This is a genomic window from Microbacterium sp. MAH-37 (assembly GCF_009758255.1).
GTDB lineage: Bacteria > Actinomycetota > Actinomycetes > Actinomycetales > Microbacteriaceae > Microbacterium.
In genome coordinates, this window is the sequence record NZ_WSEN01000002.1 from 1 (window position 1) to 56366 (window position 56366).

General features: G+C 69.1%; 54 protein-coding genes (1 of these 54 running past the window's edge). 29 read left to right on the forward strand and 25 right to left on the reverse strand.

Annotated features, from left to right (window positions below):
• Positions 1 to 478: 478 nt before the first annotated feature.
• A complete protein-coding gene (locus GON06_RS00475; protein ID WP_157310288.1) occupies positions 479 to 2194 on the forward strand; it encodes an acyl-CoA dehydrogenase in 1716 nt (571 codons plus the stop codon).
• 58 nt (positions 2195 to 2252) lie between these two features.
• On the opposite strand, the gene GON06_RS18890 is transcribed toward GON06_RS00475, so the two are convergent.
• Both GON06_RS18890 and soxR read right to left on the reverse strand, forming a co-directional pair.
• Positions 2253 to 2378, reverse strand: coding sequence for a hypothetical protein (locus GON06_RS18890; protein ID WP_269778411.1), 126 nt, complete (start codon positions 2376 to 2378; stop codon positions 2253 to 2255).
• 28 nt (positions 2379 to 2406) lie between these two features.
• Positions 2407 to 2874, reverse strand: coding sequence for a redox-sensitive transcriptional activator SoxR (gene soxR / locus GON06_RS00480; RefSeq protein WP_157310290.1), 468 nt, complete (start codon positions 2872 to 2874; stop codon positions 2407 to 2409).
• Between the two features lie 82 nt (positions 2875 to 2956).
• On the opposite strand from soxR, the gene fdxA reads away from it, so the two are divergent.
• Both fdxA and GON06_RS00490 read left to right on the forward strand, forming a co-directional pair.
• A complete protein-coding gene (fdxA, locus tag GON06_RS00485; protein ID WP_157310292.1) occupies positions 2957 to 3283 on the forward strand; it encodes a ferredoxin in 327 nt (108 codons plus the stop codon).
• 59 nt (positions 3284 to 3342) lie between these two features.
• Positions 3343 to 3807, forward strand: a complete 465-nt coding sequence (locus GON06_RS00490) for a flavin reductase family protein (protein WP_157310653.1) — start codon at positions 3343 to 3345, stop codon at positions 3805 to 3807.
• Between the two features lie 26 nt (positions 3808 to 3833).
• Here GON06_RS00490 and GON06_RS00495 read toward each other — a convergent pair whose 3' ends face one another.
• Positions 3834 to 4253, reverse strand: a complete 420-nt coding sequence (locus GON06_RS00495) for a pilus assembly protein CpaE (protein WP_157310294.1) — start codon at positions 4251 to 4253, stop codon at positions 3834 to 3836.
• 151 nt (positions 4254 to 4404) lie between these two features.
• Between GON06_RS00495 and GON06_RS00500 the strand changes: the two genes are divergently transcribed.
• Both GON06_RS00500 and GON06_RS18895 read left to right on the forward strand, forming a co-directional pair.
• Entirely contained in the window at positions 4405 to 4884 is a 480-nt protein-coding gene (locus GON06_RS00500) for a hypothetical protein (protein WP_157310295.1), read from the forward strand.
• 4 nt (positions 4885 to 4888) lie between these two features.
• On the forward strand, positions 4889 to 5023 hold the full coding sequence (locus GON06_RS18895) for a hypothetical protein (protein WP_269778412.1): 135 nt from the start codon (positions 4889 to 4891) through the stop codon (positions 5021 to 5023).
• A 15-nt stretch (positions 5024 to 5038) separates the two neighbouring features.
• On the opposite strand, the gene GON06_RS00505 is transcribed toward GON06_RS18895, so the two are convergent.
• From GON06_RS00505 to GON06_RS00515, 3 genes are read right to left on the reverse strand one after another with little or no spacing between them, the layout of a single operon-like run.
• Positions 5039 to 6364 carry a threonine/serine ThrE exporter family protein gene (locus GON06_RS00505; protein WP_157310297.1) on the reverse strand — a complete coding sequence of 442 codons (1326 nt, stop codon included), beginning with the start codon at positions 6362 to 6364 and terminating at the stop codon, positions 5039 to 5041.
• Between the two features lie 13 nt (positions 6365 to 6377).
• Entirely contained in the window at positions 6378 to 7733 is a 1356-nt protein-coding gene (locus tag GON06_RS00510) for an anaerobic C4-dicarboxylate transporter family protein (protein ID WP_157310299.1), read from the reverse strand.
• Positions 7730 to 8470 (reverse strand): peptidase E, encoded by a 741-nt coding sequence (locus GON06_RS00515; protein ID WP_157310301.1) that lies wholly within the window; start codon positions 8468 to 8470, stop codon positions 7730 to 7732. Before GON06_RS00515 ends, GON06_RS00510 begins: the two co-directional genes overlap by 4 nt.
• 90 nt (positions 8471 to 8560) lie before the next feature.
• On the opposite strand from GON06_RS00515, the gene GON06_RS00520 reads away from it, so the two are divergent.
• Positions 8561 to 9946 (forward strand): D-alanyl-D-alanine carboxypeptidase family protein, encoded by a 1386-nt coding sequence (locus GON06_RS00520; protein WP_332837023.1) that lies wholly within the window; start codon positions 8561 to 8563, stop codon positions 9944 to 9946.
• 9 nt (positions 9947 to 9955) lie between these two features.
• Here the strand turns inward: GON06_RS00520 and cls are convergent, their stop codons facing one another.
• Positions 9956 to 11416, reverse strand: a complete 1461-nt coding sequence (gene cls / locus GON06_RS00525) for a cardiolipin synthase (RefSeq protein ID WP_157310303.1) — start codon at positions 11414 to 11416, stop codon at positions 9956 to 9958.
• Positions 11417 to 11596: 180 nt separating this feature from the next.
• On the opposite strand from cls, the gene GON06_RS00530 reads away from it, so the two are divergent.
• On the forward strand, positions 11597 to 12688 hold the full coding sequence (locus GON06_RS00530) for a hypothetical protein (RefSeq protein WP_157310305.1): 1092 nt from the start codon (positions 11597 to 11599) through the stop codon (positions 12686 to 12688).
• A gap of 264 nt (positions 12689 to 12952) precedes the next feature.
• Here the strand turns inward: GON06_RS00530 and GON06_RS00535 are convergent, their stop codons facing one another.
• Positions 12953 to 15766 (reverse strand): helix-turn-helix transcriptional regulator, encoded by a 2814-nt coding sequence (locus GON06_RS00535; protein ID WP_198346564.1) that lies wholly within the window; start codon positions 15764 to 15766, stop codon positions 12953 to 12955.
• Positions 15767 to 15857: 91 nt separating this feature from the next.
• Here GON06_RS00535 and GON06_RS00540 point away from each other — a divergent pair, with 91 nt between their 5' ends.
• The 4 genes from GON06_RS00540 to GON06_RS00550 all read left to right on the forward strand — a co-directional run bounded on the left by GON06_RS00540 (position 15858) and on the right by GON06_RS00550 (position 22221).
• Positions 15858 to 19580: an adenylate/guanylate cyclase domain-containing protein gene (locus GON06_RS00540; RefSeq protein WP_198346565.1), complete on the forward strand. Its 3723-nt coding sequence runs from the start codon at positions 15858 to 15860 to the stop codon at positions 19578 to 19580.
• Positions 19581 to 20011: 431 nt separating this feature from the next.
• Positions 20012 to 20452, forward strand: a complete 441-nt coding sequence (locus tag GON06_RS18470) for a hypothetical protein (protein ID WP_198346566.1) — start codon at positions 20012 to 20014, stop codon at positions 20450 to 20452.
• 75 nt (positions 20453 to 20527) lie between these two features.
• Positions 20528 to 20770, forward strand: a complete 243-nt coding sequence (locus tag GON06_RS00545; protein WP_157310311.1) for a hypothetical protein — start codon at positions 20528 to 20530, stop codon at positions 20768 to 20770.
• A 266-nt stretch (positions 20771 to 21036) separates the two neighbouring features.
• Positions 21037 to 22221: a hypothetical protein gene (locus GON06_RS00550; protein WP_157310313.1), complete on the forward strand. Its 1185-nt coding sequence runs from the start codon at positions 21037 to 21039 to the stop codon at positions 22219 to 22221.
• Between the two features lie 8 nt (positions 22222 to 22229).
• Here GON06_RS00550 and GON06_RS00555 read toward each other — a convergent pair whose 3' ends face one another.
• On the reverse strand, positions 22230 to 22562 hold the full coding sequence (locus GON06_RS00555) for an ArsR/SmtB family transcription factor (protein ID WP_157310315.1): 333 nt from the start codon (positions 22560 to 22562) through the stop codon (positions 22230 to 22232).
• Between the two features lie 95 nt (positions 22563 to 22657).
• On the opposite strand from GON06_RS00555, the gene GON06_RS00560 reads away from it, so the two are divergent.
• The 4 genes from GON06_RS00560 (at position 22658) to GON06_RS00575 (ending at position 26523) form a co-directional block, all read left to right on the forward strand.
• Positions 22658 to 23959, forward strand: coding sequence for an FAD-dependent oxidoreductase (locus tag GON06_RS00560; RefSeq protein WP_157310317.1), 1302 nt, complete (start codon positions 22658 to 22660; stop codon positions 23957 to 23959).
• Between the two features lie 112 nt (positions 23960 to 24071).
• Complete coding sequence (gene arsB, locus GON06_RS00565; RefSeq protein WP_157310655.1) at positions 24072 to 25124, forward strand: ACR3 family arsenite efflux transporter; 1053 nt, start codon at positions 24072 to 24074, stop codon at positions 25122 to 25124.
• Entirely contained in the window at positions 25121 to 26131 is a 1011-nt protein-coding gene (locus tag GON06_RS00570) for a metalloregulator ArsR/SmtB family transcription factor (protein ID WP_157310319.1), read from the forward strand. The genes arsB and GON06_RS00570 overlap by 4 nt, the downstream gene beginning before the upstream one ends.
• Positions 26128 to 26523, forward strand: coding sequence for an arsenate reductase ArsC (locus tag GON06_RS00575; RefSeq protein WP_157310321.1), 396 nt, complete (start codon positions 26128 to 26130; stop codon positions 26521 to 26523). Before GON06_RS00570 ends, GON06_RS00575 begins: the two co-directional genes overlap by 4 nt.
• A gap of 7 nt (positions 26524 to 26530) precedes the next feature.
• Here GON06_RS00575 and GON06_RS00580 read toward each other — a convergent pair whose 3' ends face one another.
• The 3 genes from GON06_RS00580 to GON06_RS00590 are packed head-to-tail and all read right to left on the reverse strand — an operon-like array spanning position 26531 to position 28048.
• A complete protein-coding gene (locus GON06_RS00580) occupies positions 26531 to 26797 on the reverse strand; it encodes a type II toxin-antitoxin system RelE family toxin (protein WP_332837025.1) in 267 nt (88 codons plus the stop codon).
• Positions 26794 to 27054 (reverse strand): type II toxin-antitoxin system prevent-host-death family antitoxin, encoded by a 261-nt coding sequence (locus GON06_RS00585; RefSeq protein WP_157310323.1) that lies wholly within the window; start codon positions 27052 to 27054, stop codon positions 26794 to 26796. The genes GON06_RS00580 and GON06_RS00585 overlap by 4 nt, the downstream gene beginning before the upstream one ends.
• 46 nt (positions 27055 to 27100) lie before the next feature.
• Positions 27101 to 28048 carry a hypothetical protein gene (locus tag GON06_RS00590; protein WP_157310325.1) on the reverse strand — a complete coding sequence of 316 codons (948 nt, stop codon included), beginning with the start codon at positions 28046 to 28048 and terminating at the stop codon, positions 27101 to 27103.
• Between the two features lie 107 nt (positions 28049 to 28155).
• Between GON06_RS00590 and GON06_RS00595 the strand changes: the two genes are divergently transcribed.
• Together GON06_RS00595 and GON06_RS00600 are read left to right on the forward strand one after the other, a co-directional pair.
• Entirely contained in the window at positions 28156 to 31326 is a 3171-nt protein-coding gene (locus GON06_RS00595; RefSeq protein WP_157310327.1) for an MFS transporter, read from the forward strand.
• 190 nt (positions 31327 to 31516) lie between these two features.
• Positions 31517 to 32587: a 3-deoxy-7-phosphoheptulonate synthase gene (locus GON06_RS00600; protein WP_157310329.1), complete on the forward strand. Its 1071-nt coding sequence runs from the start codon at positions 31517 to 31519 to the stop codon at positions 32585 to 32587.
• Between the two features lie 159 nt (positions 32588 to 32746).
• Here GON06_RS00600 and GON06_RS00605 read toward each other — a convergent pair whose 3' ends face one another.
• Both GON06_RS00605 and GON06_RS00610 read right to left on the reverse strand, forming a co-directional pair.
• A complete protein-coding gene (locus tag GON06_RS00605; RefSeq protein WP_157310331.1) occupies positions 32747 to 34828 on the reverse strand; it encodes a bifunctional lysylphosphatidylglycerol flippase/synthetase MprF in 2082 nt (693 codons plus the stop codon).
• The gene (locus GON06_RS00610; RefSeq protein ID WP_157310333.1) at positions 34825 to 37035 is read right to left on the reverse strand and encodes a LuxR C-terminal-related transcriptional regulator; all 2211 of its coding nucleotides are present in this window, start codon (positions 37033 to 37035) and stop codon (positions 34825 to 34827) included. The genes GON06_RS00605 and GON06_RS00610 overlap by 4 nt, the downstream gene beginning before the upstream one ends.
• A 129-nt stretch (positions 37036 to 37164) precedes the next feature.
• On the opposite strand from GON06_RS00610, the gene GON06_RS00615 reads away from it, so the two are divergent.
• The 6 genes from GON06_RS00615 (at position 37165) to GON06_RS00640 (ending at position 41303) form a co-directional block, all read left to right on the forward strand.
• The gene (locus GON06_RS00615) at positions 37165 to 38025 is read left to right on the forward strand and encodes a CPBP family intramembrane glutamic endopeptidase (protein ID WP_332837026.1); all 861 of its coding nucleotides are present in this window, start codon (positions 37165 to 37167) and stop codon (positions 38023 to 38025) included.
• Positions 38026 to 38100: 75 nt separating this feature from the next.
• Positions 38101 to 38931 (forward strand): isocitrate lyase/PEP mutase family protein, encoded by an 831-nt coding sequence (locus GON06_RS00620; RefSeq protein WP_157310335.1) that lies wholly within the window; start codon positions 38101 to 38103, stop codon positions 38929 to 38931.
• Positions 38928 to 39440: an O-acetyl-ADP-ribose deacetylase gene (locus GON06_RS00625; protein ID WP_157310337.1), complete on the forward strand. Its 513-nt coding sequence runs from the start codon at positions 38928 to 38930 to the stop codon at positions 39438 to 39440. The genes GON06_RS00620 and GON06_RS00625 overlap by 4 nt, the downstream gene beginning before the upstream one ends.
• A 61-nt stretch (positions 39441 to 39501) precedes the next feature.
• Positions 39502 to 39891: a DUF5684 domain-containing protein gene (locus GON06_RS00630; RefSeq protein WP_157310339.1), complete on the forward strand. Its 390-nt coding sequence runs from the start codon at positions 39502 to 39504 to the stop codon at positions 39889 to 39891.
• A 156-nt stretch (positions 39892 to 40047) separates the two neighbouring features.
• Positions 40048 to 41115 (forward strand): iron-containing redox enzyme family protein, encoded by a 1068-nt coding sequence (locus GON06_RS00635; RefSeq protein ID WP_332837027.1) that lies wholly within the window; start codon positions 40048 to 40050, stop codon positions 41113 to 41115.
• Positions 41112 to 41303 carry a CDGSH iron-sulfur domain-containing protein gene (locus GON06_RS00640; protein WP_157310341.1) on the forward strand — a complete coding sequence of 64 codons (192 nt, stop codon included), beginning with the start codon at positions 41112 to 41114 and terminating at the stop codon, positions 41301 to 41303. Before GON06_RS00635 ends, GON06_RS00640 begins: the two co-directional genes overlap by 4 nt.
• 9 nt (positions 41304 to 41312) lie before the next feature.
• On the opposite strand, the gene GON06_RS00645 is transcribed toward GON06_RS00640, so the two are convergent.
• Positions 41313 to 42692: an MFS transporter gene (locus GON06_RS00645; protein ID WP_332837028.1), complete on the reverse strand. Its 1380-nt coding sequence runs from the start codon at positions 42690 to 42692 to the stop codon at positions 41313 to 41315.
• A gap of 124 nt (positions 42693 to 42816) precedes the next feature.
• Here GON06_RS00645 and GON06_RS00650 point away from each other — a divergent pair, with 124 nt between their 5' ends.
• The 5 genes from GON06_RS00650 (at position 42817) to GON06_RS00670 (ending at position 45727) form a co-directional block, all read left to right on the forward strand.
• Entirely contained in the window at positions 42817 to 43170 is a 354-nt protein-coding gene (locus tag GON06_RS00650; protein ID WP_157310343.1) for a PadR family transcriptional regulator, read from the forward strand.
• 1 nt (position 43171) lies between these two features.
• On the forward strand, positions 43172 to 43540 hold the full coding sequence (locus GON06_RS00655) for a DUF1048 domain-containing protein (RefSeq protein WP_157310345.1): 369 nt from the start codon (positions 43172 to 43174) through the stop codon (positions 43538 to 43540).
• Positions 43537 to 44295 carry an ABC transporter ATP-binding protein gene (locus GON06_RS00660; protein ID WP_157310347.1) on the forward strand — a complete coding sequence of 253 codons (759 nt, stop codon included), beginning with the start codon at positions 43537 to 43539 and terminating at the stop codon, positions 44293 to 44295. Before GON06_RS00655 ends, GON06_RS00660 begins: the two co-directional genes overlap by 4 nt.
• On the forward strand, positions 44292 to 45056 hold the full coding sequence (locus GON06_RS00665; protein ID WP_157310349.1) for an ABC transporter permease: 765 nt from the start codon (positions 44292 to 44294) through the stop codon (positions 45054 to 45056). Before GON06_RS00660 ends, GON06_RS00665 begins: the two co-directional genes overlap by 4 nt.
• Before the next feature lie 80 nt (positions 45057 to 45136).
• Positions 45137 to 45727, forward strand: coding sequence for a hypothetical protein (locus tag GON06_RS00670; RefSeq protein WP_232528010.1), 591 nt, complete (start codon positions 45137 to 45139; stop codon positions 45725 to 45727).
• A 49-nt stretch (positions 45728 to 45776) separates the two neighbouring features.
• On the opposite strand, the gene GON06_RS00675 is transcribed toward GON06_RS00670, so the two are convergent.
• From GON06_RS00675 to GON06_RS00705, 7 genes are all read right to left on the reverse strand, one after another.
• Entirely contained in the window at positions 45777 to 47507 is a 1731-nt protein-coding gene (locus tag GON06_RS00675) for a hypothetical protein (RefSeq protein ID WP_157310351.1), read from the reverse strand.
• A 62-nt stretch (positions 47508 to 47569) separates the two neighbouring features.
• Positions 47570 to 47917 (reverse strand): hypothetical protein, encoded by a 348-nt coding sequence (locus tag GON06_RS00680; RefSeq protein ID WP_332837029.1) that lies wholly within the window; start codon positions 47915 to 47917, stop codon positions 47570 to 47572.
• 83 nt (positions 47918 to 48000) lie between these two features.
• On the reverse strand, positions 48001 to 48321 hold the full coding sequence (locus tag GON06_RS00685) for a hypothetical protein (protein ID WP_157310353.1): 321 nt from the start codon (positions 48319 to 48321) through the stop codon (positions 48001 to 48003).
• 10 nt (positions 48322 to 48331) lie between these two features.
• Positions 48332 to 48658 (reverse strand): hypothetical protein, encoded by a 327-nt coding sequence (locus GON06_RS00690; RefSeq protein WP_157310355.1) that lies wholly within the window; start codon positions 48656 to 48658, stop codon positions 48332 to 48334.
• A gap of 444 nt (positions 48659 to 49102) precedes the next feature.
• Complete coding sequence (locus GON06_RS00695) at positions 49103 to 49909, reverse strand: prolipoprotein diacylglyceryl transferase (protein ID WP_332837030.1); 807 nt, start codon at positions 49907 to 49909, stop codon at positions 49103 to 49105.
• Position 49910: 1 nt separating this feature from the next.
• Positions 49911 to 50225 carry a hypothetical protein gene (locus GON06_RS00700; protein ID WP_157310357.1) on the reverse strand — a complete coding sequence of 105 codons (315 nt, stop codon included), beginning with the start codon at positions 50223 to 50225 and terminating at the stop codon, positions 49911 to 49913.
• 23 nt (positions 50226 to 50248) lie between these two features.
• A complete protein-coding gene (locus GON06_RS00705; RefSeq protein WP_232528014.1) occupies positions 50249 to 51880 on the reverse strand; it encodes a radical SAM protein in 1632 nt (543 codons plus the stop codon).
• A 165-nt stretch (positions 51881 to 52045) separates the two neighbouring features.
• Here GON06_RS00705 and GON06_RS00710 point away from each other — a divergent pair, with 165 nt between their 5' ends.
• Positions 52046 to 52528: an FBP domain-containing protein gene (locus GON06_RS00710; protein ID WP_157310359.1), complete on the forward strand. Its 483-nt coding sequence runs from the start codon at positions 52046 to 52048 to the stop codon at positions 52526 to 52528.
• A 3-nt stretch (positions 52529 to 52531) separates the two neighbouring features.
• On the opposite strand, the gene GON06_RS00715 is transcribed toward GON06_RS00710, so the two are convergent.
• The 3 genes in view from GON06_RS00715 to GON06_RS00725 are tightly spaced (at most 9 nt apart) and all read right to left on the reverse strand, a layout consistent with a single transcriptional unit that may run on beyond the window.
• Complete coding sequence (locus GON06_RS00715; RefSeq protein ID WP_332837031.1) at positions 52532 to 53572, reverse strand: LacI family DNA-binding transcriptional regulator; 1041 nt, start codon at positions 53570 to 53572, stop codon at positions 52532 to 52534.
• Between the two features lie 9 nt (positions 53573 to 53581).
• Positions 53582 to 55705, reverse strand: coding sequence for an alpha-galactosidase (locus tag GON06_RS00720; RefSeq protein WP_157310361.1), 2124 nt, complete (start codon positions 55703 to 55705; stop codon positions 53582 to 53584).
• Positions 55702 to 56366 carry the 3' portion of a LacI family DNA-binding transcriptional regulator gene (locus GON06_RS00725; RefSeq protein ID WP_157310363.1) on the reverse strand. Its footprint extends 364 nt past the window's final position, so the window shows 665 of its 1029 coding nt (coding positions 365-1029); its start codon lies off the right edge, out of view — the gene reads right to left on this strand; it ends in the stop codon at positions 55702 to 55704. Before GON06_RS00725 ends, GON06_RS00720 begins: the two co-directional genes overlap by 4 nt.

Here is a 56366-nt window from a genome sequence, read left to right on the forward strand (position 1 = left end):
GGGGGGACCCTGTGGGAGAGTAGGACACCGCCGAACTCCTTCTAAACGAAAGAGCCACCCAAAGCTGGGTGGCTCTTTCGCGTTAACACACCCTCAACACACCCGTGATTTGACTTCCCCCGCGGGCGGGCTATGGTCGATGGTTACGCCAGCCATCAGAAGGGGAAGCGATAACCATGTCTGGAAAGACGCCGCAGTCACGCGCAGGAAAGAAGACGCCGAAGCTCTCGCTCAAGGAGAAGAGAGCGGAGAAGCGCGCAAAACGGGAGCCGGAGACGTTCATCAAGCCTCGCAAGGGCGCGAGCCACTGATCTGACTCCATCTCCTGCGGGCGCTGCCGTGGACCGTCTTCCTGGTCCGGGCAGCGCCCGATTCCGTCTCGGCGCCCTCGCTCCTACGTCCTGCTTTCGGTGAGACTCGATCCCGGTTAGACTGACTCTCAGTCTCAGCATTGCGCTGCCGCAGAATGGAGTCCCCGATGGCATCCGACTACATCCCCCCGGTCTCGGACTACGCGTTCCTGTTCGGCGAGGCCTTCGGCCTCGACCTGGTCGCGCGCGGAACCGGCGGCGCGTTCAGCGCAGAGGACGCCACCGAGATCCTCGCGGGCGCCGGCGAGTTCGCGGCATCCGTCCTCGCCCCGCTCGAGACCGTGGGCGACCGTGTGGGAGCTCGCCTCGAGGACGGCCAGGTGCACCTTCCCGCAGGATTCGCCGAGGCTTACCAGGCGTTCGTCGAAGCGGGTTGGGTCACTGCCGAGGCCCCGGAGTCCGCGGGCGGCGACGGCCTGCCCGGATCGATCCGCGCCGGGCTCGGCGAGATCTGGAACGGCTCCAACGCGGCCTTCGCCCTCTGCTGGCTGCTTTCCGCCGGCCAGATCCACGCGCTCGACGCCGCAGCATCCGACGAGATCCGTGCGACGTACCTGTCCAAGCTGGTCTCGGGCGAGTGGACCGGCACGATGAACCTCACCGAGCCGGAGGCCGGCACCGATCTCGGCGCGATCCGCACCATGGCCACGCCGCGCGGCGACGGTTCGTGGGGCGTCAGCGGGCAGAAGATCTTCATCACCTGGGGCGACCACGACGTCGCGCCTAACATCGTGCACCTCGTGCTCGCGCGCACGCCGGATGCTCCGGCCGGCGCCAAGGGTCTGTCGCTGTTCGTCGTGCCGAAGTTCCTGCCTGACGCTGCCGGTGAGCCGGGTGAGCGCAACGCTGTCACGACCGCATCGATCGAGCACAAGCTCGGTATCCATGGCAGCCCGACCTGCGTGCTCGCCTATGAGGATGCCACCGGCTACCTCGTCGGCGAGGTCGGCGGGGGACTGGCCGGAATGTTCGTCATGATGAACTCCGCCCGTGCGGGCATGGGATTCCAGGCCACCGGCATCTCGGACCGCGCCTACCAGCAGGCCGCCGCCTACGCCGACGAGCGACGACAGGGCGGCGTGCTCGACCGCCCCGCGGGGACACCGATCGCAGGGCATCCGGACGTCCGTCGACTGCTGCTGTCGATGCAGAGCCGGGTCTTCGCGATGCGCGCCCTCGGCGTCTACCTCGGCGACCTGTTCGACCGGGCGGAGACCGACGGAACCGGCGCACTCGCGGAGTTCTTCGTGCCGATCCTGAAGGGCTGGGCGACCGAGGACGCCGTCGCGCTCACCAGCGACGCGATCCAGGTGCACGGCGGGATGGGCTTCATCGAGGAGACCGGCATCGCGCAGCACTACCGGGATGCCCGGATCATGCCGATCTACGAGGGCACCACCGCGATCCAGTCGAACGACCTGATCGGCCGCAAGGTGATCCGCAACGGCGGCGCCACCGCCGAGGAGCTGTTCGATCAGATCGAGCAGACGGTCGCGGCGCTGCGCGACACCGGTGACGCGGTCGCCGCGCGCACCGCCGACCGTCTCGAGCGCGCGGTCGCCTCGGCCCGAGCGGCCACCGCCGCGCTGGTCGGCTTCGGCCAGACCCGCGACGCCTACGGCGTCAGTGTGCCGTACCTCATGCTGCTCGGTACGCTCGCCGGCGGCTGGATGCACGGACTCGCCGTGGTCGCGGTGCTGGCGCACGACACGGCGGATGCTGCAGACGCCGGCCGCCTGGTCTCCGCCGACTTCTACGGTGCCCACCACCTGCCCCGCGTGCACATGCTTGCCGAGACGGTCGCGGCCGGCGAGGTCGCGTAAGACGGAGAGAAGGCCCTGTTCCGATGCCCGGCTTCGGAACAGGGCCTTCTCCGTGCCGTCAGGACGCGGTGCCCTCGCCGGCGACGACCTGGGTGCGCAGCGGCATCAGTGCACCGGCGGCTTCGCCGATCGTCTGCGCGTCGACGCCTGCCTCGGCGAGTGCCGTCGCTGCATGGCCGATCACGTTGTCGAAGTCGGCGTCGGGCGGGTGATCAGTCGCCGTCGTCCTGCAGACGCAGGGCGCCCGCGCCCCGTGTGCCGAGGGCGTCGTCGGGGTTCAGCAGTCCGCAGGCCCGCATCGACAGGCATCCGCAGCCGATGCATCCCGTCAGCTCGCGCTCCAGACGCTCGATGCCCTCGCGGCGCTTCTCCAGCTCGCGCTTCCAGCGCCGGGAGGCGCGCGCCCAGTCCTCGTGACTCGGGGTCTGCGTGAGCGGCACGTCGGCGAACGCGTCCTTCACCTCCGACAGCGGCAGGCCGAGGTTCTTCGCGACAGTGATGAGAGAGACGCGGCGCAGCATGTGCCGGGCGTAGCGGCGTTGATTCCCGGGAGTGCGGGTCGACGCGATCAGCCCGAGGCTCTCGTAGAAGTGCAGCGCTGAAGGCGCGACGCCGGTGCGCTGGCTCATCTCGCCGATGGTCATCGGCTCCTCCGGGGTGTGCGCCTGCTCGCTCGCCATCACAGAACCTTCGCTCGATTTGACCTCAAGGTTACTTGAGGTTTTACGCTGGAACTGTGACCCGAGTGAAGAACGCCCTCCGATGACCTACGTGATCGCGCTGCCATGTGTCGACGTCAAGGACAGGGCCTGCATCGACGAGTGTCCGGTGGACTGCATCTACGAGGGCGAACGATCGCTCTACATCCACCCCGACGAATGCGTGGACTGCGGTGCGTGCGAGCCGGTCTGCCCGGTCGAGGCGATCTACTACGAGGACGACCTCCCCGAGGAGTGGGCCGACTACTACAAGGCCAACGTCGAGTTCTTCGACGAGATCGGCTCCCCGGGTGGCGCTGCCAAGGTCGGGGCGTACGACTTCGACCACCCGCTGATCGCGGCTCTTCCCCCGCAGGTGGTGGCGGAGTGAGCGCGCCCGCCATCACCGTGAGGCCCGGGGCACCGGTTCCGTCCGAGGTCGGCGAGGCCATGAAGGCGGCGTTCCGCAAGCATCCGGCCGGAGTCGCGATCATCACCACGATGACGCCGACGGGCCCGGTCGGCCTGACAGCCTCGAGCGTCGCGTCGGTGGCCGTCGACCCCGCGGCGATCGTCTTCTCCGTCACGCGCGCCACTGGCAGCGCGGGCGCGATCCTCGAGGCCGATGGCTTCGTCGTGCACCTGATCGATGACGACCACTCCGCGCTCGCGCAGAGCTTCGCCGTGAGCGGGTCGGAGCGCTTCACCCCCGAGCAGGGCTGGGACGCCCTGCCGAGCGGCGAGCCGCACCTGCCGGCGGCGCGGGCCGCTCTGCGCTGCCGGCCGCTGCAGACGGTCGCGGTCGGGTCCTCTACGGTCGTCATCGCCGAGGTCGTGGAGGTGCTGTTCGGTGACGAGAGCAGCCCGCTGATCTACGTCGATCGCGCGTTCCACGCGCTGCCACACGCCGACTGAGCTCGGATACGACGGACGCGCGAGGATCAGCGGGACCGCCGGATCAGCTCCTGCAGCGCCATCCCATACGCCTCCGAAGGATCCGGATGCTCGAAGCGCAGCCGCTCGCCGGCGATCTCGATCTCAACCTCGAAGGCGTCCTCGAGACGGATCAGGTGGCGGAAAGTGCGTCGCAGCAGGTCGCGCAGCTGATCCTCGCGCGGCAGCCACACCGCATCGGCGACGGCGACCGCATCCAGCGCCCACTCGGTCGTGCCGTTGAAGGCGAGGTTCGTGCCGCCCGTCGTCGGGCGCGCCTCGATCGTCATCGCGCTCACCGTGTAGATCTCCGCCTCCGCCTCGAGCTCCACCTCATCCGGCAGGTCGAGCTGGAAGCGGTCGCCCTCGGCGGGATGCCAGACGAGCCCGCCGTCACGCAGGGCCCGCGCGAGTTCACGGGAGATCATCTCCCCACGCTATCCGCTCGATCGGGGAGCCGGACGACAGCCGCCGATCGGTGGTGCACGATCGGCGGGTCATGAGGATCCGTTTCGGGAGCCGTTCGGGAACCGTGAGGACGCGTTCCCGGCGCGCGGGCGGAGGCGTAGACCGGAGGGCGTGACTCTCACCTCCATCCTTCCCACGCTCCGCGACAGCATTCCGTTGCCCATCGACCGTTCGCGCTGGCCGGCCCGCTCGGTCGCCCTGCTCGACGACGTGACTGTCGCCGCGATGTCCCTGCGGCGATACGCCGAGCTCTGCGGCACGCCCTGCACCTGCACGGCGCCCGCGGTGATCCCGCTGTCGGGCGGCATGCCGTCACCGGACGCCTCCACGACCGTCGTCGTCGCAACGGTCGTCGACGCGGAGGAGTGCGAGCTGGAGCTCGACGCGGACCTCGAGCACCTCTCGCCGGCGTGGGGCGAGATGCGCCTCATCGGCCGGATCTCACACGCCTACGAAGTGCTCTTCCGCATCTCAGGCGCGGGGGCCGCGCTGGTGTCGCTGCCCGGCGACATCCGAGCCGGCGATCGGATCGCGATTCCATGCCCCGGATGCCACACGCTCGGCGAGGTCCGCCGCGGAACGGCGCGGTGACGGGATGCTGCTCCACACCGTCGTCCACGCAGGCCGCTGCGCAAGGATGCAGGCCGCGTTCCTCGCGGCCCATCCCGATCAATCGGATCGCGAGCTCGAAGCCGAAGCAGCGCAACTGGTCGCCGAAGCCGACGGCTGAGGCGGGGTGCCGGCGTCAGTGCTTCCCGCGCTCGCGGCGCCACCACCGCTTGACTCGCTGAGTGAAGGTGCTCCGGGTGTCGGTGTCGCGCCCGACGGGCAGCGCCACGGCGAACTGCACGATCTCCTCGGCGCCGTGGTGCACCACGCGGTAAAGGGCGGTTCCGATCAGCACGCCGAGAGCGATCGACATCACCGACACCAGCGCCTCGGTGAAATCGGCGATCCCGCCGTCGGTGGCCACGGCCTCGGTCAGGCCGACGAGTCCTGCGGCACCAGGAACCAGCAGCCAGAACGCCGGAAGGAAGGTCAGTTGCGAGGGCGCGCCGTTGCGCAGGCCGGCGATCCAGAGGACCACGGGGGTCATGGCGAGCGCCCCGATGAACCCGCTGACGGTCGGGCCGAGCACGATGCCGCCGATCGTCTGCGCGCTGTAGGCGACCGCCAGCACGAGAAGAACCCACCCGAACGTCGATGGCGGCGCAGAGAAGTGCAGGTAGTTGCCGACCGCGAAGATGAGCACCCCGAGCAGCGGCACCCACCAGGCGACCGTCCCACCGCCCTTGAGCGGCTCGTAGTCCGCGGAGTCGACGCCGACCAGCGACCCCGCTGCGAGGATGCCGAACGCCAGGAGCGCCAGCTGCACGAAACCGTAGACCAGTCGCGACGCCCCGGCGATCATCTGCCCCGCGGCCAGCTCCACGGTGGCGGTCGTGAGGACGCCGCCGGGCAGGAAGGTCACCAGCGGCGCGATCAGCAGGTGGATGGGGTCGCCGATCTCGATGACCTCGGCGAGCAGGAACACTGCGGTCGCGCACGCGAATGCCGCGACGATCGGCATGACCAGCTGCAGAGTGGGTGACCGCACCAGCTTGAGCAGGCCGATTCCGGCGCCGAGCACGAACGCGATGAACGCGCCCTCCCAGGTCGGCGCCAGCAGCAGCGCGAGTCCCAGGGTGAGCAGCGCGTGCCCGAGTGTGCGCACAGCCCATCCGTACCGGGGTCGCATCGCGCCGATCTCGTTGAGCCGGCGGATGCCCTCCTCCGGTGCCACCGCGGCCGTCCTCGCCCGCGTGATCAGCGCGTAGAGCGCGGCGATCTGATCGAACCGGAACTTCGCCGACAGCGTCGAGCGGAGCGAGACACGATCCTCCTCGCCGCCGGTCTCGATGAGGATCACCGTGGGCAGGATGACGATGTCGGTGGCCGTGCTGCCGTACGCGGATGCCACCGTCGCCATGGTGTCGCGGATACGGTCCACCGATTCGTCCGACGCCGTCATCCCCTCGGCGAGACCCAGCAGGAACCGATTGAGGACGACGGGATCGGTGGCGGCGGTCATGTCGTGCGGTGGGTCAGGCGAAGGCGAACGAGAGGGCCACGCCGACGACGATCGCCGTGCCGACGTACACCAGGTTCGGCAGCTGGAACGAGTGGTCGAAGACGTACTTGCCGAGCTTGGTCGTGCCGGTCTGGTCGAACGCCGCGGTGGCGACCTGGCTGCCGTTGGCCGGCAGCGTGTACATGCCCATGGCCGAGGGCCACAGACCCACCAGCAGCGGCGCCGGCAGGCCGATCGTGATACCGATGGGCACGATGGCGTTCGTCGCGCTGGACTGGCTCGTGGTCAGCATCGCGACGACGAACAGGGCCAGTGCGAACAGCAGAGCACCGAGGAACGCCGACGATCCCGACACCACCGAGCCGAGCCCGTCGACGATCATCTGCTGGTTCGAGGCGACGAACGTGTTCGCCAGCCAGGCGATGCCGAACAGTGCGATCGCGCCGACCATGCCCGCGGGGAACGTCGGCTGCTTGGGCACGTCGGAGGCCTTCACCTTGCAGAGCAGGAAGATCAGCGCGGCGATCACGCCCATGACCACCTCGATGATCACGGTGACGCTGAGCCGCACCGGGTCGCCGTCGTCGTCGGTGCCGATGATCGGGCGGATGCTCTCGAACAGGCCGAACAGCACGATCACGGCCACGCCGATGAGGAACAGCGTCGCGGAGAGCACTGCCGTGCGAGGCAGCTTCTTCTCATGCGCGTCCGTGACCGGGGGCTTGATCTGCCCGTCGGCCAGTCGCTGCCGGTAGACGGGATCGTCGTCGAGTTCCTTGCCGTGCTTGAGCATGACCAGCGCGGCCAGGAACAGCCCGGCGATCGACGCCGGCCACATGATCAGCAGCAGCCCGCCCAGGTCGACGCCCTGCGGCGCGAGCAGCACCACCATCGACGCGGTCGCCGCAGACACCGGCGAGCAGAGGATGCCGACCTGCGAGGCCACGGCCGACACCGACAGCGCGCGCTCGGGGCGGATCTTCTGCTGGTAGGAGACGTCGTAGATGACCGGCAGCAGCGGATAGAAGATGTTGCCGGTGCCGGCGCCCACGGTGAACAGGAAGGACATCGCAGGGGCGAGGAAGACCACGGATCTCGGTCGCTTGCGGATCACCTTCGCGGCGACCGAGACCATCCAGTCGATGCCTCCGGCGGCCTGCATCGTGGAGGCCGCAGTGATCACGGTGATCACGATGAAGACGGCATCCACCGGGGCGCTGCCCGGTGCCTCCCCGAACAGGAAGACCAGCACTGCCACGCCGACCAGGCCCCAGACGCCGAGGCCGATCCCGCTGGTGCGGGTGCCCATGTAGATGGCGCCGATGACGACCAGGAGCTCGGCGATCAGGATCCAGATGCTGTCGTTCATGAGGACGGGCCCTTCACGATCGGGCCGGTGCCGGCGAGCACCTTCGCCGGCAGTGCGGTCTCGACGATCTTCCCGTCGATCGCCTCGACGCGCAGAGCGAGCGGATCCTCGACCGGGCTGATCGCGGTGACGAACTCGGAGCCGTCGAAGTGCAGCGACTGCAGGTTTCCGACGGCGTACCCGGTGGCGAGTTCGCCGCTGCGCAGTGCCGCGTGGAACAGCGGCTGGCGCTGGTCCTCCGCGTCGTAGTGCGGGCAGAAGCTGCCGTGCAGGAACCCGAGTCCCTCGGGCAGCACCTGCAGGGTCGGGCCGTAGCTGTCGGTCGTGCCGCCCTCGAACCAGCAGATCCCGCCGGCGCTGCCGCCGGTGAACACGGTGTTCGAGGCGGGGTCCTCCCACATCTCGCGCAGGATCTCGTCCAGACCCTGCCGGCGCCACACGTCGAGCATGTTCGCGGTGTTGCCGCCGCCGACGTGGACCACGTCGAATCCCTTCACGAACCCGGCGAGGTCGTCGATCGCCCGATGGAACAGCGGCAGGTGGTGAGGCGCGCACCGGTCCGCATGATAGGTCGTGTAGAAGCTGAGGATGTATGCCGGGTCATCGCCTGTCGCGGTCCCCAGGAACAGCACGCGCGGCCGCTCCTTGCCCGTCAGCCCCAGGATGTATTCGTGCGTCGGATCGTTCCGCCGCTCCATCATGACCTTGCCGGCCCCGGTCGCCACCACGTGCGCCATCGCAACCTCCCGTTCTGCGTGTTCTTCCCCTGCGCATAAGCTAGCGGCACTCATCACGCGAAGGCGAGAGTGGATCACCGGAGCATCCGGGTGAGGCATGATGGCATCACACATCTGAGCCTGGGGGCAGCCATCAAGACGCACGACGACGTGACGGACGAGTTCTCCGATTTCGCGACGCTCCTGCAGGGAGCTCAGACACCGACCGATGCCGACCGCGCCGTGCGCCGCAGGCGCGGCAAGATCGGGCTGCTGATCACCGCGATCGTGCTCGTGCTGATCCTCGGTGCCACCGGGGGATACGTCTGGTGGGCGCTGACGGCATCGCTGCCTGCACCGGCCGCGTCATCGCAGACTCCTGCCGCACCGGCGCCCGCCGCGGCGGTCATCGCGCTGCCCCAGGCCGGCGCCGCGGCGCTCGCCATCTCCGGCGGTGAGGCGTACCTCGGCGAGACGCCCGGCATCTGGGCGCAGAGCGGCACGAACGACCCACGCCCGATGGCGAGCATCAGCAAGCTCATCACCGCGCTGGTCGTGCTCGAGCGCAAGCCGCTCGCGGATGCCACCGACCCCGGCCCCACGATCGTGTTCAGCAAGGCCGATCACGATCTCTACGACAAGTACTACGTGCTGGGCGCGACCATCAAGGCGATGCCGACCGGCAGTTCGATGTCCGAGCGCGATGCGCTCGCCGCGATGCTCGTCCCGTCGGCCAGTAACTACGCCGAGGCGGTCTCCACCTGGGCGTACGGCTCGCAGGACGCATTCCTCAGCGCCGCGCGGAAGTGGCTCGCGAAGAACGGCCTCGCGGACACGCGGATCGTCGAGCCGACCGGCATCAGCCCGAAGAACACCAGTACGCCGGCCGACCTCATCACGCTGGGCCGGCTGGCGGCGGCGAACCCGGCGGTCGCCGCGATCTCGGGAACCCGTTCCCTCTCACTGCCCGGCATCGGCGGCGTCTCCAACACCAACGGCCTGCTCGGCGTCGAGGGGATCACGGGGCTGAAGACCGGGAACCTGGGCGACGGCGCGCACAACCTGCTCTACACCGCGTCGCTCGACGTGGGCATCGGCACGCCGCTCTCCGTGGTCGGAGTGATGCTCGGCGGTGCGACAGAAGGATCTGTCGACGCCGACGTGCAGTCGCTGCTCGCGAGCATCCGTGAGGGGTTCCACGAAGTCCGGGTCGGGAGCGCCGGTCAGGTGGTCGGACAGGTGACGACGCCGTGGGGCGACAAGGCGCAGCTGGTGATCGCCGACAGCCCGTCGCTCCTGATCTGGTCGGACACACCGATCGAGGTCACCATGAAGACCGGGAAGCCGACGGCCTACACCGACGGCGAGGTCGTCGGCAGCATCACCTGGACGGCTGGTCCGAACACGACGACCTCCGACATCGCGCTCAAGGGCACGATCGGCCAGCCCGACGAATGGTGGCGGCTGACGAACCCCGAGGTGCTCGCCGGCGGCTGAGCCGCGGGATCAGTTCAGCGCCGAGGTCAGCCGGAAGACTCCGTCGAGGAACGTCGACTTCGCGGGCTCGCGCAGCCACTCCTCGAGGGTGAGCTCGCGTCCGGCATCCCGGTACTTCTGCTCCACCTCGCGCATCTGCGCGACGAACGATTCGCCGCGCACCAGCAGCGACATCTCGGAGTTCAGGCTGAAGGAGCGGATGTCCATGTTGCTCGACCCGATCACGGCGATGTCGTCATCGATCGAGAAGTGCTTCGCGTGCAGGATGTACGGCGCGGGGTACAGGAAGATCCGCACACCGGCGCGCAGCAGCGTCTCGTAGTACGAGCGCTGCGCGTGGTAGACCATGCCCTGGTCGCCCAGCTCCGACACGAACAGCTGCACGTCGAGGCCCCGCTGGCAGGCGGTGGTGATCGCGTAGATCATCGCCTCGTCCGGCACGAAGTACGGGCTGGTCAGGATGACCTTCTCGGTCGCCCCGTGGATCAGCGAGAGGAACATCCGCAGGTTGTTCTCGGTGCCGTAGGCCGGGCCGCTCGGCACCATCTGGCAGTGCAGATCGCCGCCGGCGGGCGTCGGAACGGCGGATGCCGGAACCCGCTCGACCGCGGAGAGGTCCTCGCCGGTCTCGATCAGCCAGTCCGAGAGGAACACGGCATCCACCTGCGCCACGACGGGGCCCTCGACGCGCGAGACGAGCTCCTGCCACATCAGGCCGCGCTTGATGTTCTTCTCGGCGTTGTAGTCGCGCGAGATGAGGTTCTGCGAACCGACGAATCCGACCGCGCCGTCGACGACGACGAGCTTGCGGTGGTTGCGCAGGTCGGGGCGCTGGTACTCGCCCTTGAACGGGCGGAACGGCAGCATCCACGACCACTTCACGCCGATGCGGTCCAGCTCGGCGAACGTCTCCTCCGACTTCGGGATCTTGCGCGAGGCGATGTAGTCGGCGAGCAGGCGCACGGTGACGCCGCGCTGCACGGCCCGCTCCATCGCGGCGAAGAAGCCGCGCGTGGTGTCATCCCAGGCGGCGATGTAGAACTCGACGTGCACGTATGTCTTCGCGGTGTCGATCGCGGCGGCCATCGCGTCGATCGAGCCCTGGTAGTCGTCGATCAGCTCGGCGGACGAGTCCCCGACGACCGGCAGGCCGGTGAGTTCGTGGTTCTGGATCGCGACGCGCTGCAGCCACCGTGGGGCCTCGACGTCGACGTGACCGCCGGCCTCCTCCTTGATCATCGTGGTGATGCGCTTCTGCTCGTCCTGGCGCTTCTTCGGCAGCCGGAAGTTGCCGATCAGCAGGTACAGCCCCATGCCGACGAACGGCACCAGGAAGATGAGCAGCAGCCAGGCCATCGCCGCCGTGGGCTTGCGGCCGCGCGGGATGTAGATCAGCGCGAGCACGTTGATGGCGAGCGCGGCGAGCGCCACGATCGTCCAGATCAGGTTGGCGGAGAAGAGTGCGGACATCAGTTTCCTTCGGGCCGGGTCGCTACAGTGTTTCACGCCCGGGTGCGCGGTGAGGACAAGTTCATCCGGCGCGGGCGGGGCGCGAGCCGGGCGGCCATATGATGACCTCGTGGCCGCAACGGTGCGGCGGTGAGAGAAGGATGCCGGATGACCCGGAAGTCTGGCGGCTTCGCCGCGTTCATGCGGTTCTACATCCGCAGCCCTTACGTCCTGGCGCTGCCCGCACTGGTCGTCTTCGGCCTGTTTCGAGGGTTGACCTGGGAGACGCTCGTTCTGCTTGCGGGCGTTCTGCTGGTGGTCACGCTGCCGATGGCGGCGTTCGCGATGCGCAGGAAGGCGCTCGCGGATGAGTACGTGCCGCCGCATGCCGGTGCGCTGGGCGCCCTGCCTGCCAGCGCCGTGTTTACCGCGGACCGGCGAGAGCGTCGCCGAGGGCTCGCGATCGTGTGGTGGGGTGGGATCCTCGCGAGCGGGATCGCCGTGTGCTGGGGAGTGGCCGAGTTGATCGAAGGCGGCGGAACGTTCGTCACCGGCTCCTTCGGCGGCGCGGACCTGCTCTTCGTGGTCGGCGTGGTGCTGTGGGTCCTGCTTGTGGCGCATTTCATCTGGACGCGACCCGCACTCAGCCGCGGTGAGCGATTGGCGGAGCAGTATCCGAATGCGCTGGTCACGACCTTCTTCATGGGGACGACGGACACTATCTCCGCGGGGATGACGCTGCGCGAAGCATGTCGGGCGTCTGCTTCGTGGTGGCGCGCGCGTGTCTCGACCCACTCGACTGTCGTCGTCGACGACGAGGGCATTGCGTTCTGGCGCGGGTGGGCGCGGCTTCGGCGGCAGTACCTGCTCCCGTGGGCGGCCGTCGGCGGGATCACGCCCGCCTTCGTCGACGTCGACGGCACGGGCGGAGACGGTGTCGGGCTGGGGATCGAGCTGGAAGTGCGCCTTCTCGAGGACGGCCGAACCGAGGGATGGGACGCGTTGTCCTTCAGACCGACTCGGAGCACCCTCTGGGCCACCTATCCGTACCGTCGGCGCGATGCTGTCGAGGCCTTCGCCGCCGCGATCGAAGCGCGTCGTCCGCGCGCGGCGGACCTGTTCCGTGGTACGACGCTCGCTGAGACTCAGGAGCTGCTCGAAGAGTACGAGAATGCGGGCGAGACGGACGCCGCTGCAGCGCTTCTGGACGACCTGCGGGCGTGGCGTGACCAGCGCGGAGGGGCATTGCCTGAAGGTGCAGATTGGCTCCGTGAGCGTCTGGAGTTCAGATAGGGGCCGCCTGTGGGATCGTGAGGACAGGAGGCCGACCAGGAACAGGACGATTCGCTGTCGCCAGTCCTGTTCTCGTCGGATCTCCTGTTCTGGCGGCAAGCGGACATCCCACGGGCGAAGTTCCGTGATCTCACGGATCCGGCGCCCGCCCGCCGATGCGACGCTGGCAGGGTGCGGATCGAGATCGAGCTGGACGGCACCGACCCGCCCGTCGGTCGGGTGAGCGGGCGGGATCAGGCCCTGCCGTTCAGCGGTTGGATCGATCTACTCGCCGTGCTCTCCGACGTCATCGAGACGGCGCGCGACGAAGACGGCCACCTCGGTGCGCGTGCGCAGCCCGAGCTTGGCGAGGATGCTTGAGACATGCGTCTCCACGGTGCGCCGCGAGACGTTCAGCCGCTGGGCGATCTGCGGATTCGTCGCTCCGGTGGCGAGCTGCGCGGCGACCCTCTCCTCGGTGCGGGTGAGCGACTCCCACCCGAACGTCGGCCGCGTGCGCGGCGGCGACAGCACCGGGATCCCGAGCTTCCGGAAGCCGGCTCTGGCCCTGGTCACCTCGTGATCGGCGCCGATCTCGGCGTACTCGCGAAGCGCGGTCTCGGCCAGCATCCGCCGATCGCCCGTCTTCGTCGGCATCGCGCGTGCCGCGACCTCGGCGAGGCGTGCGTGGTCGAGACGGCGCGGCGTGGTCGCCATCAGCCGCTCGGCTTCGAGCACCGCATCCGAGCCGTCCAGCACGCCGCGCACGACCAGCGCTGTCGCCCGCAGGTATGTGACGCCGGGATTCCGGTCGGCGAAGGCGGCGAGCAGATCGGATGCCGCCTGCGCCCGCTCCAGCAGCAGCCGGCTCTCCGCCGGGCGGATGCCGGCCACCAGCCGCGACAGGAGCACGAGATCGAGGCCGAGCTCGGCGCACTCCATGAGCATGTCCGCCTCGAGGCAGTCCTGCCAGCCGGTCCAGAGCACCTCGAGCGCGGCGGCGTGGTCCTCGCGGGCACGGTCGCGCTGGCTGAGACCGCGCCAGATCCATGCCCTCCCGCGGCCGGCCCAGGTGGACCTGTCGGGTACCGGGTCGAGCAGCTCGGCGAACTCGATCGCCGCCGCAGGTCCGTGCTGGCGGGCCACCATGCAGGCCCGCAGGCCCAGCACCGGGCCGATCATCCGCACGTCCATCGTTCCGCTGAGCAGCGACTGGTGCGCGTCGAGCTCGGCGGTGATGTCGGACAGGTTGCCGGTGCTGCTCAGCGCCTGCGCACCGAAGGCGTGCGCGGCGACCATGCCGGTGCGGTAGCCGAACTCCTCCGACACGCGCACTGCCTGCTGCACGAGCGCGGCGACACCGTCGGTGCGTCCGGCATCGGCGAGCGCGAGCGCGAGCTGCGCATGAGGGAACGCCTCGATCGCGGCGAGCGACGGATGCCGGTCAGCCGTCTCGGCCGCCGTCGACAGCAGAGCGACAGCCGTGTCCAGGTCGCCCTGGAAGTCGGCGATCTGACCGTGCAGCGCGAGCGCGGTGACCTGCGCTCCGTGGTTGCCGACCTCCGCGGCCAGCGCGGCGCCCTCGGTGGCGAGCCGCTTCGCGCCGTCGAGGTCGCCGAGCATCAGCCGAGGCCAGCCGGCGAACGCCAGGTGCGCGGCGCGGTCGGCGGGCTCGATCAGCTCCGACAGCGCCCAGCGCTGGGACTGCTGCTGCGACTCGACGTGCCGGTGCTGCTGCATGAGCGCGTGCGTGTAGGTCAGGGTGAGGGCCGGCAGCACGTCCGCGGGAACCTCCTCGCTCAGCGCCCGCTCTGCGAGGCTGCTCGCCTCGGCCGCGCGGCCGGAGCTGAGCGCGGCCCTGGCGAGGCCGGCCGTCGCGCGCACGTGCCGCTCCTCGCCCGCATCCGCGTGGTGTGCGACCCGCTCCCACAGTTCTGCGGCCATCAGGGGCGCCGCGACCGCCGTGCGCTGCGCGAGCTGCAGCATCCAGTCCAGGTCCTCCGGAGAGACGGGCGCCTGCAGCAGGTGCCCGGCGACAGTCGCCGGGGTGACGCCCGCGGCATCCATCCGCACCGCCACCTCGCGGTGCAGCTCGGCGCGCACCGCGGCGGGCAGATCCTGCAGCAGCACCTCCTGGATCAGCTCGTGTCGGAAGCCGAGAGTGTCGGCGTCGATCTCCTCGAGGAAGCCGGCGGCGAACGTCTCGCGCAGCATCGGCAGGAGGGCGCTCATCGGCTGCCCGGCGACCACCCGCAGCTGTGCGACCGAGAAGCGGGTGCCGAGCAGCGCGGCGGTCGTGAGCATCTCGCGGGTGGCGGCGCCCAGGTGGCTGAGGTGCCGCATCATCACCATCGACAGCGAGGGGGAGGGGCCGACCGGCGCGGCCACCAGCTTCGCCTGGCCGTCCGGCGCAATCGTGACGGCGTCGTCGCGCAGCAGGGAGCGCACCATCTCGGTGAGGAACAGCGGGTTGCCGCCGGCCGCCTCCACGTAGTGGGCGAGGGCGCCTTCGACCCGTCCGCCGGTGAGGCGTTCCACGATCGTCACGCAGGTGGCATCCGGCAGCCGCGGCACCTCGATCTGCGACAGCAGCCCTCGCTCGCTGAGCACGCTGAGCAGGTGGTCGAGGGCGGGCGAGGTCTCGTGGCGGGCCTGCGTGCGCAGCGAGCAGACGATCAGCAGCGGGAGCTGGGCGAGCGTGCGGCTGACCCGGGTGAGCAGCGCGAGCGAGGCGTCGTCGGCCCACTGCAGGTCTTCCAGCACGAGCGCGGTCGGCGAGGTCGCGACGCTGTCGGTCACAGCCAGCAGCCGCTCCGCGACGGCGTGCGCGTTGCGCTCGTCGACGATGCGGCGGTCGTCATCGGTGAGCAGCGAGGCGTACGCGTCGAGCAGCAGCCCGAGCGGGCGGCGCTGATCCATCGCATCCGCACCGGCACGCAGCACGACCCGCTCGGAACCCGCGCGGGACAGCGCCTGATCGATCAGCGTGCTCTTGCCGATGCCGCCTTCGCCGAGCACGACGATGACGCGTCCGGACGCGGCTGTGTCGTCCAGCGCGGTGGTGAGCGCACGCAACTCGGCTTCCCTGCCCAGGAACACGCTGACGCCACCGCCTCTCAAGCAGTCCCCATGAGTCCGTCCCCTGATCGCAGATTCTAGTGAGGTCGATACACCCGTGTCCCGAGTTTCCGTGACGGCACCGCTCGACCTCCGCCCCTACGCTCCCCGGCTGTCGGCCGAGTGGCTCGCCGAGGGCGCGTCAGAGCGGTACCGGGTGGCGTCCGGCACCATGGTCTTCGCCGACATCTCCGGTTTCACGTCGCTCACGGAGCGGCTCGCCCGTAGAGGACGCGTGGGTGCTGAGCTGCTCAGCGACACCCTCGACCTGACCTTCGCGACGCTGCTCGAACCCGCCTTCGCCGACGGCGCCGACTTGCTCAAGTGGGGCGGCGACGCGGTGCTGCTGCTGTACCGCGGCGCCGATCACGCCGCTCGCGCGGCGCGGGCGTCGCACCGGATGCGCGCGGCGCTGCGCGAGCTGGTCCGCACAGCCGCGCTGCCCGCCCCCGCTCGGCTGCGGCTGTCGATCGGCATCCACAGCGGATGCTTCGACTTCTTCCTCGTCGGCGATCCGGCGAGCCACCGGGAGCTCATCGTCGCGGGGCCTGCGAGTACCAGGCTGGTCGCCGTGGAGCAGGCCTGCGAGGCCGGGCAGATCCTGCTGAGCGCGGAGACCGCCGGACTGCTGCCGGCGCGAGTGCTCGGCGAGCGGGTGCCGGATGCCCGGCTGCTGCGGTCCCGCCCGGAGCCGGCGGCCCCGCCTCCCGCCGCCGCGCCGATGACGGATGCCGCGCCGACCCTGCCGCCCGGCATCCTCGCGCACCTGCGCGCCGGTGCGGCAGCACCGGAGCACCGCCCGATCGCCGTCGCGTTCGTACAGTTCACCGGCACCGACGCGCTGCTGCGCGAGAAGGGACCGGATGCCGCGGCATCCGCCGTGCACGACGTCGTGGCCGCCGTGCAGCACGCCTGCCTCGACAACGGAACGACGTTCTTCGAATCGGACATCGCCGCGGACGGCGGCAAGATCATGCTCACCGCGGGCGCTCCGCGCAGCGCGGGGCACGACGCGGACCGGATGCTGCGCACCGCCCTCGCGATCGCCGCGCACGCCGGCCCGCTCGAGGTGCGGGTGGGGCTGAACACCGGGCACGTGTTCAGCGGAGAGTTGGGGCCGGCGGTGCGCCGGACGTACTCGATCAAGGGCGATGCGGTGAACCTCGCCGCCCGGCTGCTGGGCCGCGCCGCCGCGGGACAGGTGGTCGCCACTCGGCACGCGGCCCGGGAGACCAGGGCGGAGGTGCGAGGCGACGAGCTCCAGCCGTTCCTCGTGAAGGGCAAGCGCGACCCCGTGCAGGCGCTGGTGGTCCGCGAGGTGCACGGAGGGTGGAGCGCGGGCCGCGGCGAGACGCGCTTCCTCGCTCGTGAGGAGGAGCTCGCGACGCTGGCCGCGGCACTGGACGGCGCCGCGGCCGGCCAGGGAGCCGTGCTGGACGTGGTCGGCGAGCCGGGCATCGGCAAGTCGCGGTTGGTGGCCGAGGTCACGGTGCCGGCGGGCATGTCCGTGCTCGTCACGACCGCCGGCGGCTACGACACCGGCACGCCGTATGCGGCGGCCGGCTCGCTGCTGCGCTCCGTGCTCGGGATCGGCACGCACGAGTCCGTCGAGCAGGCCACGGCGCGACTCGTGCAGGCCGTGCAGACGGATGCCCCGGAGCTGGCGCCCTGGCTGCCGCTGCTGGGAGCGCCGCTCGACCTGAGTCTGCCGATGACCCGCGAGGTCGAGGAACTGGATGAGCGGTTCCGCCGTGGACGCATCGAGGAAGCGGCGGTCGCGCTGATCGGCGCGTTGCTGCCGAGGCCGACGCTGCTGATCTTCGAGGATGCGCATCTGATGGATGAGGCCTCCGGCGCGCTGCTGCAGCGGCTGGGCGAGGAGGCGCGGCGCCGCGCGTGGTGCATGCTCGTCACGCGGCGCGAGGTGCCGATCGGGTTCGTGCCGTCGCTGGACGGGCCGGTGGATCGGCGGATCGCGCTCGCCGCGATGCCGACGGAGGCCGCCATTGAACTGCTCGCGTCCGCGGCAGGCGACGCTCGGCCCGGCCGCAGCGCACTGGAGGCGATGGCTGAGCGGGCCCGCGGCAACCCGTTGTTCCTCACCGCGCTCGCCGCGGGCGGCACGGCGGATGAGTTGCCGGACTCCGTCGAGGCCGTACTGCTCGTCGACATCGACCGGCTCTCGGCCGACGACCGCACCCTGCTGCGGCTGGCGGCGGTGCTCGGCGCACGGTTCGACCCCGGCATCCTCTCGGAGATGCATGCGGTGCGCGCAGACGAGATCGTGGGGCGGCTGGAGGAGTTCCTGCGGCCTGCGGACGGTGGCGAGCTGGAGTTCCGGCACGCGATGGTGCGCGACGTCGCGTACGCCGGACTGCCGTACCGGATGCGGCGGGAGATGCACGAACGGGTCGCGCTGACGCTGGAGCAGAGCGCTCCGGCCGACCTGCTCAGCATGCACTTCCACGCCGCGGGGCTGCACGAGAAGGCCTGGCCGTACTCGCTGCGCGCGGGCGAGGAGGCGCGCGCGAAGTACGCCTACGCGCAGGCGGCGGCGTTCTTCGCCAGGGCGCTGGACAGCGCGACGCACCTGCCCACCCCGCCGTCGGAACGCTCGGCGGCGAACGCGTCCCTGGGCGAGTGCCTCGACATGGCGGGGGACGCGGCGGGGGCGCTGGCCGCACTGCGGCGGGCGCGGCATGATCTGGCATCCGATCCCGTGCCCACTGCCGAGCTGCTCTACAAGGAGGCGCGGATCACGCTGCGCCTGGGGCGGTACCGCCCGGCGCTGGCGCAACTGACCCGGGCACTGAGGATGCTGGAGGGCACGGCGGGTGCGGCGGCGGATGCCGTGCGCGCGACGCTCGCCACCCGCTACGGGTTCTGCCTGCATCTGCAGCGCCGGTCGGCGGGTGCCGTGCAGTGGGGGCGGCAGGGCGTCGCCTGGGCCGAGGCGTCCGGCGACCGGACCGTGCTCGCCCACGCGTGCAATGCCCTGCACCTGGCGTACGGGGCGTCGGAGGAGGCGGAGGACCGTCCGTACGGGCAGCTCGCGCTCGCGCTGTACGAGCAGCTGGACGACCTCAGCGGGCAGGCGCTCACGCTGAACAACCTCGCGATCGATGCGTACAACTCGGGGGAGTGGGGGCAGGCGGTGGAGGGGTTCGGACGGGCGGCGGAGAGCTTCCACCGTCTCGGCGACGACGCGAACGAGGCCACCGCGCTGTACAACCGCGCCGACGTGCTGGTGGCGCAGGGCAGGCACGACGAGGCGCTCCCCGTGCTGCGCGCGGCGCTGCGGCTGGCGCAGCGGGTCGATGACGAGGAGCTGGTCGGGCTGGTCTTCCGCGAGCAGGCTCGAGCGGCGGCCGGCACCGGTGATCGCGACGGGGCGTGGGAACTGTTCGATCAGGCGCGCGGTGTGCTCGCAGGACTCGATCTCGCGACCGAGGTCGCGCTGCTGGATGCTGCCAGGGCAGAGGCGCTCGCGGATGCCGGCGACGTGGCCGCGGCCCTGTCGCTGATCGATGAAACCATCACGGCCGCGCAGGCGAAGGCGACCGAGACGCTCGCCCGACTGCACCGGATCAGGGCGCAGGCGCTGGTGAGACAGGGGCAGGTCGTGCAGGCGGCGGATGCCGCACGCGAGGGGCTGGCACGGACGACCGGCACCTACGGCGGCTACGAGCCTGCGCTGCTGGGCTTGACGCTCGCCGATGCGACGAGCGATGAGGAACTCGGGGCCGAGTCGCGGAGGGTGCTCGCGGGGCTCGGTGTCGTTTCGCTGGGGTCCTGAGCTTGTCGCTGGGTCCCTGAGCTTGTCGAAGGGGTCGCCTCCGGCCGTTGAGCGAGGGAGCTCGCGACCGAGACGAAACGTCTCGCGCCCCTGCAGAAATGTTTGTTAGACCCCTTGTGTAACTCCGGGCGTGCACGGTACTTATTGATTCACGCCTGCGGGTCTCTCCGACGGCGATCGTCTATTGAGTCGTTTGTGAGAGAGGCCAACCGCGATGGTGCGTGTTGCTCGTTTCTGGGTGCTGTCGATGCGCTGGGGCTGGAATGACTGAGCACGTAGCCCTGCTTTGGAAGCGCAACAGGGGCTGGCCTTATGACGAACTGTCGTACGGGATGGACCCGATGTTTGGGCCTAAAGGATGGTGCCACAGCTGCGGGATACCGCTGGTACCTCAGAGCGGGAACGTCGTTCTGCGGCAGAGAAATCTGACCGTGACTGGCGTGTGGGCACCGAACTGGCTCTTTGACGTGATCTGTATGGAGAAGTCGATTGGTGACGAGCTCGTCCGCCGGGCTGACGTGCAATTGCGCGAAGTTGCCTGGCATCGGTCACCGCTTGGCGATGCGCTTCAACTGATGTTCGCCTCGACGGCGGAGCACTGGTTCGATGAAGACGAACTGACGCGACAGACATCTGCTAGGCATGGTGTCTCCGGAACCACTTGTGCTGAGTGTGGAAGGTGGAAGTGGATGCCGTTGAGCGCGGACCTTCTTCCACCGGTTCGCGTGCGCGAAGGTCTCCGTGATGTTGCTATTGCAGCGAGCCCTGAGTGGTTTGGCGATGGAGGGGTGGCCTATAGGGAGGTATTGGTCCGTCGAGATCTTGCGGAGTTTCTGCACGAAACCAGTCCTCGCGATTTCGATTTGAAGTAAGCGAATCATGGATCAGGCGCTTCGGGCATACTTATATGCGGCGTAGCAAAGTCGACGCTTCGCTCGGTCGGGCGCGTGCCGCGATCTCTCGCGATCATATTCTTCGCGCTGGCAGTGTTCTTTTCGGCGGGGGTGATTCATTCCAACCTGATCGCGGTGCCATTATTCCTGGTGCCGGCGATGCTCCTGCTGGTCACTTCTTGTCGGGTGAAGGCGGGGATTCAAGACGACAGTCTGGTCATCCGCAGCTATTGGACGACCCGACGGTTTCCTCTTCGGGATCTCGATCTGGTGGCGGAATCCGTTTACGGCGGATGAAGGGTAACGCAAGGCGCGCGCATCGGGCTGTATCATCTGGCGCTGGGGAAGAAAGACTAATCGCGCGTGGATGAGCGCCCCGAGACAGTCTGTTTGCCGTGGACAGCTAGGCGAATGGTGACTGAGCTCAACGACTTGATTGAACTGGAACCGGAAGAAACGTGAGTGAGACCTGTTCCGATCCGATGAGCTGAGATCGGCGCTCGGGCTTCCTCTGCGCGGATCTTGTGTTCGAAGTTCAGGAACCTGACTTTAAGGAGATGTCGATGAGCCTGTTGGATCCGGCGAACCGGTATCGGTGGTATCGAATGGACCATTCCAAGGCGAAAGGTTATGTGCTCTCGCCTGGGGAGCAAGGAGTCGATATCGCTGAAATGCGGGCCGCCATCCACCCAGGGACGCAGATCTGGGTGGGCTTCGGACAGGGGCCACGTACGACGGTGTCGCTGGGTTCGCTCGCGCCGGCGATTGCGGAGGTCACTGACCTCCAGGTCGCGACATATCACCGGGTTGCTGAGGTCGAGGTGATCAACGCTGCGAGGAAGCTGCGATCCCTCTCGTTCTTCACGGGCCCCTGTGACGGGATTCTGGAGTTGGCGGATTTCCCTCGCCTGGAGGAGTTGCGGACGAAGGTCAATCGCGTCTCGGCGTCGGGGTTGCGCAATCCGAAGTTGAAGTTTCTGAGCGTGGAAGGGGCGATCCCGAAATCCTTCGCGCGGGTCGTGGGTCCGGTGGAAGTCTTCGAGCAGGAGGGTGGTCGGGCGCAGGGGGAGTTGCCGGTATTCGAGCAGCCGGAGGCGATGCGGTCGATCACTCGGATGGGTCCGGGCAGGTTCGATCTGAACCAGCTCCGGCCGATGAAGAACCTCACCCACCTGACGATCACGATGTGTCCCGATATCGTCGGGATCGATGCCCTCCACGATCTGCCGTCTTTGAAGTTCGTGGCGTTCAAGGGCTGTGGGGCGAGTGAGCGGTGGGAGGACCTCCCGGATATTCCGAAGGTGATGTTGTACGAGATTTCGCCGATCCCGAGCAAGCGGTTCCTTGAGGAGAAGCTTGCGGCGGGGTGGTCGGTTCCGCCGCCTGAGCTGGCCGACCAGGCAGATCAGGAGCCTGGTGACGCTGTGTTCGTCGATGATGATGGCGAGGGCGACGAGTGGGGCGTGTTCATGAACCGCTTCGATGTCCTGGCCGAGGCTGCCGATCGTTTCGACGGGGCGGTGGCGTCCGGGAGGCACGGTGAGCGGTTCCTGCTCGGCGTCGTCGCTGAGCTGCGGGAGCAGGGTGCCGTGCTCAAGCCTGAGCCGGACTCCGAGGGCGGGTTCACGGCGGTGTACTTCCCTGAGCAGGCGCAGGCAGACCTCGTCGCCGATCGCGCGAAGAGCATCCTGGAAAGCGCGGACACGGAAACCCTCGTCGCCTACCTGCGTCGAACGCGGCGACGTTAGTCACCTCTTCAAGGACGCACCCGCAGCGCATCCGCCGCGGCATCCAGCGCACCGTCGTTCAGGGCGAAGTACGCCCACTTGCCGCGCTGCTCGCGCGTGACCAGACCGGCCTCGGTGAGCAGCTTCATGTGGTGCGACACCGTGCCCTGCGAGAGTCCGACCGGATCGGTGAGGTCGCAGATGCAGGCCTCGCCGCCTTCGCTGCCGGCGATCAGCGAGAGCAGCATCACCCGAGTGGAGTCGCCGAGTGCCTTGAACACGCGCGCGGCCTGCTCGGCTTCCGCGGGGGTCAGCGTCGCGGTCACGCGCGGCACGCAGCACGCGGTTTGGTCGATGGTCATAGGGAGGCTCACACCGATAGTCTTACACGTATTGACATTCTTCGATAGGTGCGGGAACGTTCTCGTATTGAAGTTCTTCGATTTGAGGAGTTGTGATGCCTGACCTTCCTGTCGTCGTCATCGGGGCCGGCCCGCAGGGCCTGGCGGCTGCTGCCCACTTGACCGAGCGCGGCCTCGACGTCGTGGTCGTCGAACGCGGCGCGACCGCTGCCGCCGCCGTGTCCGAGTGGGGCCACGTGCGGCTGTTCTCCGCATGGCCGGAGCTGACGGATGCCGCCGCGCGGCGCCTACTCCAGCCGACTGGCTGGGTCGCGCCGGCTGCCGGGTTCCCCACCGGGGCGGAGTGGGTGAGCGACTACCTCGCGCCGCTCGCGAACGCGCTGGGTGACCGGGTGCGGTACGGCGTGACCGTGACCGGTGTCGCGCGCCGAGGTCGCGACAAGGTCGTCGCCAGCGGGCGCAAGAGCACGCCGTTCGTCGTGCACACGGTCGACCAGGACGGCCAGGACGGCCGCATCCTCGCGAGCACGGTGATCGACGCCAGCGGCACCTGGGCCCAGCCGAACCCCGCTGGAGCCGACGGGTTCCCCGCCGTCGGCGAGTCGGCGGCATCCGACCTCATCTCGTACCGCATCCCGGACGATGTGTCCGACCTCGCCGGCTCGCACGTCGTGGTCGTCGGCGCGGGCCACTCCGCAACGCATGCGGTGCTCCGACTGAGCGAACTGGCGCGTCGCGAACCGGGAACGCGGGTGACCTGGCTGCTGCGCCGGGGGAGCGCGACGAACGTGTTCGGCGGCGGTGCCGGGGACGAACTGCCTGAGCGCGCCGCGCTCGGGTCACGCGCACGCAAGGTCATCGACGCCGGCATCGTCGAGGTGATCACCGGCTTCCGGGTCGCCGAGTTCGCGCAGGATGCCGGCTCGCTGACGATCGTCGCGGAAGACGGGCGCGAGATCTCGGGCGTCGCGCAGATCTTCGCGCTCACCGGGTTCCGTCCCGACACGAGCTTCCTCCGCGAGGTGCGCATCGACCTCGACGGATCGCTCGACGCGGTCGCCGGCATCGCCTCGGAGATCGACCCGAACATCCACTCCTGCGGCTCGGTCGGAGCGACCGGCGCGCGCCAGCTCGCACAGCCCGAGCAGGGGCTGTTCATCATCGGCGCGAAGTCGTACGGCCGGGCGCCGACGTTCCTCGCGCTCACCGGCTACGAGCAGGTGCGCAGCGTCGCCGCGCACCTCGCCGGCGACCACGAGGCCGCAGCGCGCGACGAGCTCGTGCTGCCGGACACGGGAGTGTGCGGGGGAGCCGGCGGTTTCGACGCCGAGGGTGGCGGATGCTGCGCGGCGCCGGCTGTGCTGCAGATCGGATCGCGGCCCGTCACCGTCGGCTGATGCTTGAATCTTGAATAGACATGCTTCAATATAGAAGCATGTCTATTCAAGTGGGATCGAATCCCTCGTGAGTGCCGCAGTCGCCACGCCGGCCCACGCCGCCACTCGCCGGTTGTCCACGCTGGACAGGTGGCTGCCGCTGTGGATCGGGCTCGCCATGATCGGCGGACTCGTGCTCGGTCGCTTCGTCCCCGCCCTCTCCGGGCTGCTGACGAAGATGGAGGTCGGCGGTATCTCGGTGCCGATCGGGCTCGGGCTGCTGGTGATGATGTACCCGGTGCTCGCGAAGGTCCGCTACGACAGGATCGCCGCCGTCACCGGCGACAAGCGGCTTCTCGTGTCCTCGTTGGTGCTGAACTGGCTGGTCGGTCCCGCCGTGATGTTCACATTGGCCTGGATCTTCCTCGCCGACCTGCCCGAGTACCGCACCGGACTGATCATCGTCGGTCTCGCGCGCTGCATCGCCATGGTCGTGATCTGGAACGACCTCGCCTGCGGTGACCGGGAGGCGACTGCCGTGCTGGTCGCGATCAACTCGGTGTTCCAGGTCGTCGCGTTCTCGCTGCTCGGCTGGTTCTACCTCACCGTCCTGCCCGGATGGCTGGGTCTGGACACGCAGGGGCTGGAGATCTCGGTCGGGCAGATCGCTCTGAACGTGCTGGTCTTCCTCGGTGTGCCGCTGGTCGCCGGCTTCGCGTCCCGGTGGATCGGCGAGAGGCGCCGCGGCCGCGCCTGGTATGAGCAGAAGTTCCTCCCGGTCATAGGTCCGTGGGCGCTGTACGGGCTGCTATTCACCATCGTGCTGCTGTTCGCACTGCAGGGAAAGCAGGTGGTGTCGCATCCGCTGGACGTCGCACGGATCGCCGTCCCGCTGCTGGCGTACTTCGCGATCATGTGGTCCACCGGCATCCTCACCGGCAGGGCGCTCGGGCTGAACTATGCCCGCTCGACCTCGCTGGCCTTCACTGCGGCGGGCAACAACTTCGAGCTCGCGATCGCCGTCGCGATCGGAACCTTCGGCGCCGCCTCCGGCCAGGCCCTCGCCGGAGTGGTCGGACCGCTCATCGAGGTCCCGGTGCTCGTCGGACTCGTCTACGTCTCGCTCTGGGCCGCACGCGCCTGGTTCCACACCGATCCGTACACCGGCGAGAGGATCCCCTCATGAACGTCACCCTGACGGATGCGGGCGAGGCCTGCAGCCCGGTCGCCACACACGCCATCGGCCAGGAGGCCGCCGGTGCTGTCGCCGCGACGCTGAAGGCGCTCTCCGACCCGCTGCGGCTGCGGATGCTGTCCGCGATCGCGTCCGACCCGCGCGGTGAGTCCTGCGTCTGCGACCTCGCCGAACTCGCCGACGTGTCGCAGCCGACCGTGTCGCACCACCTGAAGGTGCTCAAGGACGTCGACGTGCTCACCTCGGAGCGCCGCGGCACCTGGGTCTGGTACCGCATCACCCCCAACCGACGCGGCGCCGTCACCGCCCTGCTGGAGTCGTTCGCGCCGGCGACCGTCGCCCCTGTCGCGGACGCTCCGGCAGAGAACACACGCCCGGACTTCGACATCCGGATCACCCATCTCGCCGACGAGCTCGCCGCGGACGTCCCCGGCCTGGAGCCCGAGACCGTGCTCAGCATCGTCCGCGAGTCGTACACCTCGCTTGCCAGAACGGCGAAGGTCAGCGGAGCGCTCGTGCCGCTCACGGAACGATTCGCCCGGCAGCGCCTCGCCGACCTCACCCGCGATCGCGACGCGTCCGTGCCGCAGGTCCTGTTCGTGTGCGTCGCGAACGCGGGCCGCTCGCAGCTCGCCGCTGCGCTCGTGAACCAGATCGCCGGCGGTCGAGTCGTCGCGCGCTCGGCGGGATCCAGCCCGGCTGAGGTGATCCGCCCGCATGTGCGCTCGATACTCACCGAGATCGAGGGCGACGTCGCGGCCGAGCGCTTCCCGAAGCCGCTCACCGATGATGCCGTCCGCGCGGCGGACGTCGTCATCACGATGGGCTGCGGCGACGTCTGCCCCATCATTCCCGGCGTCCGCTACGACGACTGGGCCGTCGGAGACCCCGCCCTCGCCTCCCGCGAAGGCGTCGAAGCCATTCGCGACGACCTCGCCGCGCGCGTCCGCGCGCTCGTCGACGACCTCACCCGCGCCACCGAACAGGAGCAGTCATGACCAAGCCCTCCGTCCTCTTCGTCTGCGTGCACAACGCGGGCCGCTCGCAGATGGCCGCCGGCTTCCTGCGCGACATCGCCGGCGACCGCATCGAGGTGCGCTCCGCCGGATCCCTGCCGGCTGAGCAGATCAACCCGGTGGCCGTCGAGGCCATGCGCGAGGCGGGCATCGACATCACCGCCGAGCAGCCCAAGGTGCTCACCACCGAAGCGGTGCAGGCATCCGACGTCGTCATCACGATGGGGTGCGGCGACGCCTGCCCGTTCTTCCCTGGAAAGCGCTACGAGGACTGGAAGCTCGACGACCCGGCGGGGCAGGGCATCGACGCCGTCCGGCCGATCCGCGACGAGATCCGCGGCCGGATCGAGAGGCTCGTCGCGGAACTGGTCTGACAGCGGCTCAAAGGTCGTTGTAGACCTCGCGGCGGTGCGCGACGCGGAAGACGGTCACGAGCACGAGTTCGTCCACCACCTCGTAGAGCACTCGGTAGTCGCCGACTCGGATTCGCCAGGCATCGTCGTACCCGGCGAGCTTTCGAACCCCGGCCGGTCGGGGCTCGTTCTCGAGGGTCGCGATCCCCGCAAGGATCCGCCGACGGACTTGCGGGTCGAGCTTTCGGACCTCTTTCGCCGCAGCAGCGGTGAACTCGACGCGAAAGGCAGTCACGAAAGCTCAGCGCGCAGCTCGTCGAGCGACACGCGTTCGCCGTCATCGGCTGCCTTTGCTGCAGTGAACTCGGCAGCGTCGCGCGCCGCCTCGAGCTGCTCGAGCAGCTCCAGGTCGTCGACCCCGATCACCACGGCGGTGAGCTTGCCGTGCCGGGTCACGCCGACCCGCTCCGCACCGTAGGCGACTCCGCCGAGGACATCGGCGAGTCCATCGCGGAGATCCTTCGAGGCGATACTGCGACTCAGGGTGTTCATGCCCCGATTCTACCGCAATATGTACATAAGGGTGAAAAGATACATATCAGATCGTCCCGCGGACGTCGGTCAGGAACAGGACCACCAGTCGAAGGTCGCCCGCCCGGTCGCGGGTGCTCGCGCGCTGGTCGGTGCAGAAGTCCTGAACGGCGCCGATCACGCCCTTCGCAGGGCAAGCCGGAGCGATGACGAGATCACCGGCGGCTGTCGTGGACCACAGCGCCCGGAAGTGTGCGACACCGCCGCTGCCGCACAGCGACTTGTCGCAGATGATCGTCATCTTCGCCGGGGCGTCGCGCGTGTACAGGCCGTCGAGATCGGCGAGCACCTGCGTCACCAGCGAGTGGCTGCCGCAAGCGGCATCCGCGCATGTGCCGAGCGACACCGCGACGTCACTGCCGGCACCGGCCGGCAGTGAGATCAGCGCGCACATCGGATGCTGCGCGTCGACGGTCGCACAGGCCGCGCCGTCGGAACCCGCTGTGCCGTTCAGCAGAGAAGCGGCGTCGTGGGAGAGCACGGCCAGCGTCAGCTCGACCGGGAACGATCCCGTCGACGCGATCAGCCCGCCGGCCGCCACCGTGACCGTGAGCGCGGTCGTCGGCTCGGAGTACGTCAGCTCGAACGTCGCCGTGTCGTGCCCGGCGAGGATCATCGGGTCGCCGTGCAAAATGAACGAACCGCCGCCGTTCGCGGCGAACGTCACGGGTGTGTCTGCGGTGAACGATGCCGGCATTCCGATGTCCGTCAGTGCGACGGTGACCAGGAATGACGTGTCGACCGATGTGAGCACCGGGGGTGCGGCGCCGATGGGCAGCGTGCCGAGGCCGTCCACCAGCTCCGGCACCGAGGATGCCACGGCGGTCATCGCCGTCGGCACCGGGACGACCGTCGGCGGATCGTCATCCGCGCTCGCGACGGCCGGTGCGACGAGCGCGGCCAGCGCCAGAGCGACCACGGCGATGAAGGATCGAAGCGCGCGACGATGCGACATGACAGTGCCTCCCCAGGTAGGTCCCTCCCAGGGTGCTCCGCACCGGCGCGGAAAAGATCCGTGAGATCACTGAGGTTTCCGGCCCGCGGTGCGGACAGCCTGGAGGCATGGCGCTGCAGTCACCCGAAGCCGGCGTCGCGGGGCGCTCCCGCGAGCCCGCGCTTCGGCGCGGTCGGATCCCGGGTCGCACGGTGCTGCTGGTCGCCTCGTTCGGAGCCGTCCTGGCGTTCCTCGACGCCACGATCGTGAACATCGCGTTCCCCAGCATCCGCGAGTCCTTCCCGGACGACTCGATCGGCACGATCTCGTGGGTGCTGAACGCCTTCAACATCGTGTTCGCCGCGTTCATGATCGTGTTCGGGCGGCTCGGCGACGTGGTCGGCCGCAAGCGCGTGTATCTGATCGGGATCGGGCTGTTCACGATCGCCTCGGTGATCTGCGCGCTCGCCCCCAGCGTGGGGATCCTGGTGACGGGGCGCATCGTGCAGGCACTCGGCGCCGCGATGATCGTGCCCGCTTCCCTGGCGCTGGTCATCGAGGGGTTCCCTGCGGGAAAGCGCGCCCGCGCGGTCGGGCTGTGGGCGGCCGCCGCAGCGGTGGCCGCGGGACTCGGCCCGCCGCTCGGCGGCGTCGTCGTCGAGGCCGGAGGGTGGACCTGGGCGTTCTGGATCAACCTTCCGCTCGGCGCGATCGCCTGGTGGCTGGGGCGGCGCCAGCTGGTGAACAGCAGGGCGCCCGGCCGGCGGCGGATGCCGGATCTGCGCGGCGCGCTGCTGCTGGCGGCATCCCTCGCGCTGATCACGCTGGCGATCATCAAGGCGTCGGAGTGGGGCGCGGGAAGCCCCCTGCTGTGGACCGTGGTCGTCGCCGCAGTGCTGCTGCTCGCCGGATTCGTGCTCAGCTCGATGAAGCATCCGGTGCCCGTCCTGGACCTTGCGATGATGCGCGACCGGCCCTTCCTGGTCGCCAACATCGCGACTCTCGTGGCGGGCGTCGGGTTCTTCGGGTACATGCTCACCAACGTGCTGTGGCTGCAGTACGTGTGGCAGTACTCGGTGCTCGAGGCCGGCCTGGCGCTGATCCCCGGCGCGCTGGTCGCCGCGGTCACCGCGGGGCTCCTCGAACCGGTCGCGGAGCGATTCGGGCACCGGTGGATCATCGCTGCCGGGTTCATCGTCTGGGCGCTGGGGTACGTCTGGTACGTCGGGGTGGTGGGGACCACCCCGGACTTCTGGGCGCAGTGGCTGCCGGGGCAGGTCATCAGCGGCATCGGCGTGGGGGCCACCCTGCCGCTGCTGGCCTCCTCGACGCTCGCCTCGCAGCCCGGAGGCAAGTACGCCACGGCATCCGCCGTGATCTCCAGCGCGCGGCAGATCGGCGGCACGATCGGCGTCGCGCTGCTGGTGGTGATCCTGGGCACGCCGACTCCGCTGACGGTCGTCCAGGACCTGCGCGACGGCTGGACGATGTGCATCGTCTCGTTCGCAGCCGGCGCGGTGATCTCTCTGTTCCTGGGCAGGGTCGGGCACACCGCAGAGGGCGCGGCCGACGAGCCGATCGTCGAGTCCGACCTGCGCGAGCCGGATGCCGGGCGCTCGGTGCTGCTGCGCCGCGAGCTGCCGCCAGTGGAGGAGTCGCTGTTCGGGCGGCTTCCTGCGGCGGCGCGGGAGCGGATCGTGGGGACCGCTCCGCACCGAGCGGTGCCCGCAGGGGAGTGGGTGCTGCGGCAGGGGGACGCCGCGGAGTCGATGTTCGTGCTGATCTCGGGGCGCGCGGAGATCGTGATCGGGGAGCAGGTCGTCCGTGAGGTGGGGCCGGGCGCGGTTCTGGGGGAACTCGCGCTCTTCACGGGCGACCTGCGTTCCGCGTCGGTGCGCGCGCGCCGGGACTGCCGGGTCCTCGAGGTGTCGCGCGCGCTTCTCGACGAGGCGATCGGTGAAGACCCGGTGGCGCTCTCGGCCGTGGTCACCGCCCTCGCGCATCAGCTCGCCGAGGCCAGCCCGCCGGTGACCAGGGTGGGCTCGCGGCCCAGTCTGGTGGCGGTGCTCCCCGCAGTGCCGGGTGCTCCGATGGAGGCGGTCGCCGCGGTGCTGCACCGCGGGCTGAGCGATCACCTGCGGGTCGCGCTGCTGCACGGTGCGCACGCTCCGGAACAGGTGGACCGCGCGGAGGCGGACCACCAGATGGTCGTCCTCGTCGGGACGGGGGCCGACGAGGCCTGGGTCGCCCGCTGTGCGCGGGAGGCCGACACGGTGGTGCTGGTCGGAGTCACAGGGGGCGCTCCGGCCGGCACGACACCTGCCATGGCGGGCCGGGCGGAACTCGTCCTCGTGGGCCCGGCGCCGTCGCGCGCGGTGCGTCAGGCCTGGCTCGACGCCGTGGACCCCTGGCGCATCAGTGAAATCTCCTTCGCGGACGCCGGTACACCGGGCGCTGTGCCGAGCGGCATCCGAGGCCTGGTCGACCGGCTCGCCGGGCGCTCCATCGCCCTGGTGCTCGGCGGTGGGGGCGCCCGCGCCCTCACCCACATCGGCGTGCTGCTGGAACTCGAGGACGCCGGGCTGCGCATCGATCGCGTCGCCGGCGCCAGCATGGGATCGGTCATCGCCGGCTACTACGCGACGGGAGCATCGGCGGCGGATGCCGGCGACGTGGCGTATCGCGAGTTCGTGCGCGAGGACATCCTCGGCGACTACGGTCTGCCGCGGACGTCGCTCGCCCGGGGATCGCGGGTGCAGAGGGCCCTGGCGCGCACCTTCGGCGACCTGCGGATCGAGGAGCTGCCGCGCGGCTTCCGCTGCGTGAGCACCGACCTGCTCGCGCGGTCGACGGTCGTGCACCGGACCGGGCATCTCGGGGACGCCATCAAGGCGTCGTCGCGGCTGCCGGTGCTGTTCACGCCGATCCCGAGTGACGGCCGGCTGCTCGTGGACGGCGGAGTGCTCGACAATCTGCCGGTCGACACGGTCACCGAGCGCAACGAGGGACCGATCGTGGCGGTGAACATCTCGATGAGCGGCGGACGGAAGCGAGCGCCGGGGGAGGCGCCGCGACCGGTTCGCGTGCCGCCGCTGGGCGAGACGATGCTGCGCACGCTGATGATCGGCGGAGGCGGAGCCGCGGAGGCGCAGAAGCTCGGCGCGTGGGTCATCACCCCGCCGTCGATGGGCGTCGGGCTGCTGGAGTTCCACCAGTACGACCGGATGGTCGAGGCGGGTCGAGCCGCCGCGCGGACGCTGCTGGATCAGACCGGCGGTGACCTGTTCGCTCAGGAGTGATATCTTTGGGCGCATGAACACCCGTCGGTATGCGTATTTTGAGTCGGCTCTGGAGGAGCCGGCGCAGATCTAACGCGCACCGACCTCTTCCAGAGCCGACAAAGGCAGAGCGATTGCTCTGCCTTTCGCCGTTTTCGGCGGGCTCTGCTCTCGGGTCCGTCCGGAATCCACCCAGAACAGGACAGGACCCATGCACACACTCGACGCCACCTCCGATCTGCACGTCTCCGGATTCACCACCATTCCGACGCCCGCGGAGGTGCTGACCGAGCATCCGGCGGGCGGCGACGCGTCCGCGCTCGTCTCTCGCACTCGTGACGAGGTGCGCGCGATCATGACGGGCGAGGACGACCGCCTGCTCGTCGTCGTCGGCCCCTGCTCGATCCACGACCCGGAGGCCGGTCTGGAGTACGCCTCCCGGCTGGTGCAGCAGGCAGACCGGCTGGGCGACGACCTGCTGATCGTCATGCGCACGTACTTCGAGAAGCCGCGCACCACGGTCGGCTGGAAGGGGCTGATCAACGACCCGCACCTGGACGGCAGCCACGACATCGCGACCGGGCTGCGGATGGCCCGCGGCTTCCTTCGCGACGTCGTCGCGCTGGGGATGCCGTGCGCGACGGAGTTCCTCGAGATGATCAGCCCGCAGTACATCGCCGATCTGGTGACCTGGGGCGCGATCGGTGCGCGCACCACCGAGAGCCAGCTGCACCGCCAGCTCGCGTCAGGGCTCTCGATGCCGATCGGATTCAAGAACGGCACGGACGGAGGTCTGCAGGTGGCGCTGGACGCTGCGGTCGCGGCATCCGCTCCGCAGGCGTTCCTCGGCATCGATGCAGAAGGGCGGGCGAGCCTGGTGTCGACGACCGGCAACCCCGACACCGCGGTGATCCTGCGCGGTGGCGCGGACGGCCCGAACTACGGGCCGGAGCACGTCGAGCGTGCCGCGCAGCGGCTTTCGGCGGCCGGCGCCTGCGACCGGCTGATCGTCGACGCCAGCCACGGGAACAGCGGCAAGGACCACCTGCGGCAGGCCGTCGTGGTCTCGGAGCTCGCCGCGCAGATCGCCGCCGACGGGCGGGCGATCGCGGGCGTGATGATGGAGAGCAACCTCGTCGCCGGAGCGCAGAAGCTCGACGTGTCGGCGGGGCCGGCCGGGCTGGTGCGCGGTCAGAGCGTGACGGATGCCTGCATGGGCTGGGACGTCACCGTCGAGGCGCTGGAGCAGCTGGCGGAGGGGGTGCGTGCGCGGCGGGCGTGACGCCTGCCGCGGTCGCATTTCGTCCCGCCATCGGGCGTCGACATGCGTTCTGGTCGCAGTTCGTCCCGTTCACCCGGCCGATTCGCGGGGCGAACTGCGACCTGGATGCCTGAGGTCGAACGCTTCCAGGACGAACTGCGATCCGGATTCGGCGGGCGGTCAGTCCTCGTCCCGCTTGACGAGGTCCCGCCCGGCCGCAGCGTACTGCCGCAGCGTCGCACCCGGGAGGAACGCCTGCGTGAGGGCGACGCCGATGCGAGGCAGGTCGCCCGCTTCGCGGTACAGCAGGTGCAGCGTCTCGTACCGGGGGTGGAACTTCTCCTTGAACCGGTGCAGCGACTTGAAGCCGTACACCGGCTCGAGCAGGTCCGAGAGCCGGGTGCTGAGTGCGGCGATCGCCCCTGCCTCCGGCGGGTAGTCGTGGGTGAGTGGGGCCCCGGAGAGCGAGAGGAACTGTGCGCCCTCATCGCGGAACGTCGCCGCCGACATCCCGATCAGATACTCCATCACCGGCGGGAAGCCGCCGGGCCGGCGGCGCATGAGGTCCAGGGTCCAGCCGCGCACGACTCCGCCGGAACCGTAGACCGGCAGCCAGGACAGGAACCCGTCCACGTCGCCGTTCTCGGCGGTGGCGAGCGCGACGCGCACGTGCGGGTCCTCAGCCTCGGCGAGCGTACCGAGCGTGAAGCGCATCTCGGGCAGATCCTTGTCGCCGACCCACAGCTCGGAGATCGCCTGCAGCTGTGCGCGCACGCCCCAGCGCTCGTCGGTCAGCCGAGAGACGGTGAAGCTCACGCCCTCACGCTGCGCGCGGTTGGTCGCTGTGCGGATCGTACCCCAGCGCTTGCCGGTGAACTCGAGCCCGGGCAGGTCGACGATCGTGTCATCCGCGACGACCAGGCTCTGCCAGCCGTCCGGCACGACGGCGCGAGTGGCGTCGTCCGCGCTGAAGAAGCAGGGCGTCGTGCCCGCGCGTTCGGCGCGTTCGATGAAGTCGGACACGGCTGTCGCGCGGTCGGACGGATCCCCGATCGGATCGGCCAGGGCCAGCGCGACCCCGTTGTGCCGCTGGTAGGCCACGATTCCGCCGGCCGTGCGCAAGTATTCGTTCGGCTCCCACGTCGTCATCCACGACAGCGTCCCACCGCCGTGCTGCTGCAGCGCGGCGATCACGTCGTCGCGGGTGGGCGCTGTGCCCCCGCCGAGCGGCGGCCGGCGCCGCCAGCGGAAGGCGCGACGTTCGATCAGCAGCATGATCAGGAACAGCGCCCAGAGGATGCTGGTGGCCAGCGCCATCCGGGCGTTGAGGCCGAGATCCTCGAGATCCCGTTCCGAGGACAGCATCACCAACAGCAGGATCAGGGCGCCGAGCAGCACGTTCAGTACGGCATAGAGCAAGGACAGCAGCCATGCCCAGCGCCGACCGCGGCGCAGCCCGTTGAGCACGAGCAGCGTGACCGCCAGGTCGATCAGCACGCTCCAGCGCAGCGTCTCGGAGGGCACGGTGTCGCCGAACGGACCTGAGGTCGGCACGTAGTCGACGATCGTCGAGATCACGATCAGCACGATCAGCGCCCAGAACGCCAGCAGTCGCTGCTCGCGCACTGTGGCACGGCGCAGGGTGAGCGACCGGTCGACGGCCAGCACCAGCACGACCGCGGCCGCGTGCTCGAGGTCGGCGATGTCGCCCCAGAACAGCAGCGCGATGAAGATGTAGGTCAGCAGTGTGAGCCACGCGCGGTTGCGCCACGGCGAGGGCAGCACGCCGACCGCGACGGCGATGCACGCGAGAAGCCCGCCGCTGGGTCCGACGTCCAGGGCGGCTGCCTGATGCTGCACCCACGGCCAGGCCGGAGTGACGACAGAGAGCAGCCAGAGCAGACCCGCGGTAGCGAGGATGGCGAACAGCTGCCCACCCGCGAACCAGGCCAGAGTCACGCGCCAGCCGCGATGCCACTCCAGATAGGCGACGCCCAGCAGGCAGGCGACGAGCAGCAGATATCCGGGCGGCTGCGCTGCCAGGAACGTGCCCGTGAACGGGGTCCACCAGCGGCCGTCCGCGAGGGCGGGAAGCCCGTAGGCCAGATCGTCCCAGAGCGGGCTGTCCTGGAACGGGGCCCACAGCGCGCCCGTCGCGACACCCGCGGCGAGCAGGGTGGCGAGGATCAGCAGTGTGACGGGCAGACGACGCAGGATGCTGCGCGGTGGCGTCGTCGTGTGGGCGATCGTCCCGTCGGTCATGCCACCCGCTCCGTCTCTCCGCTCTCGGCGAGGATGAGTCCGGCCCGGCGGGCCGTGGCGACGGCATCCGCTCTGCTGGTCACGTCGAGCTTGCGATGGATCGACTTTATGTGAGTGCGCGCGGTGTTGACGGAGATGAACAGCTCTGAGGCGATCTCGGCGGCACTCAGCGCGGTGGGCAGCAGCGTCAGCACCTCCAGCTCCCGCCGGCTCAGTCCCTCCTGCAAGCGAGACGGCGCGGGCGCGGAGCCGGTCTTCGCGCGCAGTGCGGCGATCCGCTCAGGCAACGCGCCGGCATCCGCGGCCCCGGCGATGACGTGGTCGGCCTGATTCAGGGTGACCGTCGCGCGATCGGGGCGCCCGAGCGCGAGGTCTGCGCGTGCCGTCTCGATGAGCAGATGGGGGACGACGAGCACCGAGTCATCGTGCTGGGCGGCGACCTCGAGCGCCCGCACGGCGGTCGCCCGCCCTGCGGCTGGGCTGCCGCGTTCGATCTGGAAACGAGCCAGAGCCTGCTCCGCCGGGAGGTAGACATGGTCCATCCCGATCGCGAACGCCTTCCGCACGGCGGCGCATCGCTCGATCGCGGCCTCGGCACCGTCGATATCTCCGAGCTCGAGCAGGCACAGCGCTCGGTAGGCCGGGACGAACAACTGGAGCGGCCGGGCGAGCGGCTGCATCTCCTCCACCGTGTCCAGCTCTCGCAGCGCCGCCGTGCTCTCGCCGGCGAGATGCAGCATCGTCGCCATCCGGGTGCGCACGATCGCCGCGAACGGCGATGCCGGGTCGTGCCCGGCGAGAAAGCGGTCGGCGGCGCGACGCGCGACGCCGACGTCGTCGTAGCAGGCGGAGGCATGGATGAAGTCCTCGACCTCGTCCCAGTCCCGGAACGGGGCGACGGGGCGCGCACCGGAGGAGAGGCGGCCGCGGGAGAGCGCTCGGTCGCGCCGAACCCGATCGCCCCCGGTCGCGGTGGCCCAGGCCTCCCAGAACGCCAGGCGCGGATCCTCGCCGAGAGCGGATGCCGGGATGCGGTCCAGCCAGCTCAGCCCGAGCTCCTGCCGCGGGACGAGGAAGGTGGCGTGCACGTTGAAGAGCACGTCAGCGATCGACTCGTAGTCCTCGGCCCCGAGCAGGTGGTGCACCGTGGAGGCGATGTCCTGGTGCTCCGCGAACCAGCCGGCAGCGCGCCGGTGCAGCGCCCTTCGGCCTGCGGGGTCCGCTCGGCCCAATTCCGCGAGCAGCTGTTCCCGCACGAGGTGGTGCATGCGCCACCAGCGTCCGTCGTCGTCCAGAGCCGCGATCAGGCCCGTGCGGGTCGCAACATCCATGGCCACAGTCCAGGCTCGGTCATCCTGCAGCACGGCCGCGAGCACCTCAGCGGTGAACCGCTCGAACACGGCGAGTTGACGCAGCAGCTCCCCGTCGTCCGGGTCGCCGCCGGCGAGGCCCTCGCCGATCAGCGCTCCGATGCCGGTCGGATCATCGGGGCTCTGAGAGACGACACGGGCCGGAGCCAGTCCGCGCGAGATCGCCGCCCCGATGAGAGACACGGCGGCCGGCCAGCCGCCGGTGATGTCGTGCACGAAGGTCGGATCGACGGGTTCGGGGCCGGCGGCGGCGCGCAGCAGTTCCGCAGTCTGGGCCGGCTGCAGGCGCAGCTGCTCCACCTGCAGGTCGGCGACCTCGCCGCGGGAGCGGAGCCGCTGAAGGGCAGGCAGTTCCAGCGGCACCCGAGCGATCAGCACGACGACCAGGTTCTCGGGCATCCGTCCGAGGAACCAGTCCAGGCTTGCGATGGCGTCCTCGCGCGCGACCAGATGGGCGTCGTCCAGCACGAGTGTCCACTGTTCGGGCGAGGCGGCGATCGCATCGATCAGCGGCACGATGATCGAGCGGCGCACGGCGCCGGCATCCGAGGTGTTCACGGTGAGCTCGTCGGCGGCACCCGAGCGTGCGACCGCAGTGGCGATCGCGCCCCACAGCCCCGCCGGGTCGTTGTCGTCGGCGTCGAGGCTGACCCAGATCCGGCCGCGGTCGGGCATGGCCTCGAGCCACTGCGTGACGACCGTGGTCTTGCCGTATCCGGCCGGGGCACGGACGGCGATGACACGAAGGGGAGCGCCGTGCAGCATCCCGAAGACGTCGTCGCGGATGATCGGATGCGGACCGGAGATCGGCGGGCGGAACTTGGTCGATGGATACATGTGCGTCTTATTCTGACGGACGGAAATCACCTGGGTGAACGACGGCCTTCTTCGCGCGAATCACCCGGGCGAGGAAGCCGGTGAGCGGTACTCTTTCGACGCTGAATCCATAGAACGCCGAGGAGAATCGTGTCCGACATCACCACCACCGAGAACGGCTGGCGCAGGTTCTGGAACAAGGGCGCCTGGTGGAAGGCGCTGATCCTGGTGCTCGTCTACGTCGTGATCTACCAGCTCATGCCGGCGCTGTGGGTGGGGGCGACGGAATCCGCGACGGCGGACGGCATGTTCTCCTCGGCGGCGAGCGTACTCTTCGGGCTCGGACTCCCGGTCATCGTCGGCTCCCTGCTGCTGCTCGCCTTCGCCTGGTCCGTCGGCTGGTTGCCCAAACCGCTGTTCACCAGGCAACCGGTGCCCGGTCGCTGGTGGATGTGGATCGCCGTGGTACTCGTCGCACTCCCGATCCTGCTGCGGCTCTTCGGCATCGACTACTCGGTGTACTCGGCGGGCACGATCATCATGACCTTCGCGACCGGTCTTTTCATCGGGTTGTCGGAAGAACTGCTGACACGTGGTCTCGTCGTCGAGATCATGCGCCGCGCAGGCCATCGGGAGTGGGCGGTGGCGGCGGTGTCCGCCTTGTTCTTCGCCCTGCTGCACTCCGGCAACCTGCTGTCCGGCCAGTCGATCGTGACGGTCGGTGGCACACTCGTCTACACCTTCGCCTTCGGCGTACTGATGTACCTCATCATGCGGGTCACCGGGAACATCATCTGGGCGATCATCCTGCACGGGCTCACCGACCCGACGACCTTCCTCGCCACCGGAGGCATCGATGTCGAGGGTGCCCACACCAATACGCTGCTCGCACTCGCAGGCCCGGTGACGACGCTGCTGATCATCGCCGGCTTCGTGCTGCTGATCTTCATCCGCGGACGCGCCTACCCGGAGCTCGCGAAGACCGCGGAGGCACAGCCGACGGCGAGCTGATCCGCGCAACCCCTTGACGGCACGCGCGCCTGGCCCCTCAATAGACGTGGGGGAGGCAACCGACTGGGGGCCTCGATGGACTTTCTCGACGACAATGGAGGCACGGCGACGCGCAGTGGAACGCTTCTCGCGCTGCACGAGGGGCCGGGATTCCTGATCCCGAACGCGTGGAACGCCGGGTCCGCGCGCATACTCGAACAGGTGGGTTTTCCGGCGATCGCTACTACCAGCGCGGGTATCGCCTGGTCATCCGGGATGCCGGACGGAGGGCCGATCGGACCCGACGCGATGTTCGAGAATCTCGCGGCGATCGTCGGTGCGGTGGCTGTTCCTGTCTCGGCCGACCTCGAGGCCGGATACGGCGAGACACCGGGGGACGTCGGGTTCACTGTCGCGCGCGCCGCCGAGATGGGTCTCGCCGGCGGCAATCTCGAAGACGCGATCGGCGGGAACCTGCTGGATCCCGAGGTCGCGGCCGAACGCATCGCTGCGGCGCGCGCCGCAGCGCCGGCAGGCACGTTCGTGCTCAACGCCCGCACGGACACGTACTTCTCCTCGTTCGACGGTGACAGTTTCGCGGAGACGATCAGCCGGGCGTCCCGCTACATCGATGCGGGTGCGGACTGCATCTTCGTACCGGGGGTGCGCGACGTCGAGACGATCCGTCGGCTGGCCGCCGAGATCCCCGCGCCGCTGAACATGGTCGCCGGTCTCACCGCGCCCGTACTCGATGCGCCGACACTGTTCTCGCTCGGAGTGAAACGTGTGAGCGTCGGTGGCAGCATCGCCAGGGCGGCGTTCAGCGCGGTCGAGAAGGCCGCGACGGAGCTGTTCGAGACCGGCACACTGGGCTTCCTCGATGGTGCGGCGACCTACGCTGAACTGCAGCGGCGGTTCGGGGGATGAGCTCGGTCTCGCTCACCGCCGTCCTCGGCGACATCACCGCACAGCACGTCGACGCGGTCGTCAACGCGGCGAACAACGCGATGCGCGGCGGCGGAGGCGTCGACGGCGCCATCCACCGCGTCGGTGGTCCGGCGATCCTGCAGGACTGCATCGCCCGGTTCCCGGACGGCCTCGCGACAGGTGACGCGGGCTGGACCACGGCCGGCGACCTGCCCGCGAAGTGGGTGGTGCACACCGTCGGGCCGAACTGGAACGCCGGGCAGCGCGATCGTTCGCTGCTGGAGTCCTGCTATCGACGCGCCCTCGAGGTCGCAGACGAGCTCGGCGCGCGCAGCATCGCGTTCCCGCTGATCAGCGCCGGCGTCTACGGCTGGCCGCGCGACGACGCGATCGCGGCGGCCGTCGACACCATCCTCAGCACACCGACTCGGGTCGCGGATGCTCGGATCGTGGCCTTCGACGAGACCGTGCACCGGCACGTGCAGGAGGCGCTGGACGCACGCCGGTGATCCGGGCCGGAATCCGTTCAGGCTATTCACAGATTCGGCTCCGGCACCCTATGCTCTCCCTATGACTTTCTTCTCGGACATGGAGCCGATCAACCAGGGCGTCAGCGCCGGTGTCGGCGTCGTCGGCGTGATCTTCGGTCTCATCTACTGGGTGGCGATGATCGCGGCCTATTGGAAGACGTTCACCAAGGCCGGGTACCCGGGCTGGCTCGCGATCATCCCGATCGTGAACCTGTTCGTGCTCGTCAAGGTCGCGGGGCTCTCGGCGTGGTTCGGGCTGCTCTACTTCATCCCGATCGCGAACATCGTCCTCGCGATCATCGTCGCGTTCCGCAACGGCCGCGCCTTCGGCCACGGCGGCGCCTTCTCGTTCTTCCTGCTGTTCCTGCTCAACCCGATCGGCTACTTCATCACCGGTTTCAGCAACGACACCTACACCAAGCCGGTCTGAGCCGCAGCCTGACTCTCTCCAGGGCCGGCGCATCCGCAGGGGTGCGCCGGCCCTTGCCGTCGGCGCACCTACCCGCGCCTGATGCGCGCGTCAAGCCCCGTGCATCACGCTCCCGAGCGGGCGATGATCGGTCCTCGACGAACCGAGGAGGACCAGGTGACCGTACTCTCCGACATCCCCGAGACGACGACGATCCCGATCAGGGCGCGCGGCCCGCTCAGCCTGCTCGTGCTCGACCGGCTCTCCGACGACGGCGAGGAGCCGGCCGCGGGGGAGGCGAATCTCGTCCTCGCGCAGGAGCTGGTCTCGTCCAGCCGTGACCTGGTGCACGACGACGACGTGCAGCTGTCGCTGTTCCTGCTGTACGCCTCGCACTACGGTTCTCTTCCCGGTATGGACGCCGACCGGGAATGGGACGGTGAGCTCCTCGGTATCCGCCGGGTGCTGGAGGACGGGTTCGAGGCCGACCTGCGCGAGCGGATCGTCCTGCCCGAAGCGCCGGAGCCGAGCGCGGCGGGCGTCGCGGAGGCGCTCTTCGCGCTGACCGCGGAGGAGGGTGGTCCGAGTCTGGCGCGGTTCATCGCGAGGAAGGCGGATGCCGGGCAGGTGCGCGAGTTCATGGTGCACCGCTCGATCTACACGCTGCGCGAAGCGGATCCGCACAGCTGGGCGATTCCGAGGCTGACGGGCAGGGCAAAGGCCGCGCTCGTCGAGATCCAGTCCGACGAGTACGGCGGAGGCAGAGCGGAGCGCGTGCACGCCGAACTGTTCGCCAGAGCGCTGCGCGGCGCCGGTCTGGACGACGCCTACGGCGCGTACGTCGACAGCGTCCCGGCGGTCACGCTGGCATCGATGAACACGATGTCGCTGTTCGGCCTGAACCGGCGACTGCTCGGTGCGATCGTCGGTCACCTCGCGGCGTTCGAGATGACCTCGTCGATCCCCAGCCGGTTCTACGCCCAGGGGCTGAACCGCCTCGGCTTCGGCGCGGAGGTCACCGACTACTACGACGAGCACGTCGAGGCCGACGCCGTGCACGAGCAGATCGCCGGGCATGATCTTGCCGGCGCGCTCGCCGAGGACCGTCCAGAACTGCTGCCGGACATCCTCTTCGGCGCCGCCGCCTGCCTCGCCGCGGACGGCTGGGTCGCGGAGCGGATCCTCGGATGCTGGGAGGCGGGCGTCTCCTCCCTCCGCGATAACGGCGACCGGGGGACGTCATGAATCCGACGACGATCACGCCCTATCCGAACGGTCCGCTGCTCGTACGCGGTGCGTTCGCCCTGCAGGACGAGGACGGCGAGCCGATCCCTCGACATCGGCGCACCATCGCCCTGTGCCGCTGCGGACTCTCCTCGATCAAGCCGCTCTGCGACGGATCGCACAAGGCGGCGGGCTTCCGCACCGACTGAGGATCGCGGTCAGGCCTCCGCCGCCGCGGCATCCGCTTCGACAGGATTCCGGCGGATGCCGATCCACGACACGATGCCGCCGGCGAGCATCAGCCCGGCGGTGACGAGCGCCGCACTGTGGAAGCCGGCGAGATCCAGCATCCCGCCGACGATGGTCGAGATCATCGCGACCACGAGCAGACCGGCCACGCGCGAGACCGCGTTGTTCACCGCCGAGGCGATGCCGCTGCGGCTCTCGTCGATCGACCCGAGGATCGCGGCGGTCAGCGGCGCCACCGTGATCGACAGGCCCAGGCCCATCACGAGCATCGACGGCAGCACCTGCCACCAGTAGTTGAACTCGATCCCCACGGTGAGCAGCAGCAGAGCGCCCAGCCCCATCAGGATCGGGCCGACCGTCATGAAGACCCGCGGGCCGTACTTGCCCGCCCAGGCTCCGGCGCGCGAGCTGAGCAGGATCATCAGGATCGTGATCGGCAGGCTCGCCAGCCCCGCTTCGGTGGCACCCAGCCCGGCACCCTGCTGCAGATAGACCACGACGACGAAGCCGTTCAGCGACAGCGCGGCATAGATGAACAGGGTTGCGAGGTTGCCCCAGCCGAAGTTGCGCACCCGGAACATGTCCAGAGGCATGAGCGGCGGCGTGACCCTGGTCTGCCGCAGGAGGAAGCCGGCCATCATCGCGATGCCCGCGACCAGCGGAATCCAGATCCCGGCGGAGGACCAGCCCAGCCGCGGCTGCTCGATGAGCGCGAACACCAGGGAGCCCAGCCCCGCCGCGCAGAGGATGCCGCTGAACCAGTCCACTCTCGCGCCGCGCGGATGCTCCGGCATCTTCAGCCTGGTCAGCAGATAGAGCGTGACGGCGATCGGCAGCACGTTGATGAGGAACACGAGCCGCCAGGAGAGGAAGTCGACGAACAGGCCGCCGAGCAGCGGCCCGACGAGCTGCGCGGCGGTCGTGAACGCCGTCCACACGCCGATCGCGTGCGCCTGCACCGGACCCCGCATGGTCGCGGTGATCAGCGCGAGCGAGCTCGGCACCAGCAGGGCGCCCGCCGCGCCCTGCGCGGCCCGGGCGATGATCAGCACGAGCGGATCGGGCGCGGCCGCCACTGCGACGGATGCGACGCCGAACGCGATCAGCCCGATGCGCATGATCAGCACCCGCCCGTAGGCGTCGGACAGCGAGCCGGCCAGCAGGATCAGGGCGCTGAGCGTGATCAGGTAGGCGTCCACCACCCACTGCTGGGTGCTGATGCCGCCGCCGAGTTCATCGCTGATCGCCGGCAGCGCGACGTTCACGACGGTGCCGTCGAGGAACGTGACGAACGACGCGAGGACGGCGATCGAGACGACCAGTCGCTGGGTGCCGGTGAGGGATGCCACGGCCCGACACTACGCCTGCCCTCGGACTCCCAGAAGAAAATCAGTATTCGTTGTTGCTAAGTACCGGTAGTCAGTGTTACTTTATACCGGTAGTCAGCAACACCGAGTACTGAAGGGAGTTCCGATGGGCAAGCAGGAGACCGAGATGCTCAAGGGCGTCCTGGAAGGCGTCGTCCTCGCGGTCCTCGCGAAGCGCCCCGCCTATGGATACGAGATCACCGCCTCGCTGCGGGATCGCGGATTCGCCGACATCGCCGAGGGCACCGTGTACGCGGTGCTGGTGCGGATCGAGCAGCGGGGCATGGTCGACGTCGAGAAGGTGCCGTCCGAGAAGGGGCCGCCGCGCAAGGTCTACACGCTCAACGCGCAGGGCCGGCAGAGCCTCGAAGAGTTCTGGAGGACGTGGAGCTTCCTCGCAGACCGACTCACCCAGCTCCACACCGAAGACATCAACGCAGAGAACGCAGAAGGAGCCTGACATGGCCGCCAAGTGGATCGAAGTCATCACCGGATCGCTCGAGCAGAAGAAGCAGTACAAGCAGGACAAGGCCCGCATCGAGGGGCTCGTGGAGCCCTACCGCTCGTCGGCCCTGGCGATGCACCGCTACCTCATGTACGCGGGTGGCATCACCGACGGCGACACCCTGATGCAGATGTTCACCGACATGGCGGACCTCTGGGAGGCCGCCGCCGCCGACGGCACCCCGGTGCGTGACATCGTCGGCGCCGACCCGGTCGACTTCGCTGAGACGTTCGCCAAGGCGTACGGCGGCAAGGAGTGGATCGACAAGGAGCGCAACCGCTTCACAAAGACGATCGACGATGCAGAGAAGGGACAGCGATCATGACCACCTCCATCCAGGTGCGCGGCATCCGCAAGTCGTTCAAGGACCTCGATGTGCTGCGCGGCGTCGACTTCGACGTCGCCTCCGGCAGCATCTTCGCCCTGCTCGGCTCGAACGGGGCCGGCAAGACCACGCTGGTGCGCATTCTCTCGACCCTGCTCAAGGCGGATGCCGGCACGGCATCCGTGCAGGGATTCGATGTGGCATCCGCACCGGGCGACGTCCGCGAGTCGATCAGCCTGACCGGGCAGTTCGCTGCGGTCGACGAGGTGCTCACCGGACGTGAGAACCTCGTGCTGGTCGCCCGGCTGCGCCACCTGAAGAACCCCGGCGCGATCGCCGACGACATGCTGGCGCGGTTCTCGCTGACGGATGCCGGTGGCCGCAAGGCCGGCGAGTACTCCGGCGGTATGCGCCGGCGGCTCGACATCGCGATGAGCCTGATCGGCAACCCGCCGATCATCTTCCTCGACGAGCCGACCACCGGTCTCGACCCGCAGGCGCGCATCGAGGTGTGGCAGACCGTGAAGCAGCTGGCGCAGAACGGGACGACGGTGCTGCTGACCACGCAGTACCTCGATGAGGCCGAGCAGCTCGCGGACCGCATCGCGATCCTGCACCAGGGCGTGATCATCCAGAACGGCACGCTCACCGAGCTCAAGAAACTGCTTCCGCAGGCGACCGTCGAGTACGTCGAGAAGCAGCCCACTCTCGAGGAAGTGTTCCTCGCACTGGTGGGGGAGGGGAAGGAATCATGACCACGCACGTCCTGGCCGACACCGGCACGCTCACCGGGCGCTCGCTGAAGCACATCCTGCGCAGCCCGGACACCATCATCACGACGGCGGTCACGCCGATCGCACTGATGCTGCTGTTCGTGTACGTCCTCGGCGGTGCCATCAACACCGGCACCGACGAGTCGTACATCAACTACATGCTCCCAGGCATTCTGCTGATCACCATCGCCTCCGGCATCGCCTACACGGCCTACCGGCTGTTCCTGGACATGCAGGGCGGCATCTTCGAGCGGTTCCAGTCCATGCCGATCGCGCGCTCCAGCGTGCTGTGGGCGCACGTGCTCACCTCGCTGGTGTCGAACATCGTCTCGGTGGCGATCGTGATCGGGGTCGCCCTGTTGATGGGCTTCCGCACCGGGGCGTCCTTCGGAGCCTGGCTCGGCGTCGCCGGCATCCTCGTGCTGTTCACCCTGGCGCTGACCTGGCTGGCCGTGATCGCCGGTCTGTCGGCGAAGACGGTGGACGGGGCGAGTGCGTTCAGCTATCCGCTGATCTTCCTGCCGTTCATCAGCTCGGCGTTCGTACCGACCTCGACGATGCCGGGCCCGGTGGCCTGGTTCGCCGAGAATCAGCCGGTCACCTCGATCGTGAACACGATCCGGGCGCTGTTCGCAGGACAGCCGGTGGGTTCGGACATCTGGATCGCGCTGGCCTGGATGCTCGGCATCCTGATCGTCGCCTACGCGTTCGCCGTGTCGATCTACAAGAAGAAGCTGCGCTGACCGCAGCACCCCTGCTCCGGTCGCATTCCGGCACAGTGTTCCTGCTCAGGACTGTGCCGGAATGCGACCGGAGCGTCGTCGTGGACAGCGACTGGCCGTTCGGGTCGCGATCGAGCACAGTGCGACGCCACGGGACTGTGCTCGATTGCGACTGGAGCATCGTCGTGCATCGCTCGGGAACCGGCCATCGACGTGGGCATCCGGGCGGCGTACCCTGGCGTCAGGCGGACGAGTCGCCCGCCGATTCCGAACAGAAGGGTGCGGGCGAGATGGACGCGATGATGATGGACATGATGTCGGACGAGATGAAGATGGCCGACATGCAGACCATGGACATGTCGGTGATGCAGGCCTGTATGGACGCGTGTTCGGCCTGCGAGCAGGCGTGCACGGTGTGCTCGATGCAGATGATGGACTGCGCTCCGGCCTGCATGAACTGCGCCGACATGTGCAACACGATGATGCGCGGCATGCTGCGCATGCAGGGGATGACGTCGCCGGTGATGATGGCGATGCTCGACGCTTGCATCGCGATGTGCCAGTACTGCATGGACAAGTGCATGGAGCACGCGAACCACAGCGACGTCTGCAAGATGTGCGCTCAGGCCTGCAAGGCCTGCATGGACGCCTGCATGGCGATGCGCGAGTCGATGATGATGGCGGCATCCTGAGGCGGATGCCAGAACCGGCACTGTAACCGGTAGGCAGGCGGAGAAGGGCTCAGGCTTTCGCCGCGATCTGCCCAGGATACGTGGTGCTGAAAAAGCCTGGGTGAGGATCGCCGTCCTGCGCGCGGGCAAGGATGTTGAAGGTGATCTGCATGACGTGCGCGTCAGGCCCCGACAAGCCTGCGTTGCGCATTCCACCGATCACGGGAGCTTGGTGGTCGCCGTACCTCTTGCCGGCTGAGCTGATGCGCCAGTGGAGATGCGGATGCCTCGCGATCAGTGCGTCGCCGAGGAGAAGTGCCGCGTCGATTCCGATGCTCGACCAGTCCGCATGCGGTTCCGTCGATGGGTACACGGACAACAGCGCATCGACACCGCGGAGAAAATCGTCGGTCGTCGCTGTGGAGAACCCGTTCGCCTCGACGAGCGCGCGGAGCTCCCTGATGCGCTCTTCGCGAGCGTGCATCAGGAACTCGAACGTCTGGCGAGCCTGGCGCGGGGTGAGCGAGGAGAACTCGAGGCCGTACGGCGTCGCGAACGCTCGATACGTCGACAGATCCAGCGTTCGCGCAGAGAGCGCCCCGGCTGCTGCGGTGGCTGTTGCCAGAGCGAGAATCTCGCGCTCCAGCAGGTCTGGCCGCAGGTCCGCGGGCATCCTCTCAGCGGGTTTGAGGGTGTAGCTGCGGTAGCCGGAGCCCGGCGGAGTGAGATCGCGGGCGAGGAAGTCCGCTGGGAGCGTGGCGTGCGCAGGCAACACATTGCGGCCGACCGGTGAGGCACTGAACTGCACGAAACCGCTCACGCCGAACGGTGTCACCGACGCGGCGTCGAGATGCGGCCTGAGCAGATCGAGGTACTCAGAGCCGAGCCAGAGCCAGGAGACCGGATACGGCGGCAGTCCCATCCATTTCCCAAGGGGAGCGGGGAAGGCGCTGCGCTCAGTGTTGACGCTGCCCCAAACTGTGCGTCCGGACCATTCGTGGCCGCGGACGAGTTCGCAGGTCGCGGCGAACGCTCCGACCTGGTCGGCGAACTCGACGAAGTACCGACGCAGCGCCTGCAGCCAGCGAGGGTCATCGAAGGGGTCGCGAATCGCGTGCAATGAGAAGGACGTGACTTGCGCGTCGTCGTCCACGCTGCCGCGCAGGGACCCGTGGGTGAAGGGGAGCGTAGGGGCGAAGAAGATCATGCCCTCCTCGGTGGCCACCTCGGCGAACTTCTCGTCACCGTCCCGATCGAGCCGACCCTGAAGCGGTTCGGTGCCCCCGAATCGTCGGGGCAGAGCCTCAGGAAGGCAGCGCCGTGCGACCTTCAGCCAGCCGCGCGGCGCTGCTTCGACGGCTGCGGCGGGCGCGTACCAGTTCATCTCGATCACATCGACGCGGCCTCGTTCGACTGGCGCGACGGAACGCAGCTTGCCACGCGACCAGTACGCGTCAGTCTGGGGATCTTCGACCACACCGCCAGTCGCCTCTGCCAGGCGACGCGCGAGTCTGATGGCGTGCGGGATGTCTGCTTCTGCGCTGCCCTCCACGGACACCTCGAGCAGGAAACGCGCGCCCAGCATCAGGCCGGATATCTCTTCTGGGACGTCCTCCGCTTCCAGCAGTACTGGGGACTGGAGAGTGCAGCAGTACGACCCCCGCCGTCCTCTAACCAGAGGGACGACGTCATCGGACGGATCCGAGTCCGGAGCGACTGCAAGTTTCACTTGAGTGATGAGCGCTGCCAGAGCGTCGCTCTCGAGGTTCTGCGCGCAATAGATCCGCAGATCGTAGGACATCCGTCGACCTCCCTGTCGGCATGGCTGATGCCATCATGCCGACTCCCGAAGTCGTGCGGAAATCAGACGGCCGCGACGTTGAACTGCGTGCGGCCGTAGGCGAGCACGCCGTAGTCACTGTGCAGGGCGACCGGGCTGCCGGCCGGCGCCTCCAGCGCCGCTCCGCCGCTGTTCCAGATCACGTGCAGGTCGCCGTCGAGCGTGCGCAGGGACAGGATGCCGGAGGCCGGGTCGGCCTCCTCGACGATCGCATCGGTCCAGCCCAGCGGCGTCGCCGAGGCCATGCGTGCCTGGATCAGGTGCAGCGCGTGGCCAGGGGCGAACGAGGAGCAGGCGAATCCGTGGTCGCACATGCACGCCGCACGCTCACGCACCTCGAGGGGCGAAAGGCGGGTGTGCTGGCTGGTCACGGTGATTCTCCTGACGATCGGTTTCACCGAGAGTACGTCCGCCTCCTGAAACGCGCGATCAGGAGCGAAACGCAGCGCAACAATCAGCCGAACGTGCTGAACATGAAAAGCAGGCCGATGCACGGGCCAAGGAAGACCAGCCATATCGCGGATGCGGCGAGCATGACGCCCGCTCCAACACGCCGGGTCCTCCGGAAGAAGAGCAGCGTCAGGCTCAGCGCCACGGCGACGGCCGTCGGTAACAGCGACCAACCGAGGCCGTCGGCAGTCATGAGAATCGGCGCCCGCAGCACGTAGAGCACCGCAGGGATGTGGAGGAGCACCCCGATTGCGATGCCGATCCAGACCTCGAGCGCGCGTCCTCGGCGTGCGGGCCGGCCTGAAGGGGCACCCTCCTCGCTCATCGCCCCGCCTTCAGTAGCCGCCGTAGAGCCCGAAGCACGGACCGATCACCACGAGCCACGATGCCGCCGCGACGATCGTCATACCGGCGCCCAATCGCCGGGTCCGCGCGGGGAACAGCAACAGCAGCGAGACGGCCGCGATCACGATGAACGGGATCAGCTGCCCGGCTGTCGTTGTCGTCAGTGCACGACCGCCGGTGGACATCGCGATGGACATGAGCGTGAGCGTCAACAGCATGGCGATCACGTGGAGTCCGCAGCCGATCCCGGTGCCCGCCCAGATACCGAGGCGGGAGCGCGGTGGCGGTTCCGGAGCGGGCTGTGGAGTGTCGCTCATGTCGCCCGCCTCAGTACCCGCCGAAGAGGCCGAAACAGGGGCCGATGATGATGATGCCGAACGCTGCGACCCCGATGAAGAAGAGTGCGGCGACGGAGCCGCACGTGATGCCGAGGATCTTGCCGGTACTGCTGGGCGCCGGCGGGGGACCGGGCTGCGGGTATCCCGGCGGATAGCTTTGCGGCGGATACCCGGACTGGTCGGAGGGAACGCCGGGTGGCTGCGGATACCCGGGCTGCGGAGGCGCAGGCTGCGGAGGCGCAGGCTGCCCCGTGGGCGGCGGGAACCCGGATGGCGGCGGGAATGCGGACGGGTCCGCGGCCGGAGCAGGGGGAGTCGGTGGCGCAGGCGGCGGCAGCGCCGGGCCCGCCGGCGGCTGCACCTCCCACGAAGGAGGCGCCGGCGGCTGCGCCGCCGGGTCGTTCGCAGGATCCTCAGGCGTGCTCATGCGGGCACCGTCCTCTCCACCGAAGGCGCCGCCGTGGCGCGGAACCGCCCGCGGCGCAGCATCCAGACGATCCGCGCCGCGAGCAGCGGGATCGTGACCAGCAGGAACAACTGGGGGCGGGTCAGCCCCATCCAGGCGATGTCGTTGCCGCGCACGAACTCGACGAGGAAGCGGAAGATCGCGTACCCGGCGATGTACAGCGTGAGGGTCTCGCCGGCGGCGATCGGGCGGTGCCGCAGCCAGAACCACAGCACCGCGAACGCCAGGGCCTGGAAGACGATCTCGTACACGAAGCTCGGATGCAGCGGCACCCCGGCCACCGAGCCGGTGCGGGCGGCCGCCTCCGCGTCGAGCACGATGCCCCAATCACCGCCGGTCGGCGTGCCGGGGCGCTCGGTGAGCAGGCATCCGATCCGTCCGATCACCATCGCGAGCGCGAAGGCGGGCGCGAACAGGTCACCGGTGCGATCGGGGTACTTCACGATCTTCTTCGCGACGTGAACGCCGAGCCAGGCGCCGACCATCGCCGAGAGCACCGAGGCGTTGCCTCGGAGCAGCTGCTCGCCGAGGCTGAGGTTCTTCGACGGATCGAGGTGCTGGGCCCAGGTGCCCAGCCGCGACATCACGGCGGCACCCACCATCGCGCCCATCACCAGGTAGACCAGCCGCGGATCGGTCACGCCCCGGCGGCGGCGCTCTACGAGGAAGACCACTCCGGCGGCGAGCATGCCCAGCGCGACGAACACCGAGTGCGTGCCCAGCGGGGGCAGCCACGGCGCGATGTCGTGCAGGGTCGGGAACACGTCAGCCTCCCAGCATCCGCATCCAGAGCATGACCCAGAACGGAATCGCGACGGCTGCGGCGACGGCGATCACCGAGAGGTACGCGAGCACCAGGCGGGTGTCGCCCAGCTTGCAGCGCGAGCGCAGCAGGCCGCCGCGGCGGGCCTTCGCGTAGCCGGCGATCGCGATCAGCGCGAAAGCCAGCACGGCGATGGGGCCGAGGACGCAGGAGATCAGCGCGATCGTCGTGAACACGCACAGGCGCAGCGGGTCGAAGGGCTTGGCGTCCGGCACGGACGGATCGCGCTGGTTCAGATGGGTGTAGTCGTGGGTCATGCGCGTCGTCTCGCTTCGCTCGCTCAGCGTCCGAGTACCGGGAGTCGCGTGCGCCCGCCTGTCTCGCGCACGTCGGTGGTCGATTCGGCGGGGCGGCCCGTCGCCGTCGAGATGCGGGTGCGGCTCAGTGGTGCCCAGGCCTGCAGCGCGCAGAACGGCGCGCACTGGTGCGCGCTCGTCTCCTCGTTCACGGTCGCCACGTGCACGCAACACTGGGTGAGCCGCTCCTCGATCATCGTGTTGATGTCCATGAACGGCTTCACCGTGATGCGCAGCACGCGGTCTGCGAGCATCGCCCGCATCCGCTTGTGCTGACCGGGCAGCTTCGACGCGGCGAGCGTCGCGAGGGTGCCGACGCCGAGATCGCAGTTCACGCAGATGTCGCGCCAGATGTCGCCCATCGACGGATGCGACAGCGACGACTGCTCGCTGAGCAGGTCGAGCAGCGAGTTCTTCACGACATCGCGGATCGCCTTGTTGACGTTCGAGTCCGCGATGCGGTTCGCGAGGAGGTCGGGGTTCAGATCGAGGAACTCCTTCAGTCGCTCGTGCCCGATCAGGCCGACCAGCGACTTCCAGTCGCCGGAGTCGTCCTTGAGGAAGTAGCCCACCGAGCAGCAGTGCGGATGGCTGCACGGCAGAGCGGTGAGGTCCTGCCAGGTGATGTCGCCGTCGGTCTGCGGGCCGAGCCTGGCGAGCACGCCGGTGTGCGTCAGGCGGTCGTCCGGATCGATGCCGGCGGAGCGGCCCGAGCCGAACACGGGCTGGATCGTGACCCCGCCGACGTAGGGCGTCGCCTGTGCCCTGCGGATGACGGCGCCGATCTCGTGGTCGTTCACCCCGAGGGTCGCGGTCATCGTGAGCGTGGTGAACACACCGGCATCCGCCAGCCGCTCCAGCGCGCGCTCCTTGAACCGGCGGATGTCGGCGCCGCGATGGAACGCGACCGAGCCGGCCTCCTCGCCGTCGTACTGCAGATACACCTCGACCCGCTCGCGATGCTTCTTCAGGAACGCGACGAACTCGTCGTCGTTCGCGATGCGCAGGCCGTTCGAGTTCAGCAGGATGCGCACGATAGGGCGGGCGACCAGATGCTCGATGAGCTGCTCCAGCCACGGATACAGCGTCGGCTCACCACCGGACAGCATGAGCACGTCGATGCGGTCGTTCTCACGACTGAGCTTCGCGTCGACGGAGGCCAGCACCTCTGCCAGGGGGGCCACGGCGGCCATCGCCGGGCTCGACTCGGCGAAGCAGGTCGGGCACTTCAGATTGCAGTGGTCGGTGATGTCCTCGAGCAGGATGCAGGTGTGCTGCGTCTGCATCTCGGGCAGGCCGTCCTCGAAGGCCTGCGGCACCGGCTTGAAGTTGCCCGCCGTGTCGGGGGTGTGCACCTTCGTCGGCGCCGTCCACTGCTCGAGGTACCGCAGGATCTCGGCGTTCTCGTCGTACATCGTCGAGATGAGACCGTGTTCGGGGCACCCGCGCTCCAACCACACGGTGCCGTCCCGGTCGGCGAGCCAGCCCGACAGCCTTCGCACCTCGGAGAGAGGCTGATCCGGCTTCTCCTCATGGCACCGCGGGCAGAACGCGTTCACATAGCGGTGCACGCGGTAGTCGCGCAGCGGCATCCCGGTTCCGGCAGACGGCGTCATGCGTTCACCCTAGTGGGGAGGCGTAGACTCTCCGGGTGCATTTCGTGAAGGTGGTCGTCGGCGCATCGCGCGCCGGCGGCAGAGGCTGACGATCAGCCGGCGGCGGAACTCCCGTCACCGGTGCTTCATCGCACCCATTCACCTCATCTCATAGAAGGCACCTTCATGCTTCCCCTCGACGAGCGCGCGATCCGCGCCTCCTTCCTCAACGCCTCCCGCAAGGAGGCCGCATCGCTCACCCTGCCCGCCGACTTCGACGAGACCGACTTCTCCGTTCTCGACTACTTCGGTTGGTTCGACCCCAAGATGCCCAAGCGGGCGTACGTGATCACCGAGATCGACGACCGTCCGGTCGGCGTGCTGCTGCAGCGCACCGAGAACCGGGTCGTGCGTCGCGCCCAGTGCTCCTGGTGCGACGATGTGACGCTCCGCAACGACGTGCAGTTCTTCTCGGCACGCAAGACCGGCGCCGCCGGCCGCAACGGCAACACGATCGGCACCCTGGTGTGCGCGAACTTCGGCTGCTCGGCGAATGTGCGCCGTCTGCCCCCGCTCGCATACGAGGGCTACGACCGTGAGCTCGCGCGTGACCTCCGGATGCTGCGCCTGCGCGAGCACGTCGCGTCGTTCATCGCCGAGCTCGGCTGACCCTCAGCCGACGGGAACCGGGCCGATCGACTCCCGGCTGATCAGGGAAGGCGTCGAGTCGAGGAACGGCTTCGGCTCGGCGCCGCTCTGCACGTCGAACAGCCGGCGTGCGGCGTGGGCACCGAACGCGACGACGTCGTGGCTCAGCGCCGAGAGCTTCGGCACGACGTGCTGGCAGATCAGCGAGTCGTCCCAGGCGATCACGGAGACGTCGTCCGGACAGCGCAGCCCCGCCCGCGCGAAGGCGCCCAGCGCGGCGACGGCCATGATGTCGTTGTCGTAGACGAACGCCGTGGGGCGGCCATCCGACGCGAGCGCCTGCTCGGTCGCCTCGGTGCCCTGCTCGGGCGAGTAATCGGTGCGCAGCAGCACGGCGTCGCACCCGAGCTTTGCGGTCTCGTCGAGGAACGCCGCATCACGGATCTGCGTGTGTGCGAGGGCCGAGAGACCCGCCACCCTGGCGATGCGGCGATGCCCGAGCGAGGCGAGGGCGCGCACGGCCTCGCGCATCGCCTGGGCGTCGTCGGTCCACACCGTGGTGAGCCCGGGGGCCGCCGACGGGTCGGCGACGGCGACGGCGGGGAACTCCGGATGCTCCGCGAAGTACGCGGCGCGCGGGTCGTCGACACGGAGATCGACCAGGAGGGTGCCGTCCACGCGCTTGGTGGTACGCCAGCGACGCAGCGTCTTGAGCTGGCTGGCTTCATCGGGTGCGACCTGCAGCAGTAGACCGTACCCGCGCGGGGCGAGCTCGGTCTCCATGCCGGCGATGAACTGCATGTAGAAGGACTCCACACCCAGGTTCTTCGGATCGCGCGCGAGCACCAGACCGAAGCTGTTCGAGGTCGTGGTCTTGAGCGCCTTGGCCGCGGCACCCGGTACCCAGCCGAGCTCGTCGGCCACCAGCAGGATGTGCGCCCGGGTGCGTTCGGACACGCCCTTGCGACCGTTCAGTGCGAACGAGACCGCGCCCACGGAGACGCCGGCGCGCTCTGCGATCTCGGCCACTGTGACGGTGTGCTTGGTGCTCGAACCGGAACTCACTGTCGTACCTTAGACCGCTTCCACGTGCAGCACGAATGCCTGAACCGGCCAGAGCGTCGGCAGCTGCAGCCCGACCTCGGTCAGGACTGAACCGGGCAGCTCGATCTCTCCGACGGTGAACCATTCCGGGGCGATCCAGCCGTACGCCGCGCTGCCGATCTCACGCCGCACCCGGACACGGTACCGTCGCTGCGGAGACAGCCCGGTGAGCTGCAGGCGCTCCGCTCGGGCATCCTCGAGGCTGGCCACTGTGGCCACGACGTAGACGGACGCCTCCTCGGTCGTGAACCCGGTCACCCGCCACGCGGGATCGCGCAGATCGGGATGCACGGTGCGGCCGGTGTGCACGATCGGACGCAGCTCCTTGTACAGGGCGGCGAAGCGGGCGATCGCCTCGAGATCCTCGTCGGAGCAGCCGAGGATGTCCCATTCGAGTCCGGCGGAGCCGGTCAGGCTCGTCGCCATCCGGTACGACAGCGCGGTCGCCCGACCCGAACTGTGCGACTCGGCCGGCCCCACATGCGCGCCGACGAGCTCTGGCGGCAGCAGCAGGCTCGTCCAACGCTGGATGTCCGCCCGTTCGACCGGGTCGTTCGAATCACTGGCCCACACCCGGTCGGCATGCGCGAGAATGCCGAGATCGGTGCGCGCACCGCCCGACGAACACGACTCGATCTCCAGACCGGGATGCGCGACCTTCAGCTCGTCGAACAGGCGATACACCGCCAGCGTCTGCGCGTGCACGCCCGGACGCCCGTCGTGCATGCTCTCGATCAGGTCGCGGTTATGGTCCCACTTGATGAAGTCGATCCCCAGCTCTGCGACCAGTGCCGACATCTGGCCGAGCACGTGGGCAAACGCTCCAGGATCGGCGAGGTCGAGCACGAACTGGCTGCGCCAGGACAGCCGTGGATCATGGTCGAGGTGCCGCACGTCGTGCAGCAGCCATTCGGGGTGCTGCCGGGCGAGATCGGAGTCGAGACTGACCATCTCCGGCTCGAACCACAGGCCGAACTGCATGCCCAGTGCGTGCACGCGCTCGGCCAGCGGAGCGAGCCCGTCCGGCCACACCGATCGATCGACGACCCAGTCGCCCAGGCTCGTCGTGTCGTCGCGTCGCCCTGCGAACCAGCCGTCGTCGAGGACGAACCGCTCGACCCCGACGGCGGCGGCCTGCTCGGCCAGGGCGGTCACCTTCGCCGGATCATGGTCGAAGTACACCGCCTCCCAGGTGTTGAGCACGAAGGGCCGAGAAGAGCGCGGATGCTGCGCTCGCGCGCGAAGCATTATGTGGAACGCCGCGGCGATGCCGTCCAGACCGGTCTCGGAATACGCGAACAGCGCCGGAGGCGCGGTCAGCTCATCGCCGGGGGCCAGCACCAGCTCGCCAGGGCGTAGCAGCTCCCCACCGCCGAACTGCGTGACGGAGTCGGTGATCCGGTCGATGCGGTAGGTGACGTCGGCGGCCCAGGCCACGTGCGCGGCCCACGCCCGCCCCGATTCCCAGCGATGCCGGCCCTCGGCGGCGACGAGCATGGTCGGCGCGTCATGCCCCGGCCGCCCTCGACGGGACTGCCGCACGGTCGACCCGGCCGGGATCTCTGTGAACACCGGTCGCTTCTCGCGGGTCCAGCGTCCGTCGAAGGTGAGCAGCCGGTCGGCACTCGTCGGCACCGGCAGGATGCTCTCCAGCCAGTCCACCTCCACGGCATCCGATCCGTCGTTGCGCAGGGTCTGCGCGACCTGGACCACGCCACCGGCGCCGATCTCGATGCTGATGGTGAGGCGCAGGTCCGCCGCGTCGTCGACCGCCGTGAACGCGGCGCGAGCAGCGGATGCCTCGGTCTCGGTCACGTGCCATCTGGGGCGCAGCTGCACGCCGTCGCGGCGCAGTTGCAGCCCCGGCCTACCGCTCCAGCCCTCGGCCTCCTGCGGTGACAGATTCACCTGCCAGGCGGCATCGAGCGTGCCGGGCGCGGTCTGCCGCGAGAGCGCGGCGCGCAGGGCGCCGTCGTCGAACGGCGCGTCGCCCAGCGGCGCGCCCCAGTGCAGCACGCTGGGCAGCTGCTGCGTGGCCGGGTCGATCACCATCGCGACGCCGTGCGCCTCGATGTGGATGAGGGGAGGGGTCATCGTTCCTCGTCTCCAGGGGAAGGGGGTCTTTCGCCGCTGCCGCGCTCGATGAGCCAGGTCGGCAGCTCTACCCGACGGGTGAAGCCGGTGGGATCGGCGATGCGCTCCATGGCCAGCATCGCGGCCCTCCGCCCGAGTTCCACAGGGTCGTACGACACCACGGAGACGCCGAGCACGTCCGCAGTGTCGAAGTCGTCGAATCCGATCAGCGCAGGTTCCGCACGCCCGGGGCGGGCGCGGAACGCCCGGAGAGCACCCACCGTCATCCTGTTGTTGCCGGCGAAGATCGCGGTCGGTGGATGCTCGCCGTCGAGCAGCCCGCCGATCACCTCCTCCGGGCGCAGATCGCGGTCGTCGATCAGTCGTTCCAGGTCGCCGGTGTCGGTGATGCCGCGTGCGGCCATCGCCTCACGGTAGCCGCGCAGCCGCTCCTGCTGGCTGTAGACATCGGCCGGATTGCAGGCGTATGCGATCCGACGATGTCCGAGGGCGAGCAGGCGCGACGTCGCCTCCCGCGCTCCCTGCCGGTTCTCGAGCACGATCGCATCTGCGACCAGATTGCGTGCCGGCCGATCGATCGCGATCATCGGGGTGCCCAGCTGGCGCTCGACCTCGAGATGCGATTGATCGCCGGCGACCGGGATGATCAGCAGCGCGCCCA

Excerpts from the sequence above, each read along its gene's own strand:
- GON06_RS00510 (WP_157310299.1), bottom strand. The coding sequence starts at position 7,733 with ATGAACGACAGCATCTGGATCCTGATCGCCGAGCTCCTGGTCGTCATC.
- GON06_RS00685 (WP_157310353.1), bottom strand. The coding sequence starts at position 48,321 with ATGAGCGAGGAGGGTGCCCCTTCAGGCCGGCCCGCACGCCGAGGACGC.
- GON06_RS00705 (WP_232528014.1), bottom strand. The coding sequence starts at position 51,880 with ATGACGCCGTCTGCCGGAACCGGGATGCCGCTGCGCGACTACCGCGTG.
- GON06_RS00550 (WP_157310313.1), top strand. The coding sequence starts at position 21,037 with ATGAGCCTGTTGGATCCGGCGAACCGGTATCGGTGGTATCGAATGGAC.
- GON06_RS00585 (WP_157310323.1), bottom strand. The coding sequence starts at position 27,054 with ATGAACACCCTGAGTCGCAGTATCGCCTCGAAGGATCTCCGCGATGGA.
- GON06_RS00570 (WP_157310319.1), top strand. The coding sequence starts at position 25,121 with ATGAACGTCACCCTGACGGATGCGGGCGAGGCCTGCAGCCCGGTCGCC.
- GON06_RS00690 (WP_157310355.1), bottom strand. The coding sequence starts at position 48,658 with ATGAGCGACACTCCACAGCCCGCTCCGGAACCGCCACCGCGCTCCCGC.
- GON06_RS00660 (WP_157310347.1), top strand. The coding sequence starts at position 43,537 with ATGACCACCTCCATCCAGGTGCGCGGCATCCGCAAGTCGTTCAAGGAC.
- GON06_RS00555 (WP_157310315.1), bottom strand. The coding sequence starts at position 22,562 with ATGACCATCGACCAAACCGCGTGCTGCGTGCCGCGCGTGACCGCGACG.
- GON06_RS00530 (WP_157310305.1), top strand. The coding sequence starts at position 11,597 with ATGCGGTTCTACATCCGCAGCCCTTACGTCCTGGCGCTGCCCGCACTG.
- GON06_RS00610 (WP_157310333.1), bottom strand. The coding sequence starts at position 37,035 with ATGTATCCATCGACCAAGTTCCGCCCGCCGATCTCCGGTCCGCATCCG.
- GON06_RS00495 (WP_157310294.1), bottom strand. The coding sequence starts at position 4,253 with ATGATCTCCCGTGAACTCGCGCGGGCCCTGCGTGACGGCGGGCTCGTC.
- GON06_RS00675 (WP_157310351.1), bottom strand. The coding sequence starts at position 47,507 with ATGTCCTACGATCTGCGGATCTATTGCGCGCAGAACCTCGAGAGCGAC.
- GON06_RS00515 (WP_157310301.1), bottom strand. The coding sequence starts at position 8,470 with ATGGCGCACGTGGTGGCGACCGGGGCCGGCAAGGTCATGATGGAGCGG.
- GON06_RS00560 (WP_157310317.1), top strand. The coding sequence starts at position 22,658 with ATGCCTGACCTTCCTGTCGTCGTCATCGGGGCCGGCCCGCAGGGCCTG.
- GON06_RS00595 (WP_157310327.1), top strand. The coding sequence starts at position 28,156 with ATGGCGCTGCAGTCACCCGAAGCCGGCGTCGCGGGGCGCTCCCGCGAG.
- GON06_RS00505 (WP_157310297.1), bottom strand. The coding sequence starts at position 6,364 with ATGACCGCCGCCACCGATCCCGTCGTCCTCAATCGGTTCCTGCTGGGT.
- GON06_RS00700 (WP_157310357.1), bottom strand. The coding sequence starts at position 50,225 with ATGACCCACGACTACACCCATCTGAACCAGCGCGATCCGTCCGTGCCG.
- GON06_RS00640 (WP_157310341.1), top strand. The coding sequence starts at position 41,112 with ATGAATCCGACGACGATCACGCCCTATCCGAACGGTCCGCTGCTCGTA.
- GON06_RS00665 (WP_157310349.1), top strand. The coding sequence starts at position 44,292 with ATGACCACGCACGTCCTGGCCGACACCGGCACGCTCACCGGGCGCTCG.
- GON06_RS00600 (WP_157310329.1), top strand. The coding sequence starts at position 31,517 with ATGCACACACTCGACGCCACCTCCGATCTGCACGTCTCCGGATTCACC.
- GON06_RS00625 (WP_157310337.1), top strand. The coding sequence starts at position 38,928 with ATGAGCTCGGTCTCGCTCACCGCCGTCCTCGGCGACATCACCGCACAG.
- GON06_RS00620 (WP_157310335.1), top strand. The coding sequence starts at position 38,101 with ATGGACTTTCTCGACGACAATGGAGGCACGGCGACGCGCAGTGGAACG.
- GON06_RS00710 (WP_157310359.1), top strand. The coding sequence starts at position 52,046 with ATGCTTCCCCTCGACGAGCGCGCGATCCGCGCCTCCTTCCTCAACGCC.
- fdxA (WP_157310292.1), top strand. The coding sequence starts at position 2,957 with ATGACCTACGTGATCGCGCTGCCATGTGTCGACGTCAAGGACAGGGCC.
- GON06_RS00720 (WP_157310361.1), bottom strand. The coding sequence starts at position 55,705 with ATGACCCCTCCCCTCATCCACATCGAGGCGCACGGCGTCGCGATGGTG.
- GON06_RS18895 (WP_269778412.1), top strand. The coding sequence starts at position 4,889 with ATGCTGCTCCACACCGTCGTCCACGCAGGCCGCTGCGCAAGGATGCAG.
- cls (WP_157310303.1), bottom strand. The coding sequence starts at position 11,416 with ATGTCCGCACTCTTCTCCGCCAACCTGATCTGGACGATCGTGGCGCTC.
- GON06_RS00605 (WP_157310331.1), bottom strand. The coding sequence starts at position 34,828 with ATGACCGACGGGACGATCGCCCACACGACGACGCCACCGCGCAGCATC.
- GON06_RS00590 (WP_157310325.1), bottom strand. The coding sequence starts at position 28,048 with ATGTCGCATCGTCGCGCGCTTCGATCCTTCATCGCCGTGGTCGCTCTG.
- GON06_RS00475 (WP_157310288.1), top strand. The coding sequence starts at position 479 with ATGGCATCCGACTACATCCCCCCGGTCTCGGACTACGCGTTCCTGTTC.
- GON06_RS00655 (WP_157310345.1), top strand. The coding sequence starts at position 43,172 with ATGGCCGCCAAGTGGATCGAAGTCATCACCGGATCGCTCGAGCAGAAG.
- GON06_RS00650 (WP_157310343.1), top strand. The coding sequence starts at position 42,817 with ATGGGCAAGCAGGAGACCGAGATGCTCAAGGGCGTCCTGGAAGGCGTC.
- GON06_RS00490 (WP_157310653.1), top strand. The coding sequence starts at position 3,343 with ATGAAGGCGGCGTTCCGCAAGCATCCGGCCGGAGTCGCGATCATCACC.
- soxR (WP_157310290.1), bottom strand. The coding sequence starts at position 2,874 with ATGGCGAGCGAGCAGGCGCACACCCCGGAGGAGCCGATGACCATCGGC.
- GON06_RS00575 (WP_157310321.1), top strand. The coding sequence starts at position 26,128 with ATGACCAAGCCCTCCGTCCTCTTCGTCTGCGTGCACAACGCGGGCCGC.
- GON06_RS00630 (WP_157310339.1), top strand. The coding sequence starts at position 39,502 with ATGACTTTCTTCTCGGACATGGAGCCGATCAACCAGGGCGTCAGCGCC.